Source organism: Pseudomonas sp. HP_01, assembly GCF_055284355.1.
In genome coordinates, this window is the sequence record NZ_JBTOPV010000012.1 from 230,248 (window position 1) to 287,918 (window position 57,671).

A 57,671-nucleotide genomic window follows, 5' to 3' on the forward strand; every position below is an offset into this window, starting at 1 on the left:
CGCGGCCGCTGCTGCCGTCCTCTATCTGTTGCTGCCCTCGGCCCCGCCGTTCGGCGCGTTCCTGCTGGTTTACCTGCTTGCCCTGGCGGCAGGTGTTCTCAGCCACGTGCCCGGCGGTGTCGGCGTCTTTGAGGCCATTCTGCTCGCCGCATTTGCCGACGAACTGGGCGCTGCACCGTTGGCTGCCGCGCTGCTGCTGTACCGCCTGATTTATGTGGTGATGCCACTGCTGATCGCTTGCCTGGTGCTGCTCTACAGCGAGGCCAAGCGTCTGCTGTTCGCGCAGCAGGCCATGCGCGTTGCATCCGGCTTCGGCGCCCCGATTCTGGCGCTGCTGGTATTTCTCTCAGGCGTGGTGCTGCTGTTTTCCGGCTCCACGCCCGAGATCGACACCCGTATCGAGAGCCTGGGATTCCTCATTCCCCATCGGTTGATCGACGCCTCGCACTTCGGCGCCAGCCTGATTGGCGTGCTCTGCCTGCTGCTCGCCCAGGGTCTGCGTCGTCGTCTTTCGGCCGCGTGGATGCTGACAACCATTCTGCTGTTTGTGGGCTCCATTCTCTCGATCCTCAAGGGTTTCGACTGGGAAGAAGCAAGCCTGCTGCTGCTGACGGCGTGCCTGCTGGCAGTCTTCCGCCGCTCGTTCTACCGCCCGAGTCGCTTGCTGGAGTTGCCGTTTTCGCCGCTGTATCTGGTCGCCAGTGTTTGCGTACTGGGTGCTTCGGTCTGGTTGCTGCTGTTCGCTTATCAGGACGTGCCCTACAGCCATCAGCTCTGGTGGCAATTCACCCTGGACGCCGACGCCCCTCGCGGTCTGCGTTCGGCGCTGGGCAGTGCGGTCTTGCTGCTGATCGTTTCGCTGACCTGGCTGCTGCGCACCGCGCGCCCCGTGATCAACCTGCCTGACGAGGCGCAGCTGGCCAAAGCCGCAGAGATCATCAAAGCATCCAGCCAGCCCGATGGCGGCCTGGTCCTGACCGGCGACAAGGCCGTGCTGATGCACCCGGACGGCAACGCCTTTCTGATGTATGCCCATCGCGGTCGCAGTCTGGTTGCGCTCTACGATCCGATTGGCCCGACCCAGCAGCGGGCCGAGCTGATCTGGCAGTTCCGCGATCTGTGCGACGTTCACCATGCCCGCCCTGTGTTCTATCAGGTGCGTGCCGAGAACCTGCCGTTCTACATGGACATCGGCCTGACTGCGATCAAGCTGGGCGAAGAAGCCCGGGTCGACCTGCACAAGTTCGACATCGAAGCCAAGGGCAAGGAAATGAAGGACCTGCGCTACACCTGGAATCGGGGTGGGCGAGACGGTCTGTCGCTGGAGATCTACGAAGTGGGTCAAGCACCCATGGACGAGCTCAAAGTGATTTCCGATGCGTGGCTGATGGGCAAGAACGTCCGCGAAAAAGGCTTCTCGCTGGGCCGTTTCAGCCTGGAGTACCTCAAGCATTTCCGTATCGCCATCGTCCATTTCCAGGGCAAGCCGGTCGCGTTCTCCAATTTGCTGGAGACCTCGCGCAATGATCTGGCGAGCCTGGACCTGATGCGTTCGCACCCGGAAGCGCCGAAGCTGACCATGGAATTCATGATGGTCGGGCTGATCCTGCATTACAAAAAAGAAGGTTACGCCCGCTTCAGCCTGGGCATGGTGCCGTTGTCAGGGCTGCAACCGCGGCGTGGCGCACCTTTGACCCAGCGTCTGGGTTCGATGGTGTTCAGCCGTGGCGAACAGCTCTACAACTTCCAGGGGCTGCGCCGTTTCAAAGACAAATTCCAGCCTGACTGGGAACCTCGTTATATGGCCGTGCCCGCAGGACTTGATCCGTTGGTGGCACTGGCAGATACCGCCGCCCTGATCGCGGGCGGCCTGACTGGATTGGTGAAACGCTGATGATTCAACGCTACTGGCGCTTTTTGCTCGCAGCCCTGGTAATTCTGGTGGTGGCATTGGGTTTCTGGCTGTGGAACCGCCCCGCCGCACAACCAACCCTCGAACACATCACGCTGGACGACGGCTCTGCGCTGATCCGCGTGGTGCCCTCGACCAAGGTGAAAACCCAAGTCGCGCTGGCTGTGACCACCGAAGAATCACTGACGGAGAAGCAACTGCTCGCCCTGAGCTACGACGCCTCCGCTCGTGTGATCCAGGTGACGCTGCCGAAGGACGACTGCCAGCTTCAGGCAAAGACCTTTAATGCCGCGCTGCAAAAGCTCGACGGCGCACCTGATCTGGTGGCCGGTGTCGGATCGGGTGCTTCGGTGGCCTGGCGCTGGCTGGCCGGCCAGAACAACGACAACGCCCGGGCTATCTCGGTCGGTTTTGTCCGCGATCAGCCGGGCTGCACCGACCCTGTGCCGAAAGCCGCCGCCCACGGCAAGTGGACGGTCGCCTGGAACGATGGGCCTGACGACGAAAGCGCCACGCTGGTCCGTGATGCACCCAACACCGAAACCAGCATCAGCGATTACGACATCAAGTACCCGCAGGTGCTGAACAACGAAGTGCGCCGTCGCCTGATTGGGGGTGACGATAACGGCGGCCTGAACATTCCCGTGGTTGAGGTACCGTCATCGCAGCCCTCTGACACGGTGACGCTGTTCCTGTCGGGCGACGGTGGCTGGCGCGACCTGGACAAGGACGTGGCAGGCGACATGGCGAAGATGGGCGGCTACCCGGTCGTCGGCATCGACACCCTGCGTTATTACTGGGAGCACAAATCGCCTGAACAGACCGCCGCTGATCTCAGCGAGCTGATGGCCCATTACCGGCAGAAATGGGGTGCCAAGCACTTCGTCCTTGCCGGCTACTCCTTCGGCGCCGACGTGCTGCCCGCGATCTACAACCGCTTGCCGGAAGAAGACAAGGCTCGCGTCGACGGGATCATCCTGCTCGCCTTCGCCCGCACAGGCAGCTTCGAGATTGCTGTTGAAGGCTGGTTGGGCGCTGCCGGCAAAGAAGCCGCGACAGGCCCGGAAATGGCCAAGCTGCCTGGCGACAAGGTGTTGTGCGTCTACGGCATCGAGGAGAAGGATGAAAGCGGCTGTACCGAAACCACCGCCCCTGGCGAGAAGATGCAGCTGCCCGGCGGCCATCACTTCGACGAAGACTACCCTGCCCTGGCCAAGCGCCTGAGTGCGGTGATCGACAAGTGGAAGGGCAAAGAGCCTGCGGCCGAGTAATCCTCACCCATAAAAAATCCCCGCTCTCTGCCGATTGCGGGGATTTTTTGTTTCAGGGCCTGCTCACGACGGGTCCCACCTCCGGTTGCGCACTGTCCCCGTAGGACCGGCTTCAGCCGGGAAAAGGCCCGCTTGCACACCATCAATCTCGCGGCGTTACACCTGACGTATTCCCGGCTAAAGCCAGTCCTACAATAGTCCAGTAGCGCCAATCTCAACGGGTGCACGCGATACTTTTAGTGGGACCGGCTTCAGCCGGGAAGAGGCCGCTGCATACGCCATCAATCTTTCAGCGCGGCACCAAACGCCTTCCCGGCTAAAGCCAGTCCTACAATAGTCCAGTAGCGCCAATCTCAACGGGTGCACGCGATACTTTTAGTGGGACCGGCTTCAGCCGGGAAGAGGCCTGTATGGACGCCATCAATCTCGCGGCGTGACACCCGACACATTCCCGGTTAAACCCCATCCCTCCAAAGCGGAGCCGCTTACATCTCCACCTGCGTGCCCAGCTCGATCACCCGATTGAACGGCAGCTTGAAGAACCTCAGATTGCCGTTGGCGTTCTTCAACATGAACGCGAACAGACCTTCGCGCCAGCGGGCCATGCCCTCCAGTTTCGACGAGACCACGGTTTCGCGGCTGAGGAAGTAGGTCGTGCGCATCGGGCTGAAGTCCAGCTCCTTCAAGTGACACAGGCTAAGCGCCGCCGGCACGTCCGGCTCGTCAATGAAGCCGAAATGCAGGATCACGCGGTAAAAGCCCTCGCCAAACACCTCGACCTCAAAACGTTGCGCCGCTGGCACGCGCGGGGCGTCTTCGTACACAACAGTCAGCAACACCACTTGTTCATGCAGCACCTGGTTGTGCAGCAAATTATGCAACAGCGCATGGGGCACGGCGTCCGCACGCGCCGTCAGAAACACGGCCGTACCCTGAACGCGATGGGGCGGCTGCACGCGAATGCTGCTGATGAAGATTGGCAGCGGCAAACCGCCTTCGTCGATGCGGTCTACCAACAACTGCTTGCCGCGCTTCCACGTAGTCATCAGGATGAACAGCACGATGCCCGCCAGAAACGGGAAAGCCCCGCCTTGCAACACTTTCGGCACGTTGGCGGCGAAAAACATACCGTCCACGAACAGACAGCCCACCAAAATCGGCACTGCGATCAGCGGCGGCCATTTCCACGCCAGCAACATAACCGACGCCACCAGAATCGTCGTGCAGAGCATCGTGCCGGTCACTGCCACGCCGTACGCCGAGGCCAGTGCCCCCGAGGACTCGAAGCCCAGAACGAGCAGGATGACCCCGACCATCAACGCCCAGTTCACCGCGCCGATGTAGATCTGCCCTTGGGCGTCGCTGGAGGTGTGCTGGATGTACATGCGCGGGATATAACCGAGCTGAATCGCCTGCAGCGTCATCGAGAACGCCCCGGAGATCACCGCCTGCGAAGCAATAATGGTCGCCAGTGTCGACAGCGCGATCAAAGGCAACAGCGCCCAGCTCGGCGCCAGCAGGTAGAACGGGTTGCGCACCGCTTCCGGATCCTGGATCACCAGGGCGCCCTGGCCGAAGTAGTTCAGCACCAGCGCCGGCAAGACCAGCGCGAACCATGCACGGGAGATCGGCTTGCGACCGAAGTGGCCCATGTCCGCATACAGGGCCTCGGCACCGGTCAGTGCGAGCACCACAGCGCCCAGGACCGAAACGCCGATGCCGGGATGGTCAATAAAGAAGCGAACCGCCCACACCGGATTGATGGCTTGCAGCACTTCCGGCTGCTGGAGAATGCCGTGAACACCCAGCACGCCGAGGGTCACGAACCACAGCACCATGATCGGACCAAACATCACGCCGATCCGCGCGGTGCCATGACGTTGAATCAGGAACAGCGCCACCAACACGACCAACGCGATCGGCACGACCCAGTGCTCAAGCCCGTCAAAGGCCAGCTCCATGCCCTCGACCGCGGACAGCACTGAGATCGCCGGGGTGATCATGCTGTCGCCGTAAAACAGCGCCGCGCCGAACAGGCCAAAGACGATCATGCTCGCCTGCAGCTTCGGGTACTTGGCGGAAGCCCTTCGCGCCAGCGCGGTGAGGGCCATGATGCCGCCTTCGCCGTCGTTGTCAGCCCGCAGCACCAAGGCCATGTACTTGAAGGACACCACCCAGATCAATGACCAGAAGATCAGCGACAGAATGCCCAGCACGGCATCGTGGCCGGCCTGCACGCCATAGCCGCCGACAAAGACCTCTTTAATGGTGTAAAGCGGGCTGGTGCCAATGTCGCCATAGGCGACACCCACCGCACCCACCAGCAGACTCAACGGTTTTGCCGAAGAATGCCCGGCCTCTGCCTGATTCGTTGCGTGACCCATGTACCACTCCTGAAACCGTGACTCGAGCACCGCGATCCGGTGTTGTCGGATTGACTCACACCGCACCGGTAAATTCCGATGCGCCCGGCCAATCTGGGGTGCCGGGCGTAACGCCGCGAAGCATAGCGCAGCACTCGTCGTAATTCTCTGTATAACACTGGTCAATCGTTCGACGCGCCGCTAGAATTGCGCACTTTTTGATCAGAGGCGCCCCAAGCGCCCAGTCAATGCTTCGGCTATTCGCCGGGCATCCTACGCCGAGGTTAGTCAATGTCCACCGTCACCACGTCTGCCGCCCCCAAGGTCGGCTTTGTCAGCCTCGGTTGCCCGAAGGCTCTGGTCGATTCCGAGCGCATCCTGACCCAGTTGCGCATGGAAGGCTATCAGGTCGTTCCGACCTACCAGGACGCTGACGTGGTCGTGGTCAACACCTGCGGTTTCATCGACAGCGCCAAGGCTGAATCCCTCGAAACCATTGGCGAGGCGCTGGCCGAAAACGGCAAAGTGATCGTCACCGGTTGCATGGGCGTGGACGAAAGCGTGATTCGCAACGTGCACCCCAGCGTGCTGGCCGTCACCGGTCCGCAGCAATACGAGCAAGTGGTCAACGCCGTCCATGACGCCGCGCCGCCCAAGCTCGATCACAATCCGCTGATCGATCTGGTGCCGCCGCAAGGGGTCAAGCTGACGCCGCGTCATTACGCGTACCTGAAGATATCCGAAGGCTGCAACCACAGCTGCAGTTTCTGCATCATCCCGTCCATGCGCGGCAAGCTGGTCAGCCGCCCGATTGGCGATGTGCTCGACGAAGCCCAGCGACTGGTCAAGGCCGGCGTGAAAGAGCTGCTGGTGATTTCCCAGGACACCAGCGCCTACGGCGTCGACATCAAGTACCGCACCGGGTTCTGGAACGGTCAGCCTGTGCGCACGCGCATGACCGAGCTATGCCAGGCACTGAGTTCGCTGGGTGTGTGGGTACGCCTGCACTACGTTTACCCGTACCCGCACGTCGACGAGATCATTCCGTTGATGGCGGCGGGCAAGATCCTGCCGTACCTGGACATCCCGTTCCAGCACGCCAGCCCGAAGATTCTCAAGCTGATGAAACGCCCGGCCTTCGAAGACAAGACCCTGGCGCGCATCAAAAACTGGCGCGAGCAGTGCCCGGATCTGATCATCCGTTCGACCTTCATCGTCGGCTTCCCGGGCGAGACCGAAGAAGACTTCCAGTACCTGCTGGACTGGCTGACTGAAGCCCAGCTCGATCGCGTCGGTTGCTTCCAGTACTCCCCTGTCGAAGGCGCACCGGCAAATCTGCTGGATGCAGCGATCGTACCGGACGACATCAAGCAGGATCGCTGGGACCGTTTCATGGCGCACCAGCAAGCCATCAGCGCCGCGCGCCTGCAGATGAAAATCGGCAAAGAGATCGAAGTGCTGATCGACGAAGTGGACGAGCAGGGTTTCGTGGGTCGTTCGTTCTTCGACGCACCGGAAATCGACGGCAATGTATTTGTCGAAAGCGACCGTGATTTCAAGCCAGGCGACAAGGTCATGTGCCGCGTGGTGGATGCCGATGAGTACGACCTGTGGGCTGAGCCAATCTAACGCTCAATCTCCGGCTCGACAGCTGCTTCACCTCCAACAGCCCTGCCCGTAAAACGGCGGGGTTTGTTTTTTCTGGCTATCGTCCCCACATCAGGATCACTACCCAGGGAGCAGCGGCAACATGACCCCGCACTCGGTCATCTATCTGCCCAAACAGCACGACTTCGCCGAACTCACCCGGGTCTGGGAATCCTCCGTGCGCGCGACCCATGACTTTTTGCCCGAAAACTACATCACGCTGCTCCGGCATCTGCTGGAAACCCAGTACCTGGGCGCCGTGAACCTGTTCTGCACCCGCGACTCGCACCTGCGCATTACCGGTTTTGCCGGCACCACATCGGGCAAACTCGAAATGCTGTTCATCGCCCCTGAACACCGTGGCATGGGCCTGGGCAAGAAACTGCTGGACTATGCGCTCGAGCATTTCCATATCACCGAGCTGGACGTGAACGAACAGAATGCCCAGGCGCTGGGCTTCTACGAACGGCAGGGGTTTGAAGTGGTGGGCCGGGCGGAGGTAGACGGGCTTGGGCGGCCGCATCCGATGTTACGGATGCGGCTCAAGGTCACATAACGCAAACCCGCATCAGCGCTTCAGGCTTTCCAGCAGCACCTTGTTGAACTGCTGCGGATCCTGAATCTGCGGCGCATGGCCCAACCCGGCGAACTCCACCAGTGTCGCCTGGGGAATGCGTTTGGCGGCGGCCTTGCCCAGCTCCGGGTAATTGCCCAGCGTCTTGCGCAATGCCTCAGGCGCTGCGTCCTTGGCAATGGCGGTATTGTCCTTCTGCCCGATCAGCAACACGGTGGGCATCTTCAGTTTCTCGAAGTCGTAGAACACCGGCTGATTGAAGATCATCCCGTAGGTCTGCGCTGATGCCCGAGCCACCTCCTCCTTGCCTTTTCCGTTGAACATCCCGGCCTGCATGTTCACCCAGTGATCGAACTCGGGCCGCCACTCATTGGCGTAATACGTGGACTGCTGATACTTGCGAATGCTCTCGGCGCTGGTCTTCAGCTCACGGGCGTACCAGTCATCAAAGCTGCGATCCGGGACGCCCTTGGCTTTCCAGTCTTCCAGACCGATAGGGTTGACCAGCAGCAACTGATCCACTTGCTCGGGGTACATCAGCGCAAACCGGGTCGCCAGCATGCCGCCCATTGAATGCCCGACCACGGTGACGTGACCGATGCCCAGTTGGGTCAGCAGCGCTTTGGTGTTCTGCGCCAGTTGCTCAAACGAGTACTTATAATCCGCCGGTTTGCTGGAGCGGCAGAAACCGATCTGATCCGGCGCGACTACCCGATACCCCGCGCCCGTCAGCGCCTTGATCGTCCCTTCCCACGTGGCGCCGCAAAAGTTCTTGCCGTGGAGCAGCACTACGCTGCGGCCATTGGCAGTGCCGGTCGGCTTGATGTCCATGTAACCCATCTGCACCGGTGCGCCTTGGGATTCAAACGTAAAATTCTGCGCCGGGAACGGATACTGGAAGCCTTCCAGCTGCGGGCCGTAGGACGGGGCATGCGCAGCGAGCAGTGGCAAGCTGACAGTCATCAGCAATGCGGGTAGCCATTTGGTCATGAATTCGCTCCAGACAATGTAGGAATAGAGAGCAGACCTGCGTCGGTCCCGGAAAAATCCATGGAGTGGAGGCTTATTCACTAGGCAATTTCAATGTGGCCGCGATTAACGGTGCCTGCGCGGGTACAATAGGCGCCTTTCCATTTTGTTACGGCTTTTCTCATGACTGACCCCATTCGCCTTTCCAAACGCCTAATCGAGCTGGTCGGCTGCTCCCGTCGCGAAGCCGAGCTGTTCATCGAAGGCGGTTGGGTCACGGTGGACGGCGTTGTCGTCGACGAGCCTCAGTTCAAGGTCGAAAACCAGACCGTGGTGCTGAACGCGGAAGCAAAAGCCGACACGCCTGAATCCGTCACCCTTCTGTTCAACGCCCCGGCGGGCATGACCCCTGAGAGCGCCTTGGCGTTGATCACGCCAGGTACGTTGTCCGCCGACCACAGCATCGGTCGACGTCCGCTCAAAGGGCACTTCCTGCGCCTGGAAGCGATTTCCACGCTGCAAGCCAACGCCAGCGGCCTGATGGTGTTCAGCCAGGACTGGAAAATCCTGCGCAAACTCACCGATGACCGCAGCAAGATCGAGCAGGAATACGTGGTCGAAATCTCGGGCGACATGGTTGCCCACGGCCTCAACCGCCTGAACCACGGCATGACCTACAAGGGCAAGGAACTGCCGAAGGTCAAGGCCAGCTGGCAGAACGAAAACCGCCTGCGCTTCGCGATGAAGAACCCGCAGCCCGGTGTCATTGCCCAGCTGTGCGAAGCGGTAGGCTTGAAGGTTGTTTCGGTGCGGCGCATCCGTATCGGCGGCGTGTCCATCGGCAAGGTGCCTGAAGGCCAGTGGCGCTACATGACCGACAAAGAAAAATTCTGAATCCCCTTTCTGAGCGCCGTATCGACTTTCGCGTGCGCTCATCTGCGAATCCCCAGGAAATACACGCACCATGATGAACAACGATGTACTGCGCAGCATCCGTTACATGCTTGATATCAACGACGCCAAAGTGGTCGATATCATCAAGCTCGGCGGGTTCGACGCGACCAAAGCCGATGTCGCGGCCTATATGAAGAAAGACGAAGAAGAAGGCTTTGTGCCGTGCAGCGACGAGGTCATGGCGCACTTCCTCGACGGCCTGGTGTTCTTCAAGCGTGGCAAGGACGAGAGCCGCCCGCCGCTGCCTGTCGAACTGCCGATCACCAACAACATCGTCCTGAAAAAGCTGCGTGTGGCCTTCGAGCTGAAAGAAGACGACATGCACGCGATCCTCAAGGCGTCCGAGTTCCCGGTGTCCAAGCCTGAACTCAGCGCCCTGTTCCGCAAGGCGGGTCACACCAACTACCGCGTCTGCGGCGACCAGCTGCTGCGCAACTTCCTGCGCGGCCTGACCCTGCGCGTGCGCGGCTAAGCGCTGCAGCTCCGTAGATGACCCAGGCCTACAACGTCTCGCCGATCGGCTTCATGCGCTCGTGCTTCAAAGAGAAGTTCGCCATACCCCGGCAGCCGCAACTGGCGCCTGCCGCGCGGGGCGTGCTGGAGTTGGTTGCACCCTTTGATCAGGGTGATGCCGTGCAGGGCCTGGAACAGGTCAGCCATGTCTGGCTGCTGTTTCTGTTTCATCAAGCCCTGGAGGACAAACCGCGACTCAAGGTGCGCCCTCCTCGCCTGGGCGGCAATCAGTCGATGGGTGTGTTCGCCACCCGCGCGACCCATCGGCCGAACGGCATCGGTCAATCGGTGGTCAAGCTGGACAAGGTCGAAGCCGGGCGCCTGTGGTTGTCAGGCATCGACCTGCTGGACGGCACGCCGGTGCTGGACGTCAAACCCTACGTGCCTTACGCCGATGTGATCGTCGATGCACGCAACAGCATGGCCGCCGCAGCGCCGGAGATGATTCCGGTGCAGTGGGCAGACGCGGCGCTGGCCCAGGCCCGCGAACATGGGCTGCGCCTCGAAGAACCGCTGATCGAGCTGATCGAGCAGTGCCTGGCTCAAGACCCGCGACCGGCCTACCAGACGCCCACGCCGGAGCGACGCTACGGTGCGCAGTTCTGGGACCTGGACGTGCGCTGGCACTATCCGCAGCCGGGCGTCATTTGCGTGCTGGAAGTGGTGCCCGCCGCCGGCTCATAAGCAATTTACGCCGCCCACAAAAAAACCGCCTGGTCCGTGACCTCCAGGCGGTTTTTTTCAGACCCCAAAACGCTGGTGCCTGTACTGACCTATTCGCCGATGACGTCACCCCCGCAGTGCTGCGAGGATGATTCATCGGCGATTGGGTCGTCTCCGAACGCGTTTACTTCTCGACGAACGCGCGCTCGATCAGATAATCACCCGGCTCACGCATGCGCGGCGAAACGGTCAGGCCGAAGCTATTCAACACTTCACTGGTCTCGTCGAGCATGCTCGGGCTGCCGCACAGCATGGCGCGGTCGTCCTGCGGATTGATCGGCGGCAGACCGATGTCGCTGAACAGCTTGCCGCTGCGCATCAGGTCGGTCAGGCGGCCTTCGTTCTCGAACGGCTCGCGGGTCACGGTCGGGTAGTAGATCAGCTTGTCGCGCAGCATCTCGCCGAAGAACTCGTTCTGCGGCAAGTGCTCGGTGATGAACTCGCGGTAAGCGACTTCGTTCACGTAACGCACGCCGTGGCAGAGGATGACCTTCTCGAAACGCTCGTAGGTTTCAGGGTCCTGAATCACGCTCATGAACGGCGCCAGACCGGTCCCGGTGCTGAGCAGGTAAAGGTGTTTGCCCGGCTTGAGGTCATCGAGCACCAGCGTGCCCGTAGGCTTCTTGCTGATGATGATCTCGTCGCCTTCCTTCAAGTGCTGCAGCTGCGAAGTCAGCGGGCCGTCCGGCACCTTGATGCTGAAGAACTCCAGATGCTCTTCCCAGTTCGGGCTGGCAATGGAGTAGGCACGCATGAGCGGGCGCCCGTTTGGCTGCTGCAGACCGATCATGACGAACTGACCGTTCTCGAAGCGCAGGCCAGGATCACGGGTGCACTTGAAACTGAAGAGGGTGTCGTTCCAGTGATGAACGCTGAGGACACGCTCGTGATTCATGTTGCTCATGGTACGTGGGAGCTCCTGATAAATAACGTGCGCCAGTCAATGCGCCATTGCGCGACATTCTAGTGGCAGACACAATATCTGTTAACTGAATTATCAAGATATAGGTTATCGGTTATATAGATATGCGATTTACTCTCCGTCAGCTCCAGGTTTTCGTGGCCGTCGCCCAGCAGGAAAGCGTTTCCCGCGCAGCGGTGCTGCTGTCCTTGTCGCAATCGGCGGCCAGCACGTCCATCACTGAACTGGAACGCCAGTCCAGCTGCCAGCTGTTCGACCGCGCCGGTAAACGACTGAGCCTCAACGCGACCGGCCGGCAGCTGTTGCCTCAGGCCGTTGCGCTGCTCGATCAGGCCAAAGAGATCGAAGACCTGCTCAACGGTAAGTCCGGTTTCGGTTCACTGGCGGTTGGCGCGACGCTCACCATTGGCAACTACCTCGCCACGCTGCTGATCGGCAGCTTCATGCAGCGCCACCCTGAAAGTCAGGTGAAGCTGCACGTGCAGAACACGGCGAACATCGTTCAGCAGGTCGCCCACTACGAGATTGATCTGGGCCTGATCGAAGGCGACTGCAGCCACCCTGACATCGAAGTGCAAACCTGGGTCGAGGATGAGCTGGTGGTGTTTTGCGCCCCTCAGCATCCGCTGGCCAAAAAGGGCCGGGCGTCGCTGGAAGAACTGACGCGGGAGGCGTGGATTCTGCGGGAACAGGGTTCGGGGACGCGCTTGACCTTCGATCAGGCCATGCGTCATCACTTGAACAGCCTGAACGTGAGGCTGGAGCTGGAACACACCGAGGCGATCAAACGCGCTGTGGAGTCAGGGCTGGGGATCGGCTGCATCTCGCGTCTGGCCCTGCGTGACGCCTTTCGCCGGGGCAGCCTCGTGGCGGTTGAAACGCCGGAGCTGGATCTGGTGCGGCAGTTCTATTTCATCTGGCACAAACAGAAATACCAGACGTCGGCTATCCGCGAATTCCTCGACCTCTGTCGTTCCTTCACCGCCGGTGTTAACCGCAGTGACGAGATTGTCCTGCCGAGCATTGCCTGACGCGCCACCCGGCTGACTGAGGGCGATTGTCAACCCAGCAGGATCAGGCCCCAGACCACGGCGATCATGCTCAGCGCTACGAATTGCGCGGCGCTGCCCATGTCTTTGGCGTTCTTCGAGAGCGGGTGGCGGTCGAGGGAAATCCGGTCAATGGCGGCTTCGATGGCCGAGTTCAGCAGTTCGACGATCAGCGCCAACAGGCACACCGCGATCAGGATCGCGCGCTCGCCGCGGCTGACGTGAAACACGAACGACAGCGGGATCAAGACGACGTTGAGCAACACCAGTTGACGGAACGCCGCTTCGCCTTTGAATGCTGCGGTCAGGCCGTCGAAGGAATAGCCCGACGCGTTAAGAATACGTTTGAGGCCGGTCTGGCCTTTGAATGGGGACGTCATAGGAAACTACTGATGAATGAAAGCGGTGGAGGCTAGTGCGGCGACGGTCAAAAAAGTGTGAAGGTCGGTCGCGTAAAGCCCGGGGTTTAGCCTGATTCGCGGGAATCAGCTCTGCGGAATGGATTCCAATTGTTGCAGCAGCAACGCCGCCTGGGTTCGGGTGCGCACATTGAGCTTGCGAAAGATCGCCGTGACATGGGCCTTGATCGTTGCTTCCGAGACGCTCAGCTCGTAGGCGATCTGCTTGTTCAGCAACCCCTCGCAGACCATCGTCAACACGCGGAACTGTTGGGGCGTCAGGCTGGCAAGGCCTTCGCTGGCGGCCTTGGCTTCAGGGGACACGCTGATGCTTTCGTTGACCTGGGGAGGCCACCAGACATCGCCATCCAGCACGGTTCGCACGGCCTTCTGAATGGTTTCAAGTGAACTGGATTTCGGGATGAAACCGCTCGCGCCGAATTCACGGGATTTGACCACCACCGCGGCCTCTTCCTGAGCGGAGACCATGACCACCGGTACTTGCGGGTACTGACCCCGCAACAGCACCAGCCCGGAAAAACCATAAGCGCCGGGCATGTTCAGGTCCAGCAGGACCAGATCCCAATCGGACTTCTCGGTCAGTCGCGCTTCCAGGTCAGCGATGCTCTCGGCCTCTACCAGCCTTGCATCCGGCCCGAGCCCCAGGCTAAGCGCCTGATGCAATGCGCTGCGAAACAGGGGATGGTCGTCGGCAATCAGGATTTCGTATGGCATTTCATGATCCTTTAAGTGACTCAGCGCCGACGAATTCAACACCCAATGAGGCTACCCGCGACATCTTGACACAGGGACCGTACGTGAGCGGCGCCAAGAATGCCCAGCGAAGCCGGGGTGGTCAAGCCTGACGCTTTGCGGCAAAGTCTGCGCCCCCGATCTGACGAGTGCCATCATGCCAAACCATGCCCTGCGAGCCGACCTGCTCATGCTCCTGACCGCATTGATCTGGGGCACCGGCTTTGTCGCCCAGACCGCCGGGATGGATCACATCGGCCCCTATCTGTTCTCGGGTCTGCGTTTCGCGCTGGGCTCCCTCTGCCTGATGCCGCTGATTCTGCGCAACGCCAAAACGGCGAGCGTGCCGGAGCCCTTGCTCAATCGCGGCATGCTACGCGCCGGCATCATCATGGGCCTGGCGCTGGCATTGGGCATCAATCTGCAACAGGTCGGCCTGCTGTTTACCAGCGTGACCAACTCCGGCTTCATCACCGGTCTGTACGTGATTGTAGTTCCGCTGCTGGGCTTGCTGCTCGGTCATAAAACCGGGTTGGGCACCTGGCTGGGCTGCCTGCTGGCGGTGGTCGGCATGTGCCTGCTCAGTATTGGCGATAACTTTCACGTCGCCTCGGGGGATTGGCTGCAGTTGATCGGGGCGTTCGTGTGGGGCGGACACGTGGTGTTGGTCAGTTTGTTTGCCAGCCGTCACGACCCGATCCGTCTGGCCTTTTTACAGTTCGCCACCTGTTCGGTAGTGAGTCTGTTGCTGGCAGTCCTCTTCGAACCGATTGCCCTCGACGCGATCATTGCTGCGGGCCCTGCCCTGCTCTACGGCGGCATCGTCGCGGTCGGCGTCGGCTACACGCTGCAAGTGGTGGCGCAGAAGCACGCAATTGCCTCCCATGCGGCGATCATCCTCTCCCTCGAGGCCGTGTTCGCCGCCATCGCTGGCGCCTGGATCCTTGGGGAGGCGTTGCAACTGCGCGGCTATATCGGTTGCGGACTGATGCTGGCCGGGATGCTGCTGGCGCAGCTGTGGCCGAAGAAAACCCTCGCCTGAGGATAAGCTTCTATGGCGAGCCGCCTTGATGGGGCTCGCGGGCGACGGCGTGACTGATGACTACTCGAGGTAACCCTTCAACTCTTGATGGGCGTCGCTCAGCAAATCCAGGGGCAACTGATTTTTAGCACCTAGATAGTGCTGACTGAACACATCGAAGTAGCAGCTCAAAGCGGAGCCTGCTTCAGTGTCGCCGGCCAGATCGAAGCACAGTGCGGCCACTTCGGCAGTACAGAGATGTTCGCTGCGGGTGGAACGTCTCAGCTTGTACCGTGAAAGCTTTTCGGGGATGAGGCTCAAAATGGGGATGGCGTCAAAGTAAGCGCTTTTGCGGAAGATCTTCCTCGCTTCAGTCCATGTCGCGTCAATCAGCACAAACAGGGGTCTCTTGTCCGGGTTGATCGTCACGGTGTTAGTGACGCGCTCGGCCGCTACGTATTCACCCGGAAAAACCAGATAGGGCTGCCACTGTGGATCATTGAGCAGTGCAATCAGCTTTTCGTCGACCTCTGTCCGTGACCACACAAACGCATGGTTATCCTGAATGACGTCTGCAATCAGCCAGCCCGTGTTGCTGGGTTTGAATACCTCTTTTTTGGTCATGATGAGGCAAACCCCTGATCGCGCCTCAACCTTGGGACGCCATCTGCAAAGGCAGTGACTTTCGATCACTCGGCAGTAGTGGCACCTTGGAGCACGTGATCCGCGAGCCAGGTAAGGCTTGGTGCTCTCCTCCTCACGCTCATCTCTCAGACATGCGACAGCATTCTTGTGAAAAACAGTCTGGGTCATTGACGGGTAAGAAGGCAGTGACAAGAGGGGTATCCGGCAGGTCGAAAAGTCGCGGCATTCTATCAGACACAGGCCGACGCGCCGTGCTCTCTGGTGTCCGCCGAGGCTCCTCCCCTATACTGCCCGGCCTTGAGAGCACTCACCCTCGCAGTGAACGCCTTGGGATGTCGCCGGTCCAACGGCCTGCCTCTGCACCACCCGTCCATGCACCAGGAGAATTCAATGCTGCGCCTCATCGCCCCCACTCTCACGCTTTTGCTCGTCGCTCCACTGTGCGCCAACGCGGCGTCCAAGCAGGATTACGAACTGAGCCAGATGCTTGATAAAGTTGCGAAGGAAAGCAGTGTCGGCACGCCGCGGGCCATCAACGAAGACATCCTCGACGAAGGCTATACCGTTGAAGGCAAGATGCTGATCAACCACCTGAGCGTGCAGTCTGGCCAGGCGGCTCAGATGCGCGAAAATCCTGACGACGTCCGCGGTCAACTGGGCGGCAGCGTGTGCCGCAACGCCGGTTATCGCCAGCTGATGGCCAAGGGCGCGATCCTGCGTTACCAGTTCACCGAATACAAAACCAACAAGCTCATCACGACTCAGGAAATCAAAGCGGCGGACTGCGCTGCCAAACCTCCTGCCCACAAGAAGTGATGTAACGAGCTTTACGGGCTGCGCGTTTCGAGATCCCTTCAACGCGCAGCCTTGCCCTCCCCCTTCCCCTGCTACATGCGCCATTCCAGTCCCTGATCACTCAGCATTTTTCGCACCCTTTTGATCGCGGATCAGGAAACCTGCGTGTCGTTTCACCGTGCCCGTTACGCCTCATCACACTTTGTTCCCCTGAAAGGGGTTGCCAGTCGCGCGGGTTGCCATCAATGTTTTCTCTTTCCAATCATGGATTAGTCCAGAATCGGGCGCCGCGCAGATGTGATGTCTCTCTGTCTTTGGGATTCGCTGCGCACGCCGACGCATGAAGCGTCGCGATCCCGCCCTCTGGCGCCGATCAATGATTCTGTAGAAGGAGAAAGCGTGAATGCCGTACGTACCCAGTGACGCGTTGTCTCAGCACTTTCAGAGCAACGGAAACGACCTCACCCGCAAGGTCGAAGAACTCCTCGGTTCGGTCGCACCGGACAGCCCCAATCTTCCGCTCTACCGCGACATGACCCTGACCGTCCTGCGCATGGCCCAGGACGACCTGAATCGCTGGAATGCCAAAATCACCCTGCAAGCGTTGCGCGAGCTGGAGAATGCCTTTCGGGTGCTCGAACGATTCAAAGGCCGTCGCAAGGTCACGGTGTTCGGCTCCGCACGTACGCCCCTTGAACATCCTGTTTATGCGCTGGCCCGTGAACTGGGCAAGCAACTGGCAGCCTCCGACCTGATGGTCATCACCGGCGCCGGTGGCGGGATCATGGCCGCGGCACACGAAGGCGCGGGTCTGGATCACAGCCTGGGCTTCAACATCACCCTGCCGTTCGAGCAGCACGCCAATGCGACCGTGGATGGCACCGGCAATCTGCTGCCGTTCCACTTCTTCTTCACGCGCAAGCTGTTTTTCGTCAAAGAGGCTGACGCGCTGGTGCTCTGCCCGGGTGGATTTGGCACCCTCGATGAAGCGCTGGAAGTGCTGACGCTGATCCAGACCGGCAAAAGCCCTCTGGTTCCGATTGTGCTGCTGGATGCACCGGGCGGTACGTTCTGGGAAGGCGCACTCAGTTTCATCAAGGACGAACTGGAGGCGAATAAATACATTCTGCCCACGGACATGAACCTGATGAAGCTGGTGTACAGCGCCGACGAGGCTGTCGCCGAGATTAACCGCTTCTACAGCAACTTCCACTCCAGCCGCTGGTTGAAGAACACCTTCGTCATTCGCATGCACCATGCATTGAGCGAAGAGGCGCTGGACGCCATGCAGGACCGGTTCGCCGATCTGCGGTTAAGTGGCGAGTTCCAGCAATACGGCCATCAGTACGAATATGACGAAGCGCAGTTCAGCCATCTCACGCGTCTGGCGTTCACGTTCACCGGCCGCAACCATGGCCGCTTGCGCGAACTGGTGGACTGCATAAACCTGGAGGAGAACTGGGCGAAACCTGCACATTCTCAGCAGACTGAGTCTGTGAAATCGATGTGATGATGAATGCGTGAGGGCGCGTCTGCGCGCCTTCACTCAGACCAGCACTAGTCGTCGTTGCCCTTGCCACTCAGCAAACGGCCGATAAGCTCTGGTGGGTATCCGCGATAACTCAGAAAGCGCATCTGCTGCCCACGTTCGCGGGCATCCCTGGGCAGCTGACCACTGAACTTGCGCTGCCACAGCGCTTCCAGCTTTTCCCACCAGTCCACGCCGCACTCGCGCAGCGCCTGTTCGATGTCCGCCCGCAGCAAGCCGCGTTGCCCCAGCTCTTCGCGGATACGCAAAGGGCCGTGGCCAGAACGCGCACGGTAGGAAACAAAGCTTTCGAGGTATCGGGATTCAGACAGCAGACCCTCTTCCGTCAGACGGTCGAGCGCTGCATCAATCAATTCGGGAGGGGCGCCGCGCTGACGCAGTTTGCGCGTCAGCTCGACACGACCGTGCTCGCGTCGCGCGAGCAGGTCCATTGCAGTCCGCCTGACAGCGACGGGGGTATCAAGCACAGCCGGCATGGCGGGGATCAGATGTCCGCGTCAGCTTCGACTTCAGCCACATCGTCTGCCGCTACGCGGGACGACTGGGCCTTAACATCAGGCGCTGCCGTCAGCAGCTTCTCGCGAATCTGCCTTTCGAGGGTGGTACCGATTTCCGGATTGTCCGCCAGGAACTTCGCGGAGTTGGCTTTACCCTGACCGATCTTGCTGCCCTGGTAGCTGTACCAGGCACCGGATTTCTCCAGCAGACCGTGCAGCACGCCGAGGTCGATGATCTCGCCGTTACGGTAGATGCCCTTGCCGTAGAGAATCTGGAACTCAGCCTGACGGAACGGCGGAGCCACTTTGTTCTTGACGACTTTGACGCGGGTTTCACTACCGACAACTTCGTCGCCTTCCTTGACCGCGCCCGTGCGACGGATGTCCAGACGGACCGATGCGTAGAACTTCAGAGCGTTACCACCGGTGGTGGTTTCCGGGCTGCCGAACATCACGCCAATCTTCATACGGATCTGGTTGATGAAGATAACCAGGCAGTTGGCCGTCTTGATGTTACCGGTGATCTTGCGCAGTGCCTGGGACATCAGTCGGGCTTGCAGGCCGACGTGCATGTCGCCCATTTCGCCTTCGATTTCAGCCTTTGGCACCAGAGCGGCAACGGAGTCGACCACGATGACGTCGATCGCGTTCGAACGCACCAGCATGTCGGTGATTTCGAGGGCCTGTTCGCCGGTGTCTGGCTGGGAGACCAGCAGGTCATCGACGTTGACGCCCAGCTTGCCGGCGTACTCTGGATCGAGCGCGTGCTCGGCGTCGACGAATGCGCAGGTGGCGCCCATTTTCTGGGCTTCTGCGATGACGGACAGAGTAAGTGTGGTTTTACCCGAAGATTCCGGGCCGTAGATTTCAACGATCCGGCCTTTTGGCAGGCCACCGATACCGAGTGCGATATCGAGACCCAGCGAGCCGGTGGAGATAGCAGGAATAGCCTGGCGGTCATGGTCACCCATGCGCATTACGGCACCTTTGCCGAATTGACGCTCGATCTGACCCAAGGCCGCAGCCAAGGCTTTCTTCTTGTTGTCGTCCATTGAATCCTCTCGTAATAGGTTAGGCCTTGACGGCCGATATAACTGTATAAGTAGCCAGTATTATTCCACAGGGTCCGACGCGCGCCTACCCCTGATTTGGTATTTCTCCGCGAGAGAGCCGGACAAGCCCCTCTAGCGCGGCGATCACCGTTTGTCGGCGGACCGCATCGCGGTCACCTGCAAATAGAAACCGCTCGGCGATCAATCGTTCCGCCACACCCCAGCAGACCCACACCGTACCCACGGGTTTCTCCAGCGAGCCCCCATCCGGCCCGGCCACGCCGCTGACCGCGACCGAAAACTGCGCGCCGCTGTTGGCCTGCGCGCCCCTGGCCATGGCTTCAACCACTTCGCGGCTGACAGCGCCGACCTGGCCGAACAACGCTTCCGGCACCGCCAGTTGACGGGTCTTCTGCCGGTTGGAGTAGGTGACATACCCGGCCTCGAACCAGGCGGAACTCCCGGGGATTCGGGTGATGGCTTCAGCGATGCCACCTCCGGTGCAGGATTCGGCGGTGCTGACCTGCGCGCCTGCTGCCAACAGATGCTGACCCAGGGTTGCTGCCAGGTGAGTGATGTCGTCCAAAGGGGTTCTCCGTATCGGTCGAGGCAAAGCAGACACGCTACACCAGCCGGGTTGATGTGCAATACAGGACTCGATCCGAATCCGGATCATGCCTGCACGACACTTATCTGCCCTCCGGTTTTTCGGGGCAGGGTTTCTTGACGGTTTCCACGATGGTTTCCCGTGGACGTCGCTTGGCCTCCTCAAGAGGGATGAAACGGCCGTTGGTTGAATCTCGTCCTCGCTTGCGTTGCATGGCGCAATCCTTGTCGATAATGCCGCCTCCAATCGGGCGGTGCTCGACATCCTAGCCAGCTCGAAGCGTCTCGTGTCGGTTCGGAAACGCGCCGTGACGAATCAGCCGGACCTGCGGCCCGCGAACGTGCGTGGTAACCTTGCCGCCATCGCAAAAGCAATCGGATATGGCGTCGACCCACGTAGGTGGAATCCACGTCGTCGCCCGAAACTTGCCTCAATCTCCTACAGAATTTGCCTAAATAACTGATGAATAAAGCAATTTCCGACCTCTCCTCGCACACCCCGATGATGCAGCAATACTGGCGGCTGAAAAATCAGCATCCCGACCAGTTGATGTTCTATCGCATGGGTGACTTCTACGAGATTTTCTACGAAGACGCCAAGAAGGCGGCCAAGCTGCTCGACATCACGTTGACAGCCCGGGGCCAGTCGGCAGGGCAAAGCATTCCCATGTGCGGCATTCCCTACCACGCAGCGGAAGGCTATCTGGCCAAGCTGGTGAAGCTGGGCGAGTCAGTGGTCATCTGCGAACAGATCGGCGATCCGGCGACCAGCAAAGGCCCGGTTGATCGTCAGGTGGTGCGCATCATCACGCCGGGCACCGTCAGCGACGAAGCGTTGCTGGACGAGCGTCGGGATAACCTGATCGCCGCCGTACTGGGTGACGAACGCCTGTTCGGGCTCGCCGTGCTGGACATCACCAGCGGCAATTTCACCGTGCTGGAAATCAAAGGCTGGGAAAACCTGCTGGCCGAACTTGAGCGGATCAATCCGGTGGAGCTGCTGATTCCCGATGACTGGCCACAGGGCCTGCCGGCAGAAAAACGCCGCGGTGCCCGTCGTCGTGCGCCGTGGGACTTCGAGCGCGATTCGGCGCACAAAAGTTTGTGCCAGCAGTTTTCCACTCAGGACCTGAAAGGCTTCGGCTGCGAGAACCTGACCCTGGCGATCGGCGCGGCGGGCTGCCTGCTGGGTTACGCCAAGGAAACCCAGCGCACGGCTTTGCCTCACTTGCGCAGCCTGCGCCATGAGCGCCTGGACGACACGGTGATTCTGGACGGCGCCAGCCGCCGCAATCTGGAACTCGACACTAACCTGGCGGGCGGCCGCGACAACACGCTGCAGTCGGTGATGGATCGCTGCCAGACCGCCATGGCGACGCGCCTGCTGACCCGGTGGCTGAACCGGCCGTTGCGCGATCTGCAGATCCTTCAGGCCCGGCAAGAGTCGATCGGCTGCTTCCTTGAACGCTATCGCTTCGAGAACCTGCAGCCGCAACTGAAAGAGATCGGCGACATCGAGCGCATTCTAGCGCGTATCGGCCTGCGCAATGCCCGTCCCCGTGACCTGGCGCGGCTGCGTGATGCCCTGAGTGCGTTGCCCGAACTGCAATTGGCGCTGGCGGAGCTTGAAGCGCCGCACATTCAGCAATTGGCGAAAACCGCGAGCACCTACCCGGAGCTTGCCGACCTGCTGCAACGGGCGATCATCGACAATCCACCTGCCGTGATTCGCGACGGCGGCGTGCTGAAGACCGGTTACGACGCCGAGCTCGATGAGTTGCTGTCGCTGAGCGAGAACGCCGGGCAGTTCCTGATTGATCTGGAAACACGGGAGAAGGCGCGCACCGGGCTGGCCAACCTCAAGGTCGGCTACAACCGCGTGCACGGCTATTTCATCGAGCTGCCGAGCAAGCAGGCGGAACAGGCGCCGGCTGACTACATCCGTCGCCAGACGCTCAAGGGCGCCGAGCGTTTTATCACCCCTGAGCTCAAGGAATTCGAAGACAAGGCGTTGTCGGCCAAGAGCCGCGCGCTGGCTCGGGAAAAGATGCTCTATGAGACGCTGCTGGAAGACCTGATCGGTCACCTCGCACCGCTGCAGGACACCGCCGCCGCGCTGGCCGAGCTGGATGTCCTGAGCAACCTGGCCGAGCGCGCGCTGAATCTGGACCTCAACCGTCCGCGTTTCACCGATGAGCCGTGCATGCGCATCGAGCAAGGTCGTCATCCCGTGGTGGAGCAGGTTCTGTCGTCGCCGTTCGTGGCCAACGACCTGGACCTGAACGACAACACGCGCATGCTGGTGATCACCGGTCCTAACATGGGCGGTAAATCCACCTACATGCGCCAGACCGCTTTGATCGTGCTGCTGGCGCATATCGGCAGTTTCGTGCCGGCAGCGAGCTGCGAGCTTTCGCTGGTGGACCGTATCTTCACGCGTATCGGTTCAAGCGATGACCTGGCCGGCGGACGCTCGACCTTCATGGTGGAGATGAGTGAGACGGCGAACATTCTGCACAACGCTACCGACAAAAGCTTGGTGCTGATGGATGAAGTCGGACGCGGCACCAGCACCTTCGACGGGCTTTCCCTTGCGTGGGCTGCGGCGGAATGCCTCGCGCAGCTGCGTGCATACACGCTGTTCGCGACGCATTACTTCGAGCTGACCGTGTTGCCGGAGAGCGAGCCGCTGGTGGCTAACGTGCATCTGAATGCCACCGAGCACAACGAGCGCATAGTCTTCCTGCACCGCGTGCTGCCGGGCCCGGCGAGCCAGAGCTATGGTCTGGCCGTGGCGCAACTGGCCGGCGTACCGGGGCGCGTCATTACCCGGGCCAAGGAGCATCTGTTGCGTCTGGAGACCACCAGCCTGCCCCACGAGCAACCCAGGGCCAAGCCGGGCAAACCCCCGTTGCCGATGCAGAGCGACATGTTTGCAAGCCTGCCGCACCCTGTGCTGGACGAGTTGTCGAACCTGAAGATCGACGACCTGACGCCGCGTCAGGCGCTTGAGTTGTTGTATTCGATGAAGACGCGCATCTAACGTGATTCGTAACAAGCTGTTAGAATCCCGCGCGGTTCGGGACGCTGTGAGCTTTTAGCCTGGCTTTACAGCGCACCTGGCCGCGTTTGAACGCAGCGAACCAAGGTCGGACATCGCCGCGCAGGACACATTTCCTGCCGCGTTGCTCGAGAAGCTGAGTTTTACGGCCGGGGGACGTCCCGTACTTGGCAAGCCGGACTGAACGGCCTTGCTGCCGCCGCCTGAGGAGAGAATTAGAAATGACCTTCGTCGTCACCGACAACTGCATCAAGTGCAAGTACACCGACTGCGTAGAAGTCTGTCCGGTGGACTGCTTTTACGAAGGCCCGAACTTCCTGGTGATTCACCCGGACGAGTGCATCGACTGCGCCCTGTGCGAGCCTGAGTGCCCTGCGAATGCGATCTTCTCGGAAGACGAGATTCCGGCCGGCATGGAGAATTTCATTCAGCTGAACGCAGAGCTGGCTGACGTCTGGCCCAACATCACGGAACGCAAAGATGCGCTGCCGGATGCGGCGCAGTGGGACGGCAAGACCGGCAAGATCGCCGATCTGGAGCGCTAAGCGCTTGCTGATAAAAAAAGGCCCTTCGGGGCCTTTTTTCATGGGGCTCTGCCACAGCCTCACTTTTCTGCAGACGAAAAAAGGGGCGGTATGACCCGCCCACATTTTCTCCATAATCCCTTCAATCCTTGTTCATCATCCTGATGAATCGCATCCTGCGATGTCCATGAGCAGTCTTCCTTGACCGCCTGTACCAATCCGTCGGTACAGGACTGATATTAGTGATTTAAACGGTCAGGGCAAGGGCCGAGAGTTTTCAGGAAAATTCAGGCGCGGGTCAGCGCTGGTTTTAAATTAATAATTAAATCAATGGGATAACCATCGACTTTCAACTGACGGGGACATCATCCGCCAAAGAAGAGACGATAACTCACATAACGTGTAAGAAACGGCTTACAGCCTGAGTAAGCATCACTTACCTGATTGTGAAAATGATCATTTCCCTATCAAGAAGCTGTCATGGGACATCCATCAAAAGTACATTCAAACGACATAAAAAAGCCCCGACGTGTCGGGGCTCTCATATTGCTTGATGTCACTAACGCCAAACCTCTGCGACTTATTGAAAGAGTGACTCGCTGGATAAACCATTCTTCTCGAGAATCTCGCGAAGGCGCTTCAGCCCTTCCACTTGAATCTGCCGAACACGCTCACGGGTCAGGCCGATTTCCAGACCGACATCTTCAAGGGTGCTGCTCTCATGGCCGCGCAGGCCGAAACGACGAACAACAACTTCACGCTGTTTGTCGGTCAGCTCGGAGAGCCATTGATCGATGCTCTGGGACAGATCATCGTCCTGAAGCAGCTCGCATGGATCGGTAGGACGATCATCCGTCAGCGTGTCGAGCAGCGTCTTGTCTGAATCCGGGCCCAGGGACACATCCACCGACGACACACGCTCGTTGAGGCCCAGCATGCGCTTGACCTCACCGACCGGCTTTTCGAGCAGGTTGGCGATTTCTTCGGGAGAGGGTTCGTGATCCAGCTTTTGCGTCAGCTCCCGCGCGGCGCGCAGGTAGACGTTGAGCTCTTTGACGACATGGATCGGCAGACGAATCGTGCGCGTCTGATTCATGATCGCGCGTTCGATGGTCTGACGAATCCACCAGGTGGCGTAGGTTGAGAACCGGAATCCGCGCTCCGGATCGAATTTTTCGACCGCTCGAATCAGGCCCAGATTGCCCTCCTCGATCAGGTCCAGCAATGACAGACCACGATTGACGTAGCGTCTGGCGATTTTCACGACCAGCCGCAGATTGCTTTCAATCATGCGTTTGCGCCCAGCCGGATCGCCGCTCTGCGACAGTCGCGCAAAGTGGACTTCTTCTTCCGGGGAGAGCAGGGGGGAAAAGCCGATTTCATTGAGGTACAGCTGCGTAGCATCCAGTGCCCGCGTGTAATCAATGTATTTATGCTGTTTGAGTGCTGCAGAGTTTTTGGGTTTTGCACGAACAGAAGGTGTAGCTGGCTTCTCATCCGTTGCAGAATCCAGGACGATTACGGGCTCCATCAGGAGGACCTCGTCGTCTATGTCAAACTCCGGCACTTCTTTGCTGAGAGCCATTGTTATAGTCCTTTGGTGAGTTCGACCTCAAGCTCCAGTGACGCCTTCTTCCGTGGCAGCACTTGAGCCTGTCCCCTCTACGCAGGAACAGGCTGACAACCGATCAGCGACGTGGCAAGAATTCCAGTGGATCTACCGGTTTACCCTGGCGGCGAATCTCGAAATGCAGTTTCACCCGGTCAGTTCCCGTTGAGCCCATCTCGGCAATACTTTGCCCTGCCTTGACCTGTTGCCCCTCCCGAACCAAGAGCCGACGGTTATGTCCGTATGCGCTGACGTAGGTATCGCTGTGTTTGATGATGACCAACTCGCCGTAGCCCCTTAGTCCACTCCCGGCGTATACCACGGTCCCATCAGACGCGGCCAAAACAGGCTGTCCCAAATCACCAGCGATATCAATTCCTTTATTCAAACTACCGTTTGAAGAGAACTTGCTGATCAAAACACCGCTTGTCGGCCAAGTCCAGCCGCTCGGGGAGCGTGCACCAGTGACCACTGTTGTGTTGACCGGCGTGGTCGTCGAGTTGCTTGTCGGCGGCGGCGTCGTCGCAGCCACAGCGCCTACCGGCCTTGAAATGACGGTGGTTTTCAGCGACCCGGAAGGCGATGACGAACTGCTCGTCGTGGTCTGCGGAACGCTGGAGGAGCCAGAAGCCACTGCCGTGGACGGCGAGCTGGCGCGCCCGTCGAAACGGATCGTCTGACCCACATGAATGGTGAAGGGCTCTGGAATATTGTTGCGTGCGGCCAGCGCTTTCCAGTCCCAGCCGTAACGGAATGCAATGGAAAACAGCGTGTCACCGCGCTTCACGACGTACTGACCGGTGGTGACCGGCTGACGCGTCGGCACCGTCGATTTGCCGTTGCGGTCGACAACGCGCACGCCCCCTGATGGCGTGCTGGAGCAGCCGACCAGAAGGATACTCAGGGCAACTCCAATCACCAGACGCCGAAAACTTGTTGAAGAACTACGCTGCCGAATGACTGTGAGACTCACCCGCCACTCCCTTTACCGGTGACTGAAGAAGAAACTGCCCTGGGTCGTAAAAACCAGGCAGCCATGAAAATATGGTGTGAAACGGCGCTGCGACAGTTGACCGAAGCAGCGTTGCAAAACGCCAGCCTGTAGACCGGCTGCGTCTTGTGGAATTCATTGCCGCCGCAAAATAGCGCTTATGCCAGCGGTCCGTTGAGCAGCGGGACGAAACGAACGGCGCCCAGCACATGTCGGGAGAAGCCGTTTTCCTCGCGGATGATCAGCATCAGTTGCTGCACTTCACCCGAACCCACCGGAATCACCAGACGCCCGCCGGGGGCGAGTTGGTCCAGCAACGCCTGGGGTACATCGGTGGCCACTGCGGTGACGATAATGCCGTTGTAGGGCGCGAGCGCTGGCCAGCCTTCCCAGCCATCGCCCCAACGAAACACCATGTTGCGCAGGTTCAACTCGACGAGGCGTTCCTTGGCGCGGTCCTGCAGCACCTTGATGCGCTCGACGGAGAAAACCCGCTCCACCAGCTGCGCCAGCACCGCGGTCTGATAACCCGAGCCGGTGCCGATCTCCAGCACCTTGTCCAGCGGACCCGCCGCCAGCAGCAGCTCGCTCATGCGCGCCACCATGTAAGGCTGGGAAATCGTCTGGTTGTTGCCGATCGGCAGCGCGGTGTCTTCGTAGGCGCGGTGCGCCAGAGCTTCGTCGACGAACAGGTGACGGGGGGTCTTGCGAATGACGTCCAGCACCTGGGTGTTGGCGATGCCTTCTTCGCACAACCGTTGAATCAGACGCTCGCGGGTACGCTGGGAAGTCATCCCCACGCCACGTCTTAACAGATCATCTTGCTCACGCGACATCAGGCCATTCCCTCCAGCCATGCGTTCAGGCTGTTGAAACCGTCCTGATAGGTACGATCCAGCTGCAACGGGGTAATCGACACGTAACCCTGCATCACAGCGTGGAAATCGGTGCCCGGCCCGCCGTCTTCGGCATCTCCGGCAGCAGCAATCCAGTAACCGGCCTTTCCGCGCGGGTCGACCACGCGCACAGGCGCCGCCGCACGGGTGCGATGGCCAAGACGGGTCAGCTGGATACCGCGCACGTGTGCCAGCGGCAGGTTAGGGATATTCACATTCAATACGGTACGGGGTGGAAGGTCGAGGCGCTCGTGAGCTTCGACCAAAAGCCGGGCAAAGTGCGCGGCGGTTGCCAGGTTATCGACCTGACGTGACAAAAATGAAAAGGCAAATGAAGGACGTTGCAGAAAACGACCTTCCAGCGCAGCGGCGACGGTGCCGGAATAGAGCACATCGTCACCCAGATTGGCGCCCAGATTGATCCCCGACACGACCATGTCCGGCTCATCGGGCAGCAGGCCGTTGAGTCCTAGATGGACGCAATCGGTGGGCGTGCCGTTGAGGCTGATGAAGCCGTTGTCCAGAGTATGCGGGTGCAACGGCCGGTCCAGCGTCAGCGAACTGCTCGCGCCGCTCTTGTCTTGATCGGGCGCAATCACCACGCATTCGGCATACCCGGCCAGCGCGCCATGCAGCGCAGCAAGCCCGGGCGCCATAACGCCGTCATCATTTGAAATCAGAATACGCATGAGCTGTCCGTCTGCCCTGCCGGCGCGAGATCGACGAGTTCACGCACCAATGCGGTGGCGAAGCATCCGGCCGGCAGGACGAATTCCAGTTGCAGAATGTCAGGCTCGGGATAATGCCACGTCAACCGCCCGATGGGCAGCCGCAGGATGCGCCGTTCATGCTCCATTCCCGCTTTTATCAACCAGTTACAGAGCGACGCCTCGCGCACCGCCATGCTGTTTTCAAGCTCGGCGGTAGCGCCAGAAGCCGGGGAATCGCCCTGCCCCCACTGCGGCCCGGTCGGGTGCAGATCGAGGATGGCCAGTCGCGGGTCGCTGCACTCGGTTTCGCCTGCCGGGAAAAAACTGCGGCTGTCGGTGAAGGCCAGCAGATCGCCCACTTGCGCCCGCTGCCAGCTGCCATCGGCGACCCGCGCGGCCAGGACCTGATTGAACAGGTAGCTGCGCGCGGTGGAAAGCAACCGGGAGCGCACGTTGCGCTGCTCGGGCAAGGCCTGACGCTCGGCATAGTGGCGGGCTTCACCGAGGTTGCCACCCTCATAGCCAAAACGCTGGGCGCCAAAATAATTGGGGATGCCGTGTTGCTTGATCGACCCAAGACGCGCATCGAGCGCGGCTTTGTCGGCCTGCAATTGCGTCAGACGCAGCGTGAAGCCATTGGCGGCGTGGGCGCCCCGCTGCAACTTGCGCTTGTGGCGTTTGCTGTCGAGAATTTTCAGGGAATCGTTTTCGGCCCCTGACATGTCCGGATCGGCCTTGCCCGGCAGCTGAATGCTGAACCACTGACGGGTCAACGCCTGACGATCCTTCAAACCGGCGTAGGCGACGGTTCGCAACGGCACGCCGGCCGCCTTGGCCAGACGCCGGGCGGCTTCTTCAGTGTTCAGCCCGCGTTTTTCGACCCACAACCACAGGTGCTCGCCATCCCCGGACAGCGGGATGTCGAGGACTTCATCGACCTGAAAGTCTTCGGCGGTGGCCTTCAGCACAGCAGTACCCAACGCGTCGCCGTAGGCGCTCGGGCCCAGAAGTTCGAGCTCGGTCATGCGTTGATCAACAACGCGACGGCGTGCACGGCAATGCCTTCTTCACGGCCGGTGAAGCCCAGCTTTTCAGTGGTGGTGGCCTTGACGTTGACCTGGTCGATATCGACCTGGAGGTCTTCGGCGATCAAGGCGCGCATGCGTTCGATGTGCGGGGCCATCTTCGGCGCCTGGGCAACGATGGTGGCGTCGACGTTGCCGACCTTCCAGCCCTTGCCCTGCACTTGCTTGAGTACGTGACGAAGCAGAACCCGGCTGTCGGCGCCCTTGAATTGCGGATCAGTGTCCGGGAAATGCTTGCCGATGTCGCCCAGCGCGGCAGCACCCAGCAGCGCATCGCTCAACGCATGCAGCACTACATCGCCATCGGAATGCGCGAGCAAACCCGACGTGTGTGCAATCCGCACGCCGCCCAAGGTAATGAAATCGCCTTCAGCGAAACGGTGCACATCGTAGCCGTGGCCAATACGCATAAAAAAACGCCCTGAAAAAGTCAGGGCGTGATTCTACCTACTTTGACCGACATTAGGGCCTGCCCACGCTCAATTGCCCGTGACGCTGCAATTGAAGGCGAACTCGTCAGCCAGCCAGGGCTCGGGCGTGGTGGCGCAGGTGATCTTCGATGAAGCTGGCGATGAAGTAATAGCTGTGGTCGTACCCCGGTTGCATACGCAATTCCAGAGGATGACCGGCCGCCTTCGCCGCCTGAACCAGTGATTCCGGCTTGAGCTGATTGCCGAGGAAGTCGTCGCGATCGCCTTGTTCCACCAGCAACGGCAAGCGCTCGGTGGCCTCGGCGATGAGCACGCTGGCGTCCCATTCACGCCAGCGCGAACGGTCTTCGCCCAGGTACCGGGAAAAGGCTTTTTGCCCCCACGGGCAATCCATCGGATTGCAGATGGGCGAGAACGCCGACACCGATTTATAGCGGCCCGGGTTGCGCAACGCGCCGACCAGTGCGCCATGGCCACCCATGGAGTGCCCGCTGATGCTGCGTTTGTCCGATGCCGGAAAGTGCGCCTCGATCAACGCAGGCAGCTCGCTGATCACGTAATCGTACATGCGGTAATGCCGCGCCCACGGTTGCTCGGTGGCGTTCAGATAAAAGCCGGCGCCCAGGCCGAAGTCGTAGGCGTTGTCCGGATCATCCGGCACGTCGGCGCCGCGTGGACTGGTGTCCGGCGCCACGATGATCAGCCCCAGTTCCGCCGCCACGCGCAGCGCACCGGCCTTCTGCATGAAGTTTTCATCGGTGCAGGTCAGGCCCGACAACCAATACACCACGGGCAACTTGCCGCCCTGCTCCGCTTGCGGCGGCAGATACACCGCGAACACCATGTCGCAGCCGAGCACGTCGGAGTGATGTTTGTAACGCTTGTGCCAGCCGCCAAAGCTTTTCTGGCACGAAATGTTTTCCAGATTCATGGGGATCTCCGGGCGGCAAGCTTCAAGCGGTAAGCAGCAAGGGGTCCTGACTCACCTCCACTTGCGGCTTGAAGCTTGTCGCTTACCGCTGCTTTTCAGAAATGAATGACCGTACGAATGCTTTTGCCTTCGTGCATCAGGTCAAAGGCTTCATTGATACGGTCCAGGCCCATGGTGTGAGTGATGAAGGTGTCCAGCGGGATCTCGCCGGTCTGCGCTTTCTCAACGTAGCTCGGCAGTTCGGTACGGCCTTTGACGCCGCCGAAGGCCGAACCGCGCCAGACGCGACCGGTCACGAGCTGGAACGGACGGGTGGAGATTTCCTGACCTGCGCCGGCGACGCCGATGATCACCGATTCGCCCCAGCCCTTGTGGCACGATTCCAGTGCTGCGCGCATCAGGTTCACATTGCCTACGCACTCAAAGCTGTAATCGACACCGCCGTCGGTCATTTCGACGATCACTTCCTGAATCGGCTTGTCGTGATCCTTCGGATTGACGAATTCTGTCGCACCCAGTTCACGGGCCACGTCGAATTTGGACGGGTTGATGTCGACCGCGATGATCCGCGAGGCCTTGGCCATTTTTGCGCCGATGATCGCCGCCAGGCCGATGCCGCCCAGACCGAAGACCGCAACGGTGGCGCCCTCCTCGACCTTGGCCGTGTTCAGGACCGCGCCGATGCCGGTGGTCACGCCACAACCGAGCAGGCAGACCTTTTCCAGAGGCGCTTCCTTGGGGATTTTCGCCAGAGCGATTTCCGGGACAACGGTGTATTCGGAGAATGTCGAACAGCCCATGTAGTGATAGATCGGCTGGCCGTTGTAGCTGAAACGGGTGGTGCCGTCGGGCATCAGGCCTTTGCCCTGGGTAGCACGGACTTTCTGGCAGAGGTTGGTCTTGCCGGATTTGCAGAATTTGCACTCGCGGCATTCGGCGGTGTACAGCGGAATGACGTGGTCGCCCACGGCGAGTGAGGTTACGCCTTCGCCAATGGCTTCAACGACGCCGCCACCTTCGTGCCCGAGGATGCACGGGAACACGCCTTCGGAATCGGCGCCGGACAAGGTGTAGGCATCGGTGTGGCAAACGCCGGATGCCACGGTACGAATCAACACTTCGCCGGCTTTAGGGGCCTCAACGTCCACTTCGACGATCTGCAGTGGTTCATTGGGCGCGAAAGCAACGGCAGCACGTGACTTGATCATCATGATCTCCAGCTAAATAAAAACGAGCCACGAGTGTAATGCAGTGCTGGCTGAGGAATAATCCGTGTGAAAGCAAAACATTAATGCTGTACAGGGACAATCGATGCAGATCAATCGTTGGGAAGGTCTGGATGAATTCGTTGCCGTCGCGGAATGTGGGCAGTTCACCGCCGCTGCTGAGCGGCTGGGAGTTTCGTCGTCGCACGTCAGTCGGCAGATCGCGCGACTCGAAGAGCGCTTGCAGACGCGCTTGCTGTATCGCAGCACCCGGAAGGTCGCGCTGACCGAAGCGGGTCAGACGTTCCTGCATCACTGCCAACGCCTGCAGGACGGACGCGAGGAAGCATTGCGGGCGGTGACCGACCTGACCAGCGAGCCGAAGGGGTTGCTGCGGATGACCTGCGCCGTGGCTTATGGCGAGCGGTTCATCGCCCCGCTGGTGACACGCTTCATGGAGGATTACCCGCAACTGCGCGTGGACATCGAGCTGACCAATAACACGCTGGATCTGGTGCATGAAGGCCTGGACCTGGCGATTCGCCTGGGTCGCTTGCAGGAGTCACGATTGGTGGCCGCCCGGCTGGCCCCGCGCAAAATGTACCTGTGCGCCTCTCCCGCTTATCTCGAACGGTACGGCCGGCCCCACAGCGTGTCGGAACTGGCGCGACACAACTGCCTGATCGGCAGCACGGACAGTTGGCTGTTGCAGCAAAACGGGCGGGAATTTTCCCAGCGGGTCCAAGGCAACTGGCGCTGCAACAGTGGGCAGGCAGTGCTGGATGCGGCATTGCGCGGGGTCGGGCTGTGTCAGCTTCCGGATTACTACGTGCTGGAACATCTCAAGCGCGGTGCGCTGGTGTCGCTGCTGGATGCCCATCAGCCGCCGAACACCGCCGTCTGGGCGCTGTACCCGCAGCAGCGGCATCTGTCGCCCAAGGTGAGAAAGCTGGTGGATTATCTGAAGGCGGGATTGGCGTCGCGGGAGGAGTACAGTAATCATGCCGATCCTTTGTAGGAGCGCGCTTGCCCGCGAATGCGGAGTGTCAGGCTGCAACGACGGTGCAGACATATTGCGTTCGCGGGCAAGCGCGCTCCTATACCCGCAAAAGCAGCGAATCTACTCGCCTTCATTGCAAACAGATCAGCCGTTGAATTCCACACGCCGCTGGCGCAGCCACTCCAGGTCTTCCGGGCGGGTGACCTTGATGTTGTCCGCGCGCCCTTCAATCAGACGCGGCGATTGCCCGGCCCACTCAATGGCCGAGGCTTCATCGGTGATCGCCACATTCGACACCAGACTGTCCGCCAGCGCGCGATGCAGCGCACCCAGACGAAACATCTGCGGCGTATAGGCCTGCCAGATCAGGCTGCGGTCCACGGTTTCGGTCACGCGGCCATTGGCGTCAGCGCGCTTGAGGGTGTCTTTTGCCGGCACCGCCAGCAGGCCGCCGACCGGATCATCCGCCAGCTCGCTCAGCAGATTGTCGAGGTCCGAACGCGCCAGATTCGGGCGTGCCGCGTCGTGCACCAGCACCCAGTCATTGTCCTCAGCGCCGTTGGCGTGCAGGTGCAGCAGCGCATTGAGCACCGAATCCGCACGCTCTTTGCCGCCCGCGACCTGCTGGATGCGGGAATCCAGCGCGCAAGGCAACGTAGGCCAATAAGGGTCATCCACAGCCAGACTGACCACCAGGCCCTTGAGCCGTGGGTGATCGAGAAAGCAAAGCAGGCTGTGTTCAAGAATCGTGAGGCCGCCCAGTTGCAGGTACTGCTTGGGGCGGTCTGCCGCCATGCGCGCGCCAACGCCCGCTGCGGGAATCACTGCCCAGAAGGCAGGAAGGGATTGAGTCATTACGCCAACGTCACTGTGCCAACTGATAAAGGGTCTCGCCGTCCTTGACCATGCCCAATTCATGACGGGCACGCTCTTCAACGGTTTCGAGGCCTTTTTTCAGCTCCAGCACTTCCGCGTCGAGGACCCGGTTGCGCTCCAGCAGAGCATCGTTTTCGGCGTGTTGATCGGCGATTTGCTGAGTCAGACTGGCCACCTGCGCGAGACTGCCATTACCTACCCATAGGCGATACTGCAAGCCAGCGAGCATCAAAAGCAGAACGAGGAACAACCAGTTAGGACTGCGCATTGTGAATATCTGTTACCCGGCGAATAAAGACAGCAAAACCGACCATTTCAAATGCCCATAAGCCCGGTGGTCACCGGGCTTATGGATCAGGACGACAAGAGAAGTCACGCTTCAGTGACTTCTCCTACAACGCCTGCTGCCTTTTTACCATCTTTGCAATCAGCCGCGAAACTCGCCGCGACCACGGTATACCGCTTTGGCGCCCAGTTGCTCTTCGATACGCAGCAGCTGGTTGTACTTGGCGATACGGTCGGAACGACTCAACGAACCGGTCTTGATCTGGCCGGCAGCGGTACCCACGGCCAAGTCGGCGATGGTGGAGTCTTCGGTTTCACCGGAACGGTGGGAGATCACGGCGGTGTAACCCGCAGCCTTGGCCATCTGGATGGCTTCCAGCGTTTCGGTGAGCGTGCCGATCTGGTTGAACTTGATCAGGATCGAGTTACCGATCTTCTTGTCGATGCCTTCTTTCAGGATCTTGGTGTTGGTCACGAACAGGTCGTCGCCCACCAGCTGGATCTTGTCGCCGATCTTGTCGGTAAGGACTTTCCAGCCATCCCAGTCCGACTCGTCCAGACCGTCTTCGATGGAGATGATCGGGTGCTTGCTGACCAGGTCGGCCAGGTAGTCGGCGAAACCGGCAGAGTCGTACTCGCCCTCTTCGCTCAGCACGTACTTGCCGTTCTTGTAGAACTCGCTCGCTGCGCAGTCCAGCGCCAGGGTCACGTCGGTGCCCAGCTTGTAGCCAGCGTTGGCAACGGCTTCGGCGATGGCGTCCAGCGCGTCGCCGTTGGAGTTCAGGTTCGGCGCGAAGCCGCCTTCGTCACCCACGGCAGTGTTCAGGCCACGTGCTTTCAACACCGCTTTGAGGTGGTGGAAAATCTCGGTGCCCCAGCGCAGGCCTTCGGAGAAGGTCTTGGCGCCCACTGGCTGAATCATGAATTCCTGGATGTCGATGTTGTTATCAGCGTGCTCGCCACCGTTGATGATGTTCATCATCGGGACCGGCATGGAGTAAACACCCGGCGTGCCGTTCAGGTTGGCGATGTGCGCGTACAACGGCAGATCCTGGTCCTGAGCGGCAGCTTTGGCAGCAGCCAGGGACACAGCGAGGATCGCGTTGGCGCCCAGGCTGGCTTTGTTCTCGGTACCGTCCAGCTCAATCATCGCGTGATCGAGGGCTTTCTGGTCAACCGGGTCTTTGCCCAGCAGCAGGTCGCGGATCGGGCCATTAATGTTGGCCACAGCCTTCAGAACACCCTTGCCCATGTAACGGCTCTTGTCGCCATCACGCAGCTCGAGCGCTTCACGCGAGCCGGTGGAAGCACCGGACGGCGCGCAGGCGCTGCCGATGATGCCGTTGTCGAGGAGCACGTCTGCTTCCACGGTGGGATTGCCACGGGAGTCGAGAACTTCACGACCTTTGATGTCGACGATTTTTGCCATTGTTGTTAACACTCCAAGATTGACGAAAACGACGCAGCTGGGAAAACGATTCGGCGTCTCAGGGCTCTAGGACAACGGGCAGGCCCTGAAACGACAATTTTCCCGACCCTTTGGTCGGGAAAACAACGAACGGCACTCTACCGGAGGGCTCGGCGCCGGAGAAGCGGGTTTTACGCCGTTTCGATCGTCGGGAAGCTTTTAACGAGTTCGTCGAGCGCCTTGAGCTGGGCCAGAAACGGCTCCAGCTTGTCCAGACGCAGGGCGCAGGGACCGTCGCATTTGGCGTTGTCCGGATCCGGATGGGCTTCCAGGAAAAGACCGGCCAGGCCCTGACTCATCCCGGCCTTGGCCAGATCGGTCACCTGGGCGCGACGGCCACCGGCGGAATCCGAGCGACCGCCGGGCATCTGCAAGGCGTGGGTCACGTCGAAGAACACCGGGTATTCGAACGATTTCATGATGCCGAAACCGAGCATGTCGACGACCAGGTTGTTGTAGCCAAAGCTCGAACCACGCTCGCACAGGATCAACTGATCGTTGCCCGCTTCCACGCACTTGGCGAGGATGTGCTTCATCTCGTGGGGCGCGAGGAACTGGGCTTTCTTGATGTTGATCACAGCGCCGGTCTTGGCCATGGCCACGACCAGGTCGGTCTGGCGGGACAGGAAAGCCGGCAACTGAATGATGTCGCACACTTCCGCCACGGTAGCGGCCTGATCAGGCTCGTGCACGTCGGTGATGATCGGCACGCCAAACGCTTGCTTGATGTCCTGGAAAATCCGCATGCCTTCTTCAAGGCCCGGGCCACGGTACGAAGTCACGGAGGAACGATTGGCCTTGTCGAAGCTGGCCTTGAATACGTACGGAATGCCGAGTTTCTCGGTCACTCGCACGTATTCTTCACAGACCTGCATCGCCATGTCGCGGGACTCTAGGACGTTCATGCCGCCGAACAGAACCATAGGCTTGTCGTTGGCGATGTCGATCGAGCCGACGCGGATGATTTTCTGTGCCATGTGATGAATTCCCTATCAGCCGTTCTTCTGGTGTTGAGCAAGCGCTGCCTTGACGAAACCACTGAACAACGGGTGGCCATCGCGAGGCGTTGAGGTGAACTCGGGGTGGAACTGGCAGGCCACGAACCATGGATGGTCAGGGGACTCCACCACTTCAACCAGTGCGCCATCACCGGAGCGACCGGAGATTTTCAGGCCAGCTTCGACCAGTTGCGGCAGCAGCTTGTTGTTCACTTCATAACGGTGACGGTGGCGCTCGACGATGACGTCGTTGGCGTAGCAATCGTGTACCAGAGAGCCCGGCTCAAGCAGGCAGTCCTGCGCACCCAGACGCATGGTGCCGCCCAGATCCGAGGTTTCGGTACGGGTTTCGACAGCACCGGTGGCGTCTTCCCACTCGGTGATCAGACCGACAACCGGGTGCTGGCTGGCGCGATCGAACTCGGTGGAGTTGGCGTCTTTCCAGCCCAGCACGTTACGTGCGAACTCGATGACCGCCACCTGCATGCCCAGGCAGATGCCCAGATACGGGACCTTGTTTTCACGAGCGAACTGCACGGCCGTGATCTTGCCCTCGACGCCACGCAGGCCGAAGCCGCCCGGCACGAGAATCGCGTCAACGCCTTCGAGCAGACCAGTGCCCTGATTCTCGATGTCTTCGGAATCGATGTAGCGCAGGTTGACCTTGGTGCGGTTGCTGATGCCGGCGTGACTCATCGCTTCGATCAGCGACTTGTACGCATCCAGCAGCTCCATGTACTTGCCCACCATCGCGATGGTGACTTCGTGTTCCGGATTGAGCTTGGCGTCGACGACCTTTTCCCACTCGGACAGGTCGGCGCTGCCGCACTGCAGGCCGAAGCGCTCGACGACGAAGTCGTCAAGGCCCTGGGAATGCAGGATGCCCGGGATCTTGTAGATGGTGTCGGCGTCTTCGAGGGCGATGACCGCGCGCTCTTCAACGTTGGTGAACTGCGCGATCTTGCGGCGCGACGAGATGTCGATCGGGTGGTCGGAACGGCAGACCAGCACGTCTGGCTGCAGGCCGATCGAACGGAGTTCTTTCACCGAATGCTGAGTCGGCTTGGTCTTGGTCTCGCCAGCGGTGGCGATGTACGGAACCAGTGTCAGGTGCATGAGCATGGCGCGCTTGGCGCCCACTTCGAAACGCAGCTGACGGATCGCTTCGAGGAACGGTTGCGACTCGATGTCGCCCACGGTGCCACCGATTTCGACCATGGCGACGTCGGCATCGCCGGCGCCCTTGATGATGCGACGCTTGATTTCGTCGGTGATGTGCGGGATCACCTGAATGGTCGCGCCCAGATAATCACCACGGCGCTCTTTGCGCAGGACGTGTTCGTACACACGGCCGGTGGTGAAGTTGTTGTTCTGGGTCATGGTGGTGCGAATGAAACGCTCGTAGTGACCCAGGTCCAGGTCAGTTTCGGCGCCGTCGTGGGTGACGAACACCTCACCGTGCTGAAACGGACTCATGGTGCCGGGATCGACGTTGATGTAGGGGTCCAGCTTGAGCATGGTGACCTTAAGTCCCCTCGCCTCCAGGATGGCCGCCAATGAAGCCGAGGCGATGCCTTTCCCCAATGAAGAAACAACACCGCCCGTGACGAAGATGTAGCGCGTCATGAAAAACCCTAGAAGTCTGCGTTAAAGCGGTCAGAGCCGCCGGGGAAAGCGAAGGAAGGCCGAAGCCCCCGAAAACCTGCGTGTTTCACTGTGGATTTTCGAATCTGTCGCGCCCAAGTCAACGACCGACCTTGAAAAGGTCTGTCCGTGGCTCGCCACATTTTTGAGAATCGCCCAGTAAAGACTGGCTGGTAATCGGCAACTTGCATCGTTCCGGAAGGATCGACATAAGCTGTATCAAGAAGGGAGCGTAGTCTACCGGAAAGGCCCTTTCAGCTCAAACTTTGGTCATTCGTCGGTGGCAACCAGTGCAATCGCCAGTCACCACGGGGGCTGGCGTCCAGTCCCGGGAGGTTCGCCACGGCCAATAACTGCTCGCCGCGGTACAACAGCGGCAATCGGCCGCGCAGAAAAACCGGCACGCCCTTCTCATTGAGGAGCCGTTTGAGGTCTCGTCGGCCTCGGTCCGGCACATCGAAGGTTTCACCGCCCTGACGGTAATGCACATGCAGACCGCCCGCCGGCGCAGCGCCGAGAATCTGCAGCATACCGTTGCCCGGCAGCGTGAGGGGTTGCGAGGCCAGGGACCAGTGTTGCGAGCCGGCGACATTTTTCAGCCAGATCCCCGACAGCCACCAGATGCGCCCCTCGGCACGGTGCATCTGACCCTCGGCCAGCCGCCAGATGGGCCTACCGTCCGGACCGGCATCGCGCAACGAATCCCAGCCTGCCCAGTGATCGGTATCAGGCAATCGCGTAAGCGGCGCCAGCCAGTGGCGCAATGCGTTGCGTTGGCGGGCGGGTGACAGCGCTTCGAGCGGCGCGAGCTCAAGGGAGGGCATGTCCAGCCAGGGCCAGGGGCACGGCGTAGCGGCGAGGGCGAGGTCCTGCACCGCCAGTTCGTCCAGCAACTGTTGGGCTTCGGCCAGATGCGCGGCGCTGCGGGCCATGCTCGCGATCGCTTGGGGCCAGCGCGTGGTCACCAGCGGCAATACATGGCTGCGCAGGTAGTTGCGCGAAAAGCGGCTGTCCTTGTTGCTAGGGTCCTCGATCCAGCTCAAACCCTGCTCCCGGGCATAGGCCTCCAGGGTTGCGCGGGATTCGTCCAGCAGCGGACGAAATAACTGCCCTGCGCCCAAAGGACGCTGCGCCGGCATGGCGGCCAGCCCGCGCACCCCGGCGCCACGCAGCAGTCGGAACAGCAGCGTTTCAGCCTGATCGTCACGGTGCTGGGCGGTGAGCAGTACCTCGCCTGCCCCGAGGGTCGAGTTGAACGCGGCGTAGCGAGCCTCGCGTGCAGCTTGCTCAAGGCTCGCGCCGGGGCGCACCTGGACGTCGATGACTTCCATCGGCACACCCAGAATCTGACACATCTGCCGGCAATGCACCGGCCACGACGCAGCCACAGCCTGAAGGCCATGGTTGACGTGAACAGCGGTGAGAGGAGGAAAGGCGTGCGCCCGGGCCAGTTCGGCCAGCAGGTGAAGCAGAACAGTGGAGTCGAGCCCACCGGAGAATGCGACACGCCAGCCGACAGCAGCGCGCCAGGGTTCGAGGCGCGACAGCAGACGTCTGGAGAGTGCGAGTTTGATGCTGTCCGGTTTGCTCATGCTGGTTAACCCTGCTTAAAGCTCGCCGGACCGGGTGACGTCACCGGGTTCGGTGACGCTCTTCGTGCAGAACGGTCCGGTTAAAGGCCATAGCTCATCAGGCGGTCGTAACGGCGGGCCAACAGCGCGTCGTTATCGAACTTCTGGAGCATGCTCAGTTGGCTGCTCAATTCTTCGCGGATCAAGGCTGCGGCAGCGGCCGGATCACGGTGCGCGCCACCCAGTGGCTCATTGATCACCTTGTCAACGATGCCCAGGCCTTTCAAGCGTTCGGCAGTGATGCCCATCGCTTCGGCAGCGTCCGGCGCTTTCTCTGCGGTTTTCCACAGGATAGACGCGCAACCTTCCGGCGAGATTACCGCGTAGGTCGAGTACTGCAGCATGTTCAGTTGATCGCACACGCCAATGGCCAGTGCACCGCCCGAACCGCCTTCGCCGATGACTGTGGCAATGATCGGCGTCTTGAGGCGCGCCATCACGCGCAGGTTCCAGGCGATGGCTTCGCTCTGGTTACGCTCTTCGGCGTCGATGCCAGGATAAGCGCCCGGCGTGTCGATGAAGGTCAGGATCGGCATCTTGAAGCGCTCGGCCATTTCCATCAGGCGGCAAGCCTTGCGGTAGCCTTCAGGACGCGGCATGCCGAAGTTGCGGCGAACCTTCTCGCGCACTTCGCGGCCTTTCTGATGACCGATCACCATCACCGGCTGGTCGTTCAAGCGGGCAATGCCGCCGACGATGGCGGCGTCGTCGGAGAAATGGCGATCGCCATGCAGCTCGTCGAACTCGGTGAAGATGTGTTGAATGTAGTCCAGCGTGTACGGACGACGCGGATGACGCGCCATGCGCGCGATCTGCCAACTGGTCAGGTTGCCGAAAATGCTTTCGGTGAGCGTATTGCTCTTCTCTTGCAGTCGAGAGATTTCATCGCCGATGTTCAGCGAGTTGTCATTGCCTACCAGACGCAGCTCTTCAATCTTGGCTTGCAGGTCAGCAATCGGCTGTTCGAAATCCAGAAAATTCGGGTTCATAGGCATCCGTCTTGGGTCGACGGCCAAGAGGCCGGCCGGTTGATCCGATAAGCGCCATACCTTAATGGAGCAGGCGCCTTTCGGTCGAGTTTAAAGTGTCGAGTCATCAATATTGAGCTGATCGGTGTCAGCGATACTGCAGGAAGACGTTCTCTCGTCCGAACTGGTCACGCAGCGCCTGGATCAGGCTGTCTGCGGGATCGATTCGCCACGCTTCGCCGAACTGCAGCAGTGCCTTGGCTTCCTGCCCGGTGTAGTCGAGGGTGATCGGGCACGCGCCGCGGTGTTTCTTGCACAGTTCTCCCAGCCAGCGCAGCCGGTCGCCCTTGAGCGCTTCGGCACGCACGTTAAGACGCAGGCTCTCCGCCAGCCCGGTACGCGCTTCTTCCAGGCTCATCACCCGTTTGGCACGTAACCGCAGGCCGCCGGAGAAATCATCGGTGCTGACCTCCCCTTCCACCACCACCATCGCGTCGGTTTGCAGCAGCGACTGGGCTGCCTGGAACGAATCGGCAAAGAGCGAGGCTTCGATACGCCCCGAACGATCGTCCAGGGTGATGAAGCCCATCTTGTCGCCCTTTTTGTTCTTCATCACCCGCAGGGCGATGATCAGGCCGGCGATGGTCTGGGTTTCCCGCGAGGGCTTGAGATCAACGATACGCTGGCGCGCGAAGCGGCGTATCTCGCCTTCGTATTCATCGATCGGGTGCCCGGTCAGGTAAAGGCCCAGGGTTTCTTTCTCGCCACGCAGACGCTCTTTGAGAGTGACCTCTTTGGCGCTGCGATGGTTCGCGTAAACGTCGGCGTCGGCTTCGACGAACAGGCCGCCGAAGAGATCGGCATGGCCGCTGTCGTGGCTGCGCGCGGTCTGCTCGGCGGCCTGAATGGCTTCTTCGAGTGCGGCCAGCAGGACGCCGCGGTTACGGTCGATATTGGCTTGATACTGTTTTGGCTCGTCATAGAAGAACGGGCCGAGACGGTCCAGGGCACCACTGCGAATCAGGCCATCGAGCGTGCGCTTGTTCACGCGCTTGAGGTCGATGCGGGCGCAGAAATCGAACAGGTCGGCGAACGGGCCTTCCTGACGCGCTTCGGTGATCGCTTCCACCGGGCCTTCGCCGACCCCTTTGATCGCGCCGAGACCATAGACGATACGGCCGTCGTCGTTCACGGTGAACTTGAACTCGGAGTTGTTCACGTCCGGCGCATCCAGACGCAGCTTCATGATCCGCACTTCTTCGATCAAGGTCACAACCTTGTCGGTGTTGTGCATGTCAGCTGAAAGCACCGCCGCCATGAACGGCGCCGGGTAGTGACGCTTGAGCCAGGCGGTCTGGTACGACACCAGCCCGTAGGCCGCCGAGTGCGACTTGTTGAAACCGTAACCGGCGAACTTCTCTACCAGGTCGAAAATGTTACCGGCCAGGTCCGGGTCGATGTTGTTGGTCTTGCAACCCTCGATGAAACCGCCGCGCTGCTTGGCCATTTCCTCGGGCTTCTTTTTACCCATTGCACGACGGAGCATGTCAGCGCCGCCGAGGGTGTAGCCGGCCATGACCTGGGCAATCTGCATCACCTGTTCCTGGTACAGGATGATGCCGTACGTCGGCGCAAGCACCGGCTTGAGGCCTTCGTACTGGTAGTCGACGTGGGGGTACGACAGCTCCGCACGGCCGTGTTTACGGTTGATGAAGTCGTCGACCATGCCCGATTGCAAAGGACCCGGACGGAACAGCGCAACCAGTGCGATCAAGTCTTCCAGACAGTCAGGCTTGAGCTTTTTGATCAGCTCTTTCATGCCGCGGGATTCAAGCTGGAACACGGCGGTGGTTTCGGCGCGCTGCAGCAGCTCGTAGGTCGGCATGTCGTCCAGCGGGATGAACGCGATGTCGAGGGGCTCTTCGTCGACCTTGGCGCGTTCGCGGTTAATCGTCTTCAGTGCCCAGTCGATGATGGTCAGGGTGCGCAGACCCAGGAAGTCGAACTTCACCAGACCTGCTGCCTCGACGTCATCCTTGTCGAACTGGGTGACCAGGCCGCCGCCCTCTTCATCGCAGTAGATCGCCGAGAAGTCAGTCAGTTTGGTGGGCGCGATGACCACGCCGCCGGCGTGCTTGCCGACGTTACGCACAACGCCTTCCAGCTTGCGCGCCATTTCCCAGATTTCGGCCGCTTCCTCATCCACCTTGAGGAAGTCGCGCAGGATCTCTTCCTGCTCGTAGGCTTTTTCCAGGGTCATGCCGACTTCGAAGGGAATCATCTTGGACAGACGATCAGCCAATCCGTAGGACTTGCCCTGCACCCGCGCCACGTCCCGGACCACCGCCTTCGCGGCCATGGAACCAAATGTGATGATCTGGCTGACCGCGTTGCGGCCGTATTTTTCGGCCACGTACTCGATGACCCGATCGCGACCGTCCATGCAGAAGTCGACGTCGAAGTCGGGCATGGAGACCCGCTCTGGGTTAAGGAAACGTTCGAACAGCAGGTCATATTCCAGCGGGTCGAGGTCGGTGATCTTCTGCACGTAGGCCACCAGCGAGCCGGCACCCGACCCTCGGCCCGGCCCCACCGGCACGCCGTTGCTCTTGGCCCACTGGATGAAGTCCATAACGATCAGGAAGTAACCGGGGAACCCCATCTGGATGATGATATCCAGCTCGAAATTCAGGCGGTCGACATAGACCTGTCGCTTGGCCTCGTAGTCCGGCGTGGTCTCTCTCGGCCAGAGCACGGCGAGGCGCTCTTCCAGCCCCTCGAAGGACACCTTGCGGAAATATTCGTCGATGGTCATGCCATCGGGGATAGGGAAGTTGGGCAGAAAGTGCGTGCCCAGCTTGACGTCGATGTTGCAGCGCTTGGCGATCTCGACGGTGTTGGCGAGGGCGTCCGGCAGGTCGCTGAACAGCTCGGCCATCTCCTCCGCGCTCTTCAGGTACTGCTGATCGCTGTAGTTGTGCGAGCGGCGCGGGTCGTCCAGCGCGCGGCCTTCACCAATGCACACACGGGTTTCGTGGGCTTCGAAATCTTCCTGCTTGATGAAGCGCACGTCGTTGCTGGCAACCAGCGGCACGCCATGGCGCTCGGCCAGGGCGACGGCCGCGTGCAGGTGTTCTTCATCATTGATGCGGTTGGTACGCTGGACTTCGATGTAGAAGCGGTCCTGGAAGACCGTCAGCCACTCCTTCAGCAGCTCGTCGGCTTCGGCCGGATTGCCGCCGAGGAGGGCCATGCCGATCTCGCCTTCCTTCGCCGCAGACAGGGCAATCAACCCTTCGCTGGCTTCGGCGACCCACTCGCGCTCGATCACTACCAGACCATTGCGCTGGCCGTGCATGAAGCCCCGGGAAATCAGTTCGGTGAGGTTGAGGTAGCCTTTGGGGTTCATCACCAGCAGGCTGAGACGGCTCAGCGGTGCATCGCGGTCGCGTCCGGCCAGCCAGATGTCGGCCCCGCAGATCGGCTTGATGCCTGCACCCATGGCGGCCTTATAGAATTTCACCAACGAACACATGTTGTGCTGGTCGGTCACCGCCACGGCCGGCATGTTCATGGCCGTGAGCGCTTTGACCAAGGGTTTTACTCGGACCAGACCATCAACGAGGGAGTATTCGGTGTGCAGGCGTAGATGAACGAAAGAAGCCGGCATGGGTGATCCTATGGTGCACAAAAAACGAAGGCCGGATTGTACCGGCCATTCAGAAAAACATCAGCCCGCGATCAACTGAGTGGCAGCGACATGAAGCCGGTGGAGACCATCATGTCCCGCGCCGCCCAGGCTTGACGGACCGGGCCAAAGGAACGCCGGTGAATGGGCGTAGGACCCAGGCGCGCCAGTGCTTCAAGGTGCACGGCCGTGGGATAACCTTTATGGCCGCCGATGCCGTAGCCCGGATAAAGCAGCTCCATGCGCGCCATTTCCCGATCGCGACTGACCTTGGCCAGAATCGACGCGGCGGCAATGGCCGGCACGTGGGCATCGCCCTGAATGACCGGCGCGCTGGGCACCGACAGCTGCGGGCAGCGATTGCCGTCGATCAGCGCCAGTTTCGGCGTGATGATCAAACCTTCTACGGCGCGCTTCATCGCCAGCATGGTGGCGTGAAGAATATTCAGCTCATCGATCTCTTCGACTTCAGCCCGCGCGATGTGCCAGCACAGTGCTTTCTCGCAAATCTCGTCGAACAGTCTTTCGCGCTTGGCTTCGGTGAGCTTCTTCGAATCGTTCAGCCCCAGAATCGGGCGCTTGGGGTCAAGAATGACCGCCGCGGTGACAACGGCGCCACACAGTGGGCCACGGCCGACTTCGTCGACACCGGCGACCAGATCCTCGACGAGATTGAAGTCCAGACCCATTTGCATTGATTGCCTGCTCATTGTGAAGGCGTTGCGCCAATCAGGTTCAACACCGCTTCGGCGGCCTGATTGGAGGCATCGCGACGCAAGGTTCGGTGAATCGCGTCGAAGCCGGCTGTCTGTGCGTCGCCGTTGTCCAGCAACGGCAACAGCGTCTGCGCCAGAGCCTCGGCGGTCGCCGCGTCCTGCAGAAGCTCCGGGACCAGCATGCGCTGGGCCAGCAGGTTCGGCAGCGACACGTACGGACTTTTCACCATCCGCTTGAGTATCCAGTAGGTCAGTGGCGCCAGGCGATAGGCTACCACCATCGGTCGTTTGTACAGCAGTGCTTCAAGGGTCGCGGTCCCGGAAGCGATCAGCACGGCATTACACGCTGCCAACGCCACATGGGACTGACCGTCGAGCAGCGTCAGGGGCAATTCGCGCCCTTGCAGCAGTTGCTCGATCTGTTCACGGCGTTGAGGGCTGGCACACGGCAACACGAAACGGATGTCGGGACGCGCAGTCATCAGGCGCTCGGCCGCGTCGAAAAACAGCGCACCGAGACGCCCGACTTCGCCGCCGCGACTGCCCGGCATCAACGCCACCACAGGGCCTTCGCCAAACCCGAGTTCAGCGCGCGCGGCCACTTGATCCGCCTGCAGCGCAATGGTGTCGGCCAACGGATGCCCGACAAAGCGCACCGGCACGCCTTGCTCTTCGTAAAAACGAGCTTCGAACGGCAGCAGGGTCAGCATCAGGTCGCAGCCATCGCGGATCTTCAGGACACGCTTCTGCCGCCACGCCCACACGGACGGGCTGACGTAATGAACGGTCTTGATGCCGGCCTGACGCAGCTTGAGCTCGATGTTGAGGGTGAAGTCCGGCGCGTCGATGCCGATGAACACGTCCGGCTTTTCGTCGATGAGGGTCTGAATCAGCAGCTTGCGACGAGCGAGCAGTTCTTTGAGGCGACCCAGCACTTCCACGAGGCCCATGACCGACAAGCGCTCCATCGGAAAATACGACGTCATGCCCTGTGCTTCCATGAGCGGTCCGCCAACACCGATGAATTCGGCGTCCGGATGCCGTGACTTGATCGCACGCATCAAGCCGGAGCCGAGAATGTCGCCGGAGGCCTCTCCGGCCACCAGCGCAATACGCAACCGAGCCATGGTCAGCGGGTGATGCCGCGAGTCGAGGACTGGATGGACTTGAGGAACAGCTCGACTTCAGGGAACTGCGCAGCGGGTTCGCTCAGCTCGACGATCGCCTGCTCCACTGTCAGGCCCTGACGGTAGACGGTTTTGTACGCGCGGCGCAGCGCATGAATCGATTCTTCGGAGAAGCCCCGACGGCGCATCCCTTCGAAGTTCATGCTGCGGGCTTCGGCCGGGTTGCCGAACACGGTGACGAACGCGGGAACGTCCTTGCCGATGGCAGTGCCCATGCCGGAAAAGCTGTGCGCGCCGATGTGGCAGTACTGATGCACCAGGGTAAACCCGGACAGAATGGCCCAGTCATCCACGTGCACATGGCCAGCCAACGCCGTGTTGTTGACCAGAATGCAGTGGTTGCCGATGACGCTGTCATGACCGATGTGCGCGTACGCCATGATCAGGTTGTGATCACCGAGGGTGGTTTCCGCACGGTCCTGAATGGTGCCACGGTGGATCGTCACGCCTTCGCGGATGACGTTGTGGTCACCGATCACGAGACGCGTCGCTTCCCCTTTGTATTTCAGATCAGGCGTGTCCTCACCCACCGAAGAAAACTGGTAGATGTGGTTGTGTTTACCGATCTTGGTCGGGCCGCGCAGAATCACATGCGGACCGATCACTGTACCCTCGCCGATTTCCACACCAGGTCCGACGATCGACCACGGGCCGACCTCCACCTTGTCGGCCAGCACGGCCGTCGGATCGATGATTGCGCGAGAGTCAACCAAACTCATAGTTTGCGTTCCGCACAGATGATTTCAGCCGAGCATACCGGCTTGCCATCAACCGATGCCTGGCACTCGAACTTCCAGATCTGCCGCTTGCAGCTCAGGAACTTCGCTTCGAGGATCAACTGATCGCCTGGTAGCACTGGCTGGCGGAAGCGCAGTTTGTCGGAGCCGACGAAGTAATACAGGGTGCCATCGGCAGGCTTCACATCGAGCATTTTGAAGCCCAGGATGCCGGCAGCTTGAGCCATGGCCTCGATAATCAGCACGCCCGGCATGATCGGGTGCTGAGGAAAGTGACCGTTGAAGAAAGGCTCGTTGATGCTGACATTCTTGTAGGCACGAATGCTCTTGGTCTCGACATCCAGCTCCACCACACGGTCCACAAGCAGGAACGGGTAACGGTGCGGCAGATATTCGCGGATTTCGTTGATGTCCATCATTTCGAAAGGAAGCCTGTAGTAAAGAGTGGGAGGGCGCGACTAACGCGCGTCACTCCTCTAGCAAATCAAGGAGGCAGTTTATCGGCTGTGCACGCTTGATAAGAAAAAGGTATCAGCCATCAGATGAAGCTTTACCGCCTGAGGTCACTGCCTCGACAATCTTTTCCAGGTGCTGCAGGCGTCGCGCCATGTCGTCGAGATGACGCATGCGTGCCGCGCTCTTGCGCCACTCCGCAGCCGGCTGCATCGCCGTCCCCGAAGAATACGAGCCGGGCTCGGTGATCGACCGGGTGACCATGGTCATGCCGGTGACGAAAACCCCGTCGCAAATCTCGATATGCCCCACCAGCCCGACACCGCCCGCGAGCATGCAATGCTTGCCGATCTTGGCGCTGCCCGAAATGCCGACGCACGCGGCCATGGCCGTGTGATCGCCGATCTGGACGTTGTGAGCGATCTGAATCTGGTTATCCAGCTTCACGCCATTGCCGATCCGGGTGTCATCCATGGCGCCGCGGTCGATGGCGGTGTTCACGCCAATCTCGACATCGTCACCAATGGTCACGCCGCCAATCTGCGCGATCTTCTGCCAGACGCCTTTCTCGTTGGCGAAGCCGAAACCTTCACCGCCCAACACCGCACCGGACTGGATCACCACACGCTGCCCGATACGGACGTCGTGGTACAGCGTGACACGGGGGGCAAGCCAGCCGCCCTCGCCGATCACGCTGCGCGCACCGATGAAGCACTGCGCACCAATGGTCACGCCCGCCGCAATCCGTGCGCCGCTCTCGATCACCGCATAGGCACCCACACTGGCAGCCGGGTCGACGAACGCGTCCGCCGCCACCACCGCCGTCGGGTGTACGCCGACAGGAGCCTTGGGCTTGGGATCGAACAGATGGGAAATACGGGCGTACGCAAGGTAAGGATCAGGCACCAGCAATGCGTCGGCGGCGTACCCTTCAGCATCCGCCGGCTTGAGCAGCACGGCAGCGGCCTGGGTGGTCGCGAGGAATTTTCGGTACTGAGGATTGGCCAGAAAACTGACCTGATCAGGACCGGCTTCCTGCAAGGTTGCCAGTCCTGTGATTTGCTTGTCCGCCGGGCCACGCAGGGTGGCGCCGAGGAACTCGGCCAATTGGCCGAGTGTGATGGTCGCGGTCATTAACTTACTTCAGCTGATTCATGCGCTCGATAACCTGGCGAGTGACGTCATATTGCGGCTTGACGTCAATCACGGCACCGCGCTCGAACACTAGGTCAAAGCCGCCTTTCTTGATGACTTCTTCTACGGCCTGGTCCAGCTTGGGCTTGAGTTGCTTGAGCATGTCGCGGTCAGCGACTGCCTTGGCTTCGTTCAGCTCTTTGGACTGGAACTGGAAGTCACGGGCCTTTTGCTTGAAGTCCAGCTCCAGACGCTCGCGCTCAGGCTGGGCCATTTTGTCGCCACCGGCGACCAGACGATCCTGAATACCTTTGGCGCTGCTTTCCAGAGCCTTCAGTTTGGTCAACTGAGGACCGAATTTTTTCTCTGCATCTACCGCGTACCGTTTGGCCGCGTCGGATTCGAGCAGGGCCATTTGGTAGTTCAGTACAGCGATCTTCATGTCAGCAAATGCCGGGCCTGCGATCAGAACCGTTGCCAGCAATGCCAATTGGGTCAACTTACGCACGATGTAACTCCTACAGAATCCGTTGTCGTTAGCAGTGATCAGACCCTTAGAAGGTCTGACCGAGAGAGAATTGGAAGACCTGGGTTTCGGTGCTGTCGTCCGGTTTCTTGACCGGCATCGCCAGTGCAAAACTCAACGGACCCAATGCTGTGACCCACGTCACGCCCACACCGACCGAACTGGCCAGACCCGACAACTCTGGGCCGTTGCACTCGACCTTCTGACCATCGGTCGTGGTCTTCTGCGAGCCGCAGTTGGTGTTGAAAACGTTACCCACGTCCCAGAACAGCGAGGTACGCAGCGAACGCTGGTCCTTGATGAACGGCAGCGGGAACAGGATTTCCGCACCGCCAGTGATGAGGACGTTACCACCGAACGGCAGCGGATCCTGGTCCGGGTCGGCAAGGGTGCCACTGCCTGCACGGCCACTACTTGGTGTACTGCGCGGGCCCAGCGTACTGTCCTTGAAGCCACGTACCGAGTTGAAGCCACCCGCGTAGTAGTTCTCGTAGAACGGCAGACCGGACGTCGAGCCATAACCGTCGCCGTAACCCAGCTCAGAGTGCAGGCGCAGGGTGTAGTTGTTGGTGATCGGGTGGAACAACTGGCCGCGATAATCAAGCTTGTAGAACGACAGGTCGCTGCCCGGAATGGTGGTTTCCAGGGTCAGGCTCTGGGAGCTACCACGGGTTGGCAGTGTGCCTTTGTTCAAGGTGGACTCGGACCAGCCTACCGACGCCTTGAAGTTGGTGAAGCTGTCGCCTTCTCTGTTGATGAAGTCGAAGATCTCGTCAACGGTGTACCTGCCCGTGCTCAGCTCGTCTTTCTGTACCGACAGGCCGAAGTTCAGGCGAGAGGTTTCGCTGATCGGGTAGCCCATGTTGATACCGGCACCCAGGCTGTCTACCGAGTAGCTCGCCACGTCGACGTCGAGGTCGTCGTAGTTGGTCTTGCGGTAGAACGCGCTGTAGCCGAGGCTCACCCCATCCGGCGTGAAGTACGGATCGACGTAGCTAAAGTTGTAACGGGTCTGGTATTCACTTTTGGTCAGGCCGATGCTGACTTTGTTACCGGTACCCAGGAAGTTGTTCTGGCTGATGGAACCACCCAGGATAAGGCCCGCGCTCTGCGCAAAGCCGACACTGGCGGTGATCGAACCGGACGCCTGCTCTTCAACAGCGTAGTTCACATCAACCTGATCGTCGGTGCCAGGCACCGCCGGGGTTTCAACGTTCACTTCCTTGAAGAAGCCCAGACGGTCAAGACGGGTCTTGGACTGGTCGATCAGGTAAGTGGATGCCCAGCCGCCTTCCATCTGGCGCATCTCGCGACGCAGCACTTCGTCCGCTGTCTTGGTGTTGCCGCGGAAGTTGATGCGGTTCACGTAAGCACGTTTGCCCGGATCGACAACGAAGGTGATATCGACCGTGTGGTCTTCATCGTTCGGCGTCGGCACACCGTTAACGTTGGCGAAGGTGTAACCCTCGTTACCCAAACGACGGGTTATCAGTTCGGACGTGGTGGTCATGACCTTGCGGGAGAACACCTGGCCCGGCTTGACCAGCAGCAGCGACTTGACCTGATCTTCAGGCACCTTGAGGTCGCCGCTCAGCTTGACCGACTTGACGCTGTACTTCTCGCCCTCATGAATGTTGACGGTGATGTACACGCTCTTCTTGTCGGGCGTGATGGAGACCTGGGTCGAGGCGATATCCATGTTGATATAGCCGCGGTCAAGGTAGTACGAACGCAGACGTTCCAGGTCGCCGGAGAGTTTTTCACGGGCGTACTTGTCGTCGTTCTTGAAGAAGGAAAGCCAGTTGGTGGTTTTCAGTTCGAAGAGGTCAACCAGATCGTCTTCAGGGAAGACCGAGTTGCCCACCACGTTGATGTGCTGGATGGCCGCGACCGCGCCTTCATTGATGTTGATCTTCAGACCCACGCGGTTACGCGGCTGCGGCACGACTTCGGTGGCGACTTCTGCAGAGTAGCGGCCTTGCGCAACGTACTGACGTTGCAGCTCGTTGCGGACGCCTTCCAGCGTTGCACGCTGGAAGATCTCGCCTTCGGCCAGACCCGACTGCTTCAGACCCTTCATCAGGTCCTCAGTGGTGATCGCTTTGTTGCCTTCGATCTCGATACTCGAAACCGACGGACGCTCGACAACTGTGATGACCAGGACGTTACCGTCGCGGCCCAGCTGGATGTCCTGGAAAAATCCGGTTTTGAACAGCGCGCGAGTTGCGTCAACGAGACGCCCATCATCGGCCTGTTCACCCACGTTCAACGGCAGCGCACCAAACACGCTGCCGGCGGAAACCCGCTGCAGACCGTTGACACGGATATCGGAGATAGTGAAGGACTCGGCGTGAACTTCGGCGATCATCAGTACGGCAAGAACCGCAGTTAGCAGCAGACGTTTCATGAAGTCCTTTCTTATTCCAACTGGCAATAAACAAACTGCCGCAAAATGCGGCAGATTCACAATTCGGCGTAGCTTTTACAGTCGTCCCAGATCGTTGACCAGTGCGAGCAACATCACTCCAACCACCAGACTGATACCGATCTGAACCCCCCAGCCCTGCACCTTCTCTGACAGTGGTCGACCACGCGCCCACTCGATCAGATAAAACAGCAAGTGCCCCCCATCCAGCACGGGTATGGGCAGCAAATTGAGAACACCCAGGCTTATGCTCAGATAAGCGAGGAAATTCAGGAAGTCACCTATGCCTGACTGGGCCGAAGCGCCCGCCACTTTAGCAATGGTTATCGGTCCGCTCAAGTTTTTTACCGAGAGCTCGCCGAACAACATTTTCTTCAGCGAATCGAGCGTCAGCACGCTCATGGTCCAGGTACGCCGCGCGCCTTCTGCGACGGCGGCTACAGGCCCGTAGCTGACCTCGCGCAACATCTCCGGCGGCCAATCCACGCCTTTCACGCCGGCACCGAGATACCCGGTCGCCGCAGGGCCTTCGCCACGTGTAACCAGATCGACGGGTACCTCCAACTGCGCGCCGTCACGCTCGACGCGCACCGAAATCCGCGTATCGGGGTGGACACGAACCCAGTCCACGACCTTCTGCCATTCGTCGACTGGCTCGTCGTTGAGGGCCAGCAGGCGGTCGCCGGTTTTGAGGCCTGCGGTTTGTGCGGGACCTTTGGGATCAAGCTCTGCCAGAACCGGCGGCAGGGCCGGACGCCACGGACGAATACCCAGCGAACGAATCGGGTCCGGCTCGGCTGCGCCCTTGAGCCAGTCGTTCAGCGCCAGCGAACGCGGGGTCTCCACATCAGAACCCTGTTCGCGAACCTTCAACGCGATGCTGCCGCTCTCACCCAGACGACGTACCAGTTGCAGGTTAACGCCTGCCCATCCGGTAACAGCCTCACCATCAACCGAGACAATTTCCTGACCGGAACTCAGCCCGGCCTTTTCCGCAATACTGCCTGGTTCGACGCCGCCCACGACGGGCCGGACCTGCTGGCTACCCAGCATTGCGAGTACCCAGAAAAATACAATCGCCAGCAGAAAGTTGGCGACCGGGCCCGCAATCACGATAGCGATGCGCTGGTAAACCGACTTGCGGTTAAAAGATTGATCAGCCAGCTCGGGGGGCACGTCACCCTCCCGTTCATCGAGCATTTTCACGTAGCCGCCGAGGGGAATCGCCGCCACGACGTATTCGGTGCCCTGGCGATCACTCCAGCGCAACAACGGCATGCCAAAGCCCACCGAGAAACGCAGAACCTTGACACCACAGCGACGCGCCACCCAGAAGTGACCGAATTCGTGAAACGTCACCAGCACGCCCAGCGCAACCAGGGTGCCGACAATCATGTATAGCGCGCTCATCGCTGCCCTCCGGGTACCGATCTAACGGTGCGTTTAAGCCCACATTGCGTGCGAATCATTGAAAACGTTGCCGCCTTGAACGACTGCCTAGCGCCCATTACGGTCCAGCCATTGCCCGGCCAGCGAGCGGGCACGTGCATCAATCTCGAAAACCGTTTCCAGGTCAGACACGGCGACCACAGGCTCAAGGTTTAAAACCTCGTCGATCATACTCGCGATTTCCGGGTAGCGAATGCGCTGGTCCAGAAACGCAGCGACCGCGATTTCATTGGCAGCATTCAGCACCGCAGGCGCACTGTCGCCCGCCTCAGCAGCTTGCCGCGCCAGACGCAGGCATGGGAAGCGCACTTCGTCCGGTGCTTCAAAGTCCAGCCGCGCAATACTGAACAGATCCAGCGGCGCAACGCCCGAATCGATTCGTTCCGGCCATGCAAGCGCGTGGGCAATCGGCGTGCGCATGTCGGGATTGCCCAACTGCGCCAGCACCGAGCCGTCGACGTAATCGACCATCGAATGGATCACGCTCTGCGGGTGAATCACCACCTCGATCCGCGCGGGCGTCGTGTCGAACAGCCAGCAGGCTTCGATCAGCTCAAGGCCCTTGTTCATCATGCTGGCGGAGTCGACGGAGATCTTGCGACCCATGGACCAGTTGGGATGGGCACAGGCCTGATCCGGAGAGACGTGCTCCAGATCGACGAGTGGTGTCTGACGGAACGGGCCACCGGATGCGGTCAGCAGAATGCGTCTGACGCCGACCTTCTCCAGACCGCTCTCGTAATCACGCGGCAGGCACTGGAAGATCGCGTTGTGCTCGCTGTCGAGCGGCAGCAGTACCGTGCCACTGCGGCGAACAGCCTGCATGAACAAGGCGCCGGACATGACCAGCGCTTCCTTGTTGGCCAGCAGGACTTTCTTGCCCGCTTCGACAGCGGCAAGGGTCGGGCGCAAACCGGCCGCACCGACGATCGCGGCCAGCACCGTATCAACCAGAGGGTGAGCAGACACTTCGCAGAGCCCGCCCTCCCCCACCAGCACGCGCGTATCGAGACCGGCCGCACGCAGGTCGTCCTGCAGTTGCCTGGCGGCAGCCGTCGTCGGAACCACGGCGAACTGCGGTGTATGACGCACGCACAACGCCAACAGCTCGGCCAGGCGGGTGTAACCCGTCAGAGCAAATACCTGGTAACGCGCCGGATGCCGCGCGATGACGTCCAGCGTGCTCAGACCCACAGAGCCCGTTGCGCCAAGCACGGTAATGAGCTGAGGCGTACTCACATCACGCCCCAGTCCCGGGCAGCCCAGAGCAGCAAGGCGAATACCGGAATGGCGGCGGTCAGGCTGTCGATGCGATCGAGCACGCCGCCGTGGCCCGGCAGCAGGTTGCTGCTGTCCTTTACCCCGGATTTGCGCTTGAACATGCTCTCGGTGAGATCACCAACGACCGAAATCAGCACGACAATGGCAGCACACACCAACGCGAAGATGATTTCGCCCAGTGACCAGCCGCGGTAAACACCCACCACCGCAGTGATCAGCAGGCACGTCGCCAGACCACCATAAAGGCCTTCCCAGCTTTTGCCCGGGCTGACCTTCGGCGCCAGCTTGCGCTTGCCGAATGCCTTGCCGGAGAAGTAGGCGCCGATGTCGGCACCCCACACCAGAATCATCACCGACAGGATCAGCCAGTTGCCCAGCGGCATTTGCTTGATCAGCACCAGCCCCTGCCATGCCGGCAGCAGTATCAGCAAACCGATCAGCAGCTTGCAGATGGCGCTGGACCAATGCTCGCTGGACTCGGGAAAAGTGAGCACCAGCCAGGTTGCCACCAGCCACCAGATCAGCGCTGCCACCAGCAGCCACGGCGCAAGGTCGGGCAGCAGGTACAACAGAAACAGCAGCACAGCGACCACCACTGCGTACAGAACGCGGGCCGATTGCGCTTCGAAGCCGGAAAGCCGCGCCCATTCCCAGGCGCCAAGCACGACGACCGCGCCGATGAACAATGCGAAGCTACCGCCTGTCAGAAGAAAAAAACCGCACAGGGCCAGCGGCGCAAGGATCAGCGCAGTGATGATTCGTTGTTTAAGCATTAAGCGCGGGCTCCAGCTTCTACCTGCTCGCTGGTTTTCCCGAAGCGGCGTTGGCGAGAAGCGAAATCGGCCAGCGCAGTGCGCATGGCATCGTGTTTGAAGTCCGGCCAGAACAGGTCGGAGAAATACAGCTCGGCATAGGCCAGCTGCCAGAGCAGGAAATTGCTAATGCGGTGCTCGCCACCCGTGCGGATGCAGAGGTCGGGCAACGGCAGGTCGCCGGTGGCCAGGCACGTCTGCAGCAGCTCCGGTGTGATGTCTTCCGGTCGCAAGTGGCCGGCCTGAACCTCACGGGCCAGCCGCTGGGCAGCCTGAGCAATATCCCACTGACCGCCGTAATTGGCGGCGATCTGCAGAACGAAGCGGCTGTTTTCAGCCGTGCGCTGCTCGGCTTCGCGTATGGCGGCCTGAAGCTCGGGGTGAAACCGCGAACGGTCACCAATGATCCGCAGGCTGATGCCGTTCTCGTTCAAGCGCTTGGTTTCGCGACGCAGCGCCGTGAAGAACAACTCCATCAGCGCGCCGACTTCTTCCGCCGGGCGCTGCCAGTTCTCGCTGGAGAACGCGAACAAGGTCAGCACCTCGACCTTGGCCTCGGCGCAGACCTCAATCACCGCACGAACAGCGTCCACGCCGGCCTTGTGGCCTGCTACACCGGGCAGCAGACGCTTCTTGGCCCAGCGATTGTTCCCGTCCATGATGATCGCGACATGACGCGGCACCGATGCCGGCGCAGCCAGCTTTGTCTTATCCATGAAAGCTTCCCGGCCCTTATACGGCCATCAGGTCCGCTTCTTTGGACTTGGTCGCGGCGTCGATGTCAGCCTCAGCCTTGTCCGTCAGCTTCTGGATGTCGGCAGCAGCGCGGCGCTCTTCGTCTTCGCTGATTTCCTTGTCCTTGACCAGCTTCTTCAGCTCACCCAAAGCGTCACGGCGGATATTACGCACGGCAACGCGGGCGTCTTCTGCGGCGCTGCGTGCCTGCTTGGTGAAACCCTTGCGGGTCTCTTCCGTCAGGGCAGGCATGGAGATCAACAGCATCTCGCCCAGGTTCGTCGGGTTGAGGTTCAGACCGGCGCTCTGAATGGCCTTGTCGACCGCGGAGAGCATGTTGCGCTCGAATGCCACCACCTGCAGCGTGCGGGAGTCCTTCACGGTGACGTTGGCGACGCCGCTCAACGGGGTGTCGGAACCGTAGTACGGCACCATCACGCTGCCGAGAATACTCGGGTGCGCCTTGCCGGTACGGATCTGGCCGAATGCATGGGCCAGGGACTCAAGGGATTTCTTCATCCGCTCTTGAGCGTCTTTCTTGATTTCGTTGATCATTGTTCGCCTTCCTCGATCAAAGTACCTTCCGCGCCGCCATGCACAATGTTCAGCAAGGCGCCGGGCTTGTTCATATTGAAGACACGCAGTGGCATCTTGTGGTCACGACACAGACAGATGGCTGTCAGATCCATTACACCCAGCTTGCGATCCAGCACTTCGTCATAGGTCAGACGATCGAACTTCTCGGCATGCGGGTCCTTGAATGGATCGGCAGTGTACACACCATCGACCTTGGTTGCTTTCAGCACGACATCAGCGTCGATCTCGATCGCACGCAGGCACGCTGCGGAATCCGTGGTGAAGAACGGATTGCCGGTACCGGCCGCGAAAATCACGACTTCCTTGGCGTTCAGGTGACGCATGGCTTTGCGACGATCGTAGTGATCGGTTACGCCCACCATGGAAATGGCGGACATCACGATGGCCGAGATATTGGCCCGTTCCAGCGCATCACGCATGGCCAAGGCGTTCATCACGGTGGCCAGCATGCCCATGTGGTCGCCTGTGACCCGATCCATGCCGGCCGCGCTCAGAGCTGCGCCGCGGAACAGGTTACCGCCACCGATGACCAGACCGACCTGAACGCCGATGCCCACCAGTTGACCGACCTCCAGTGCCATGCGATCCAGCACCTTGGGATCGATGCCGAACTCTTCCGACCCCATCAGGGCCTCGCCGCTGAGCTTGAGTAGAATGCGTTTATAGCGAGCTTGATAGCCACTGCCCTGCTGAGCCATTGCGAATCTCTCCTGCGGCGTTTGAAAAAATCGTTCGAGTAGCGGGCCGTTTTCGGCCTGCGCTCACTCTAGGTCACTGCTTCAGGGAAGTGCAGCCTCTTGGGCCCAAACCCCGAAAAAACAAATTCCGTGCAGCAATAGCAATTCCGCGTAGCGCTTTGACAAAGAGGCTGCGCGCGTTAGCGGGCAGCCTCTTCGGGGCGACAGTTGGGAAACCGTCTTATTGCTTGCTTGCAGCTACTTGAGCAGCGACTTCTTCAGCGAAGTTGTCGACTGGCTTCTCGATGCCTTCGCCTACCTTGAAGTAGGTGAAGGAAACGATTTCAGCGCCGGCTTTCTTGGCCAGTTCACCGACCTTGATTTCAGGGTTCTTGACGAACGCCTGCTCAACCAGGCTTGCTTCAGCCAGGAACTTGCTGATACGGCCGCCAACCATTTTCTCGGCGATTTCAGCAGGCTTGCCTTTCAGCTTGTCTTCGTTCAACTGCATGAAGACATTCTTCTCGCGCTCGATCGCTTCTGGCGAAACGTCCGAAGGCAGCAGAAACTCAGGGTTGGTCGCTGCTACGTGCATGGCGATGTCTTTCGCCAGCTCTGCATCGCCGCCCTTGAGGACGACAACCACGCCGATCTTGTTGCCGTGCAGGTACGAACCCAGCACGTCGCCTTCGATGCGGGCCAGACGACGAATATTGACGTTCTCGCCA

53 protein-coding genes (2 of these 53 only partly in view) are annotated in these 57,671 nt (G+C 60.3%); 14 read left to right on the top strand and 39 right to left on the bottom strand.

Features of this window, described 5'->3' with window-relative positions; genetic code table 11:
- Together mprF and ACYAR8_RS09730 are read left to right on the top strand one after the other, a co-directional pair.
- Positions 1-1,894: the 3' portion of a bifunctional lysylphosphatidylglycerol flippase/synthetase MprF gene (gene mprF, locus ACYAR8_RS09725; RefSeq protein WP_108120948.1), read on the top strand. Its footprint begins 749 nt before the window's first position; only the last 1,894 of its 2,643 coding nucleotides appear in the window; its start codon lies beyond the left edge, outside the window; it ends in the stop codon at positions 1,892-1,894.
- Positions 1,894-3,183 carry a virulence factor family protein gene (locus ACYAR8_RS09730; protein WP_463579742.1) on the top strand — a complete coding sequence of 430 codons (1,290 nt, stop codon included), beginning with the start codon at positions 1,894-1,896 and terminating at the stop codon, positions 3,181-3,183. The genes mprF and ACYAR8_RS09730 overlap by 1 nt, the downstream gene beginning before the upstream one ends.
- Positions 3,184-3,668: 485 nt before the next feature.
- Here ACYAR8_RS09730 and ACYAR8_RS09735 read toward each other — a convergent pair whose 3' ends face one another.
- Positions 3,669-5,567, bottom strand: coding sequence for a potassium transporter Kup (locus ACYAR8_RS09735; protein WP_463579743.1), 1,899 nt, complete (start codon positions 5,565-5,567; stop codon positions 3,669-3,671).
- A 270-nt stretch (positions 5,568-5,837) separates the two neighbouring features.
- Between ACYAR8_RS09735 and rimO the strand changes: the two genes are divergently transcribed.
- Complete coding sequence (rimO, locus tag ACYAR8_RS09740) at positions 5,838-7,175, top strand: 30S ribosomal protein S12 methylthiotransferase RimO (RefSeq protein WP_463579744.1); 1,338 nt, start codon at positions 5,838-5,840, stop codon at positions 7,173-7,175.
- A gap of 121 nt (positions 7,176-7,296) precedes the next feature.
- A complete protein-coding gene (locus ACYAR8_RS09745) occupies positions 7,297-7,749 on the top strand; it encodes a GNAT family N-acetyltransferase (protein ID WP_463579746.1) in 453 nt (150 codons plus the stop codon).
- A gap of 12 nt (positions 7,750-7,761) precedes the next feature.
- Here the strand turns inward: ACYAR8_RS09745 and ACYAR8_RS09750 are convergent, their stop codons facing one another.
- Positions 7,762-8,757, bottom strand: coding sequence for an alpha/beta fold hydrolase (locus ACYAR8_RS09750; RefSeq protein ID WP_463579747.1), 996 nt, complete (start codon positions 8,755-8,757; stop codon positions 7,762-7,764).
- A gap of 162 nt (positions 8,758-8,919) precedes the next feature.
- On the opposite strand from ACYAR8_RS09750, the gene ACYAR8_RS09755 reads away from it, so the two are divergent.
- The 3 genes from ACYAR8_RS09755 (at position 8,920) to tsaA (ending at position 10,887) form a co-directional block, all read left to right on the top strand.
- Positions 8,920-9,630 carry an rRNA pseudouridine synthase gene (locus tag ACYAR8_RS09755; protein ID WP_074891248.1) on the top strand — a complete coding sequence of 237 codons (711 nt, stop codon included), beginning with the start codon at positions 8,920-8,922 and terminating at the stop codon, positions 9,628-9,630.
- 70 nt (positions 9,631-9,700) lie between these two features.
- A complete protein-coding gene (locus ACYAR8_RS09760; protein ID WP_074891250.1) occupies positions 9,701-10,162 on the top strand; it encodes a YehS family protein in 462 nt (153 codons plus the stop codon).
- Between the two features lie 17 nt (positions 10,163-10,179).
- Complete coding sequence (gene tsaA, locus ACYAR8_RS09765; protein WP_463579748.1) at positions 10,180-10,887, top strand: tRNA (N6-threonylcarbamoyladenosine(37)-N6)-methyltransferase TrmO; 708 nt, start codon at positions 10,180-10,182, stop codon at positions 10,885-10,887.
- A gap of 163 nt (positions 10,888-11,050) precedes the next feature.
- Here the strand turns inward: tsaA and fpr are convergent, their stop codons facing one another.
- Positions 11,051-11,830, bottom strand: coding sequence for a ferredoxin-NADP reductase (gene fpr / locus ACYAR8_RS09770; protein ID WP_065989778.1), 780 nt, complete (start codon positions 11,828-11,830; stop codon positions 11,051-11,053).
- Between the two features lie 122 nt (positions 11,831-11,952).
- On the opposite strand from fpr, the gene ACYAR8_RS09775 reads away from it, so the two are divergent.
- Positions 11,953-12,879: a LysR family transcriptional regulator gene (locus ACYAR8_RS09775; protein ID WP_065989779.1), complete on the top strand. Its 927-nt coding sequence runs from the start codon at positions 11,953-11,955 to the stop codon at positions 12,877-12,879.
- Between the two features lie 29 nt (positions 12,880-12,908).
- Here the strand turns inward: ACYAR8_RS09775 and ACYAR8_RS09780 are convergent, their stop codons facing one another.
- Both ACYAR8_RS09780 and erdR read right to left on the bottom strand, forming a co-directional pair.
- Positions 12,909-13,277 carry a diacylglycerol kinase gene (locus tag ACYAR8_RS09780; RefSeq protein WP_065989780.1) on the bottom strand — a complete coding sequence of 123 codons (369 nt, stop codon included), beginning with the start codon at positions 13,275-13,277 and terminating at the stop codon, positions 12,909-12,911.
- Positions 13,278-13,382: 105 nt separating this feature from the next.
- Complete coding sequence (gene erdR, locus ACYAR8_RS09785) at positions 13,383-14,030, bottom strand: response regulator transcription factor ErdR (protein WP_065989781.1); 648 nt, start codon at positions 14,028-14,030, stop codon at positions 13,383-13,385.
- Positions 14,031-14,205: 175 nt separating this feature from the next.
- Here erdR and ACYAR8_RS09790 point away from each other — a divergent pair, with 175 nt between their 5' ends.
- The gene (locus tag ACYAR8_RS09790; protein WP_463579749.1) at positions 14,206-15,090 is read left to right on the top strand and encodes a DMT family transporter; all 885 of its coding nucleotides are present in this window, start codon (positions 14,206-14,208) and stop codon (positions 15,088-15,090) included.
- A gap of 60 nt (positions 15,091-15,150) precedes the next feature.
- Here ACYAR8_RS09790 and ACYAR8_RS09795 read toward each other — a convergent pair whose 3' ends face one another.
- Positions 15,151-15,882, bottom strand: coding sequence for a tRNA-uridine aminocarboxypropyltransferase (locus tag ACYAR8_RS09795; RefSeq protein WP_108120940.1), 732 nt, complete (start codon positions 15,880-15,882; stop codon positions 15,151-15,153).
- A gap of 222 nt (positions 15,883-16,104) precedes the next feature.
- Here ACYAR8_RS09795 and ACYAR8_RS09800 point away from each other — a divergent pair, with 222 nt between their 5' ends.
- Both ACYAR8_RS09800 and ACYAR8_RS09805 read left to right on the top strand, forming a co-directional pair.
- Complete coding sequence (locus tag ACYAR8_RS09800; protein WP_065989783.1) at positions 16,105-16,530, top strand: quorum-sensing-regulated virulence factor family protein; 426 nt, start codon at positions 16,105-16,107, stop codon at positions 16,528-16,530.
- Between the two features lie 382 nt (positions 16,531-16,912).
- On the top strand, positions 16,913-18,019 hold the full coding sequence (locus ACYAR8_RS09805; RefSeq protein ID WP_463579750.1) for an LOG family protein: 1,107 nt from the start codon (positions 16,913-16,915) through the stop codon (positions 18,017-18,019).
- Between the two features lie 47 nt (positions 18,020-18,066).
- Here ACYAR8_RS09805 and recX read toward each other — a convergent pair whose 3' ends face one another.
- From recX to ACYAR8_RS09820, 3 genes are all read right to left on the bottom strand, one after another.
- Entirely contained in the window at positions 18,067-18,534 is a 468-nt protein-coding gene (gene recX / locus ACYAR8_RS09810) for a recombination regulator RecX (protein ID WP_074891258.1), read from the bottom strand.
- Between the two features lie 8 nt (positions 18,535-18,542).
- On the bottom strand, positions 18,543-19,607 hold the full coding sequence (recA, locus tag ACYAR8_RS09815; protein ID WP_065989790.1) for a recombinase RecA: 1,065 nt from the start codon (positions 19,605-19,607) through the stop codon (positions 18,543-18,545).
- A gap of 85 nt (positions 19,608-19,692) precedes the next feature.
- Positions 19,693-20,193, bottom strand: a complete 501-nt coding sequence (locus ACYAR8_RS09820; protein ID WP_463579751.1) for a CinA family protein — start codon at positions 20,191-20,193, stop codon at positions 19,693-19,695.
- Between the two features lie 495 nt (positions 20,194-20,688).
- Here ACYAR8_RS09820 and mutS point away from each other — a divergent pair, with 495 nt between their 5' ends.
- Both mutS and fdxA read left to right on the top strand, forming a co-directional pair.
- Positions 20,689-23,256: a DNA mismatch repair protein MutS gene (mutS, locus tag ACYAR8_RS09825; RefSeq protein WP_463579779.1), complete on the top strand. Its 2,568-nt coding sequence runs from the start codon at positions 20,689-20,691 to the stop codon at positions 23,254-23,256.
- A 239-nt stretch (positions 23,257-23,495) separates the two neighbouring features.
- Positions 23,496-23,819, top strand: a complete 324-nt coding sequence (gene fdxA / locus ACYAR8_RS09830; RefSeq protein WP_065989796.1) for a ferredoxin FdxA — start codon at positions 23,496-23,498, stop codon at positions 23,817-23,819.
- 559 nt (positions 23,820-24,378) lie between these two features.
- Here fdxA and rpoS read toward each other — a convergent pair.
- The 8 genes from rpoS to ACYAR8_RS09870 all read right to left on the bottom strand — a co-directional run bounded on the left by rpoS (position 24,379) and on the right by ACYAR8_RS09870 (position 31,659).
- Entirely contained in the window at positions 24,379-25,383 is a 1,005-nt protein-coding gene (gene rpoS, locus ACYAR8_RS09835) for an RNA polymerase sigma factor RpoS (RefSeq protein ID WP_065989798.1), read from the bottom strand.
- A 103-nt stretch (positions 25,384-25,486) separates the two neighbouring features.
- Positions 25,487-26,380, bottom strand: coding sequence for a peptidoglycan DD-metalloendopeptidase family protein (locus ACYAR8_RS09840; RefSeq protein ID WP_463579752.1), 894 nt, complete (start codon positions 26,378-26,380; stop codon positions 25,487-25,489).
- 176 nt (positions 26,381-26,556) lie between these two features.
- The gene (locus ACYAR8_RS09845) at positions 26,557-27,192 is read right to left on the bottom strand and encodes a protein-L-isoaspartate(D-aspartate) O-methyltransferase (RefSeq protein WP_172610991.1); all 636 of its coding nucleotides are present in this window, start codon (positions 27,190-27,192) and stop codon (positions 26,557-26,559) included.
- A 41-nt stretch (positions 27,193-27,233) separates the two neighbouring features.
- Positions 27,234-27,983 carry a 5'/3'-nucleotidase SurE gene (gene surE / locus ACYAR8_RS09850; protein WP_074891268.1) on the bottom strand — a complete coding sequence of 250 codons (750 nt, stop codon included), beginning with the start codon at positions 27,981-27,983 and terminating at the stop codon, positions 27,234-27,236.
- Complete coding sequence (truD, locus tag ACYAR8_RS09855) at positions 27,971-29,029, bottom strand: tRNA pseudouridine(13) synthase TruD (RefSeq protein WP_463579753.1); 1,059 nt, start codon at positions 29,027-29,029, stop codon at positions 27,971-27,973. The genes surE and truD overlap by 13 nt, the downstream gene beginning before the upstream one ends.
- A complete protein-coding gene (gene ispF / locus ACYAR8_RS09860) occupies positions 29,026-29,499 on the bottom strand; it encodes a 2-C-methyl-D-erythritol 2,4-cyclodiphosphate synthase (protein ID WP_108120935.1) in 474 nt (157 codons plus the stop codon). Before ispF ends, truD begins: the two co-directional genes overlap by 4 nt.
- A gap of 106 nt (positions 29,500-29,605) precedes the next feature.
- Positions 29,606-30,451: an S-formylglutathione hydrolase gene (gene fghA / locus ACYAR8_RS09865; RefSeq protein ID WP_463579754.1), complete on the bottom strand. Its 846-nt coding sequence runs from the start codon at positions 30,449-30,451 to the stop codon at positions 29,606-29,608.
- A 95-nt stretch (positions 30,452-30,546) separates the two neighbouring features.
- Entirely contained in the window at positions 30,547-31,659 is a 1,113-nt protein-coding gene (locus tag ACYAR8_RS09870; RefSeq protein ID WP_074891275.1) for an S-(hydroxymethyl)glutathione dehydrogenase/class III alcohol dehydrogenase, read from the bottom strand.
- A 109-nt stretch (positions 31,660-31,768) separates the two neighbouring features.
- Between ACYAR8_RS09870 and ACYAR8_RS09875 the strand changes: the two genes are divergently transcribed.
- A complete protein-coding gene (locus tag ACYAR8_RS09875) occupies positions 31,769-32,674 on the top strand; it encodes a LysR substrate-binding domain-containing protein (RefSeq protein ID WP_463579780.1) in 906 nt (301 codons plus the stop codon).
- Positions 32,675-32,800: 126 nt separating this feature from the next.
- On the opposite strand, the gene ispD is transcribed toward ACYAR8_RS09875, so the two are convergent.
- From ispD to tsf, 22 genes are all read right to left on the bottom strand, one after another.
- The gene (gene ispD / locus ACYAR8_RS09880; protein WP_074891279.1) at positions 32,801-33,511 is read right to left on the bottom strand and encodes a 2-C-methyl-D-erythritol 4-phosphate cytidylyltransferase; all 711 of its coding nucleotides are present in this window, start codon (positions 33,509-33,511) and stop codon (positions 32,801-32,803) included.
- Between the two features lie 10 nt (positions 33,512-33,521).
- Positions 33,522-33,800: a cell division protein FtsB gene (ftsB, locus tag ACYAR8_RS09885; protein ID WP_037014212.1), complete on the bottom strand. Its 279-nt coding sequence runs from the start codon at positions 33,798-33,800 to the stop codon at positions 33,522-33,524.
- A 159-nt stretch (positions 33,801-33,959) separates the two neighbouring features.
- Positions 33,960-35,246, bottom strand: a complete 1,287-nt coding sequence (eno, locus tag ACYAR8_RS09890; protein WP_074891281.1) for a phosphopyruvate hydratase — start codon at positions 35,244-35,246, stop codon at positions 33,960-33,962.
- A gap of 170 nt (positions 35,247-35,416) precedes the next feature.
- Positions 35,417-36,262, bottom strand: coding sequence for a 3-deoxy-8-phosphooctulonate synthase (gene kdsA / locus ACYAR8_RS09895; RefSeq protein WP_065989822.1), 846 nt, complete (start codon positions 36,260-36,262; stop codon positions 35,417-35,419).
- A gap of 15 nt (positions 36,263-36,277) precedes the next feature.
- The gene (locus ACYAR8_RS09900; protein ID WP_074891284.1) at positions 36,278-37,909 is read right to left on the bottom strand and encodes a CTP synthase; all 1,632 of its coding nucleotides are present in this window, start codon (positions 37,907-37,909) and stop codon (positions 36,278-36,280) included.
- Between the two features lie 272 nt (positions 37,910-38,181).
- Positions 38,182-39,519 (bottom strand): tRNA lysidine(34) synthetase TilS, encoded by a 1,338-nt coding sequence (gene tilS / locus ACYAR8_RS09905; RefSeq protein WP_108120930.1) that lies wholly within the window; start codon positions 39,517-39,519, stop codon positions 38,182-38,184.
- Positions 39,520-39,599: 80 nt separating this feature from the next.
- A complete protein-coding gene (locus tag ACYAR8_RS09910) occupies positions 39,600-40,547 on the bottom strand; it encodes an acetyl-CoA carboxylase carboxyltransferase subunit alpha (RefSeq protein WP_065989826.1) in 948 nt (315 codons plus the stop codon).
- Between the two features lie 127 nt (positions 40,548-40,674).
- Positions 40,675-44,196, bottom strand: a complete 3,522-nt coding sequence (dnaE, locus tag ACYAR8_RS09915; protein ID WP_463579755.1) for a DNA polymerase III subunit alpha — start codon at positions 44,194-44,196, stop codon at positions 40,675-40,677.
- Positions 44,197-44,267: 71 nt separating this feature from the next.
- On the bottom strand, positions 44,268-44,909 hold the full coding sequence (gene rnhB / locus ACYAR8_RS09920) for a ribonuclease HII (RefSeq protein WP_122622967.1): 642 nt from the start codon (positions 44,907-44,909) through the stop codon (positions 44,268-44,270).
- Positions 44,910-44,920: 11 nt separating this feature from the next.
- Positions 44,921-46,057: a lipid-A-disaccharide synthase gene (gene lpxB / locus ACYAR8_RS09925; protein ID WP_463579756.1), complete on the bottom strand. Its 1,137-nt coding sequence runs from the start codon at positions 46,055-46,057 to the stop codon at positions 44,921-44,923.
- 2 nt (positions 46,058-46,059) lie between these two features.
- A complete protein-coding gene (lpxA, locus tag ACYAR8_RS09930) occupies positions 46,060-46,836 on the bottom strand; it encodes an acyl-ACP--UDP-N-acetylglucosamine O-acyltransferase (RefSeq protein WP_463579757.1) in 777 nt (258 codons plus the stop codon).
- The gene (gene fabZ / locus ACYAR8_RS09935; protein WP_037014232.1) at positions 46,833-47,273 is read right to left on the bottom strand and encodes a 3-hydroxyacyl-ACP dehydratase FabZ; all 441 of its coding nucleotides are present in this window, start codon (positions 47,271-47,273) and stop codon (positions 46,833-46,835) included. The genes lpxA and fabZ overlap by 4 nt, the downstream gene beginning before the upstream one ends.
- Positions 47,274-47,385: 112 nt before the next feature.
- A complete protein-coding gene (gene lpxD / locus ACYAR8_RS09940; RefSeq protein ID WP_108120927.1) occupies positions 47,386-48,441 on the bottom strand; it encodes a UDP-3-O-(3-hydroxymyristoyl)glucosamine N-acyltransferase in 1,056 nt (351 codons plus the stop codon).
- Between the two features lie 4 nt (positions 48,442-48,445).
- Positions 48,446-48,949: an OmpH/Skp family outer membrane protein gene (locus ACYAR8_RS09945; RefSeq protein WP_037014235.1), complete on the bottom strand. Its 504-nt coding sequence runs from the start codon at positions 48,947-48,949 to the stop codon at positions 48,446-48,448.
- 46 nt (positions 48,950-48,995) lie between these two features.
- Positions 48,996-51,374: an outer membrane protein assembly factor BamA gene (gene bamA / locus ACYAR8_RS09950; protein WP_074891296.1), complete on the bottom strand. Its 2,379-nt coding sequence runs from the start codon at positions 51,372-51,374 to the stop codon at positions 48,996-48,998.
- 75 nt (positions 51,375-51,449) lie between these two features.
- Positions 51,450-52,802, bottom strand: coding sequence for an RIP metalloprotease RseP (rseP, locus tag ACYAR8_RS09955; RefSeq protein ID WP_074891298.1), 1,353 nt, complete (start codon positions 52,800-52,802; stop codon positions 51,450-51,452).
- A gap of 87 nt (positions 52,803-52,889) precedes the next feature.
- Positions 52,890-54,080: a 1-deoxy-D-xylulose-5-phosphate reductoisomerase gene (gene ispC, locus ACYAR8_RS09960; RefSeq protein ID WP_463579758.1), complete on the bottom strand. Its 1,191-nt coding sequence runs from the start codon at positions 54,078-54,080 to the stop codon at positions 52,890-52,892.
- Positions 54,077-54,895, bottom strand: coding sequence for a phosphatidate cytidylyltransferase (locus ACYAR8_RS09965; protein ID WP_074891301.1), 819 nt, complete (start codon positions 54,893-54,895; stop codon positions 54,077-54,079). Before ACYAR8_RS09965 ends, ispC begins: the two co-directional genes overlap by 4 nt.
- Positions 54,895-55,650: a polyprenyl diphosphate synthase gene (gene uppS / locus ACYAR8_RS09970; RefSeq protein WP_074891303.1), complete on the bottom strand. Its 756-nt coding sequence runs from the start codon at positions 55,648-55,650 to the stop codon at positions 54,895-54,897. The genes ACYAR8_RS09965 and uppS overlap by 1 nt, the downstream gene beginning before the upstream one ends.
- Positions 55,651-55,666: 16 nt before the next feature.
- Positions 55,667-56,224 (bottom strand): ribosome recycling factor, encoded by a 558-nt coding sequence (gene frr / locus ACYAR8_RS09975; protein ID WP_065989845.1) that lies wholly within the window; start codon positions 56,222-56,224, stop codon positions 55,667-55,669.
- Positions 56,221-56,964, bottom strand: a complete 744-nt coding sequence (pyrH, locus tag ACYAR8_RS09980) for a UMP kinase (protein ID WP_037014256.1) — start codon at positions 56,962-56,964, stop codon at positions 56,221-56,223. Before pyrH ends, frr begins: the two co-directional genes overlap by 4 nt.
- 220 nt (positions 56,965-57,184) lie before the next feature.
- Positions 57,185-57,671 carry the 3' portion of a translation elongation factor Ts gene (tsf, locus tag ACYAR8_RS09985; protein WP_065989847.1) on the bottom strand. It continues 377 nt past the right edge of the window, so the window shows 487 of its 864 coding nt (coding positions 378-864); the start codon falls outside the window, past its right edge — the gene reads right to left on this strand; its stop codon occupies positions 57,185-57,187.

Coding starts and splice junctions, on each gene's coding strand:
- ACYAR8_RS09730 (WP_463579742.1), top strand. CDS start 1,894: ATGATTCAACGCTACTGGCGCTTTTTGCTCGCAGCCCTGGTAATTCTG.
- ACYAR8_RS09735 (WP_463579743.1), bottom strand. CDS start 5,567: ATGGGTCACGCAACGAATCAGGCAGAGGCCGGGCATTCTTCGGCAAAA.
- rimO (WP_463579744.1), top strand. CDS start 5,838: ATGTCCACCGTCACCACGTCTGCCGCCCCCAAGGTCGGCTTTGTCAGC.
- ACYAR8_RS09745 (WP_463579746.1), top strand. CDS start 7,297: ATGACCCCGCACTCGGTCATCTATCTGCCCAAACAGCACGACTTCGCC.
- ACYAR8_RS09750 (WP_463579747.1), bottom strand. CDS start 8,757: ATGACCAAATGGCTACCCGCATTGCTGATGACTGTCAGCTTGCCACTG.
- ACYAR8_RS09755 (WP_074891248.1), top strand. CDS start 8,920: ATGACTGACCCCATTCGCCTTTCCAAACGCCTAATCGAGCTGGTCGGC.
- ACYAR8_RS09760 (WP_074891250.1), top strand. CDS start 9,701: ATGATGAACAACGATGTACTGCGCAGCATCCGTTACATGCTTGATATC.
- tsaA (WP_463579748.1), top strand. CDS start 10,180: ATGACCCAGGCCTACAACGTCTCGCCGATCGGCTTCATGCGCTCGTGC.
- fpr (WP_065989778.1), bottom strand. CDS start 11,830: ATGAGCAACATGAATCACGAGCGTGTCCTCAGCGTTCATCACTGGAAC.
- ACYAR8_RS09775 (WP_065989779.1), top strand. CDS start 11,953: ATGCGATTTACTCTCCGTCAGCTCCAGGTTTTCGTGGCCGTCGCCCAG.
- ACYAR8_RS09780 (WP_065989780.1), bottom strand. CDS start 13,277: ATGACGTCCCCATTCAAAGGCCAGACCGGCCTCAAACGTATTCTTAAC.
- erdR (WP_065989781.1), bottom strand. CDS start 14,030: ATGCCATACGAAATCCTGATTGCCGACGACCATCCCCTGTTTCGCAGC.
- ACYAR8_RS09790 (WP_463579749.1), top strand. CDS start 14,206: ATGCCAAACCATGCCCTGCGAGCCGACCTGCTCATGCTCCTGACCGCA.
- ACYAR8_RS09795 (WP_108120940.1), bottom strand. CDS start 15,882: ATGACCCAGACTGTTTTTCACAAGAATGCTGTCGCATGTCTGAGAGAT.
- ACYAR8_RS09800 (WP_065989783.1), top strand. CDS start 16,105: ATGCTGCGCCTCATCGCCCCCACTCTCACGCTTTTGCTCGTCGCTCCA.
- ACYAR8_RS09805 (WP_463579750.1), top strand. CDS start 16,913: ATGCCGTACGTACCCAGTGACGCGTTGTCTCAGCACTTTCAGAGCAAC.
- recX (WP_074891258.1), bottom strand. CDS start 18,534: ATGCCGGCTGTGCTTGATACCCCCGTCGCTGTCAGGCGGACTGCAATG.
- recA (WP_065989790.1), bottom strand. CDS start 19,607: ATGGACGACAACAAGAAGAAAGCCTTGGCTGCGGCCTTGGGTCAGATC.
- fdxA (WP_065989796.1), top strand. CDS start 23,496: ATGACCTTCGTCGTCACCGACAACTGCATCAAGTGCAAGTACACCGAC.
- rpoS (WP_065989798.1), bottom strand. CDS start 25,383: ATGGCTCTCAGCAAAGAAGTGCCGGAGTTTGACATAGACGACGAGGTC.
- ACYAR8_RS09845 (WP_172610991.1), bottom strand. CDS start 27,192: ATGACTTCCCAGCGTACCCGCGAGCGTCTGATTCAACGGTTGTGCGAA.
- surE (WP_074891268.1), bottom strand. CDS start 27,983: ATGCGTATTCTGATTTCAAATGATGACGGCGTTATGGCGCCCGGGCTT.
- truD (WP_463579753.1), bottom strand. CDS start 29,029: ATGACCGAGCTCGAACTTCTGGGCCCGAGCGCCTACGGCGACGCGTTG.
- ispF (WP_108120935.1), bottom strand. CDS start 29,499: ATGCGTATTGGCCACGGCTACGATGTGCACCGTTTCGCTGAAGGCGAT.
- fghA (WP_463579754.1), bottom strand. CDS start 30,451: ATGAATCTGGAAAACATTTCGTGCCAGAAAAGCTTTGGCGGCTGGCAC.
- ACYAR8_RS09870 (WP_074891275.1), bottom strand. CDS start 31,659: ATGATCAAGTCACGTGCTGCCGTTGCTTTCGCGCCCAATGAACCACTG.
- ispD (WP_074891279.1), bottom strand. CDS start 33,511: ATGACTCAATCCCTTCCTGCCTTCTGGGCAGTGATTCCCGCAGCGGGC.
- ftsB (WP_037014212.1), bottom strand. CDS start 33,800: ATGCGCAGTCCTAACTGGTTGTTCCTCGTTCTGCTTTTGATGCTCGCT.
- eno (WP_074891281.1), bottom strand. CDS start 35,246: ATGGCAAAAATCGTCGACATCAAAGGTCGTGAAGTTCTCGACTCCCGT.
- kdsA (WP_065989822.1), bottom strand. CDS start 36,262: ATGGCACAGAAAATCATCCGCGTCGGCTCGATCGACATCGCCAACGAC.
- ACYAR8_RS09900 (WP_074891284.1), bottom strand. CDS start 37,909: ATGACGCGCTACATCTTCGTCACGGGCGGTGTTGTTTCTTCATTGGGG.
- tilS (WP_108120930.1), bottom strand. CDS start 39,519: ATGAGCAAACCGGACAGCATCAAACTCGCACTCTCCAGACGTCTGCTG.
- ACYAR8_RS09910 (WP_065989826.1), bottom strand. CDS start 40,547: ATGAACCCGAATTTTCTGGATTTCGAACAGCCGATTGCTGACCTGCAA.
- dnaE (WP_463579755.1), bottom strand. CDS start 44,196: ATGCCGGCTTCTTTCGTTCATCTACGCCTGCACACCGAATACTCCCTC.
- rnhB (WP_122622967.1), bottom strand. CDS start 44,909: ATGCAAATGGGTCTGGACTTCAATCTCGTCGAGGATCTGGTCGCCGGT.
- lpxB (WP_463579756.1), bottom strand. CDS start 46,057: ATGGCTCGGTTGCGTATTGCGCTGGTGGCCGGAGAGGCCTCCGGCGAC.
- lpxA (WP_463579757.1), bottom strand. CDS start 46,836: ATGAGTTTGGTTGACTCTCGCGCAATCATCGATCCGACGGCCGTGCTG.
- fabZ (WP_037014232.1), bottom strand. CDS start 47,273: ATGATGGACATCAACGAAATCCGCGAATATCTGCCGCACCGTTACCCG.
- lpxD (WP_108120927.1), bottom strand. CDS start 48,441: ATGACCGCGACCATCACACTCGGCCAATTGGCCGAGTTCCTCGGCGCC.
- bamA (WP_074891296.1), bottom strand. CDS start 51,374: ATGAAACGTCTGCTGCTAACTGCGGTTCTTGCCGTACTGATGATCGCC.
- rseP (WP_074891298.1), bottom strand. CDS start 52,802: ATGAGCGCGCTATACATGATTGTCGGCACCCTGGTTGCGCTGGGCGTG.
- ACYAR8_RS09965 (WP_074891301.1), bottom strand. CDS start 54,895: ATGCTTAAACAACGAATCATCACTGCGCTGATCCTTGCGCCGCTGGCC.
- uppS (WP_074891303.1), bottom strand. CDS start 55,650: ATGGATAAGACAAAGCTGGCTGCGCCGGCATCGGTGCCGCGTCATGTC.
- frr (WP_065989845.1), bottom strand. CDS start 56,224: ATGATCAACGAAATCAAGAAAGACGCTCAAGAGCGGATGAAGAAATCC.
- pyrH (WP_037014256.1), bottom strand. CDS start 56,964: ATGGCTCAGCAGGGCAGTGGCTATCAAGCTCGCTATAAACGCATTCTA.